Source organism: Corynebacterium sp. p3-SID1056 (assembly GCF_025152525.1).
Lineage (GTDB): Bacteria > Actinomycetota > Actinomycetes > Mycobacteriales > Mycobacteriaceae > Corynebacterium.
On record NZ_JALXXL010000003.1, the window covers coordinates 172,340 to 228,553 of the forward strand.

53 protein-coding genes (1 of these 53 running past the window's edge) are annotated in these 56,214 nt (G+C 66.2%); 17 read left to right on the forward strand and 36 right to left on the reverse strand.

All coding sequences use genetic code 11. The features are described 5' to 3' along the window. The 3 genes in view from M3G14_RS04235 to M3G14_RS04245 are tightly spaced (each overlapping or abutting the next) and all read left to right on the forward strand, a layout consistent with a single transcriptional unit that may run on beyond the window. Positions 1-257, forward strand: partial view of a GntR family transcriptional regulator gene (locus tag M3G14_RS04235; protein ID WP_259924872.1) — the 3' portion only. 97 nt of this gene lie to the left of the window's left edge; the window shows 257 of its 354 coding nt (coding positions 98-354); its start codon lies beyond the left edge, outside the window; the stop codon is at positions 255-257. After that, entirely contained in the window at positions 254-937 is a 684-nt protein-coding gene (locus M3G14_RS04240; RefSeq protein ID WP_259924873.1) for a hypothetical protein, read from the forward strand. The genes M3G14_RS04235 and M3G14_RS04240 overlap by 4 nt, the downstream gene beginning before the upstream one ends. After that, positions 934-1,617: a hypothetical protein gene (locus M3G14_RS04245; RefSeq protein WP_259924874.1), complete on the forward strand. Its 684-nt coding sequence runs from the start codon at positions 934-936 to the stop codon at positions 1,615-1,617. Before M3G14_RS04240 ends, M3G14_RS04245 begins: the two co-directional genes overlap by 4 nt. Before the next feature lie 16 nt (positions 1,618-1,633). Here M3G14_RS04245 and M3G14_RS04250 read toward each other — a convergent pair whose 3' ends face one another. From M3G14_RS04250 to M3G14_RS04265, 4 genes are all read right to left on the reverse strand, one after another. Beyond that, positions 1,634-1,837 (reverse strand): hypothetical protein, encoded by a 204-nt coding sequence (locus M3G14_RS04250; protein WP_259924875.1) that lies wholly within the window; start codon positions 1,835-1,837, stop codon positions 1,634-1,636. Beyond that, positions 1,837-2,883: a biotin synthase BioB gene (gene bioB / locus M3G14_RS04255; protein WP_259924876.1), complete on the reverse strand. Its 1,047-nt coding sequence runs from the start codon at positions 2,881-2,883 to the stop codon at positions 1,837-1,839. Before bioB ends, M3G14_RS04250 begins: the two co-directional genes overlap by 1 nt. A 121-nt stretch (positions 2,884-3,004) precedes the next feature. After that, entirely contained in the window at positions 3,005-3,796 is a 792-nt protein-coding gene (locus M3G14_RS04260; protein ID WP_259924877.1) for a trimeric intracellular cation channel family protein, read from the reverse strand. A gap of 2 nt (positions 3,797-3,798) precedes the next feature. Next, a complete protein-coding gene (locus M3G14_RS04265; protein WP_259924881.1) occupies positions 3,799-4,722 on the reverse strand; it encodes an exodeoxyribonuclease III in 924 nt (307 codons plus the stop codon). 91 nt (positions 4,723-4,813) lie between these two features. Between M3G14_RS04265 and M3G14_RS04270 the strand changes: the two genes are divergently transcribed. Then, a complete protein-coding gene (locus M3G14_RS04270) occupies positions 4,814-6,991 on the forward strand; it encodes an NADP-dependent isocitrate dehydrogenase (RefSeq protein ID WP_259924882.1) in 2,178 nt (725 codons plus the stop codon). A gap of 256 nt (positions 6,992-7,247) precedes the next feature. Here the strand turns inward: M3G14_RS04270 and M3G14_RS04275 are convergent, their stop codons facing one another. Together M3G14_RS04275 and ppc are read right to left on the reverse strand one after the other, a co-directional pair. After that, positions 7,248-8,183, reverse strand: coding sequence for a hypothetical protein (locus M3G14_RS04275; RefSeq protein ID WP_259924883.1), 936 nt, complete (start codon positions 8,181-8,183; stop codon positions 7,248-7,250). An 85-nt stretch (positions 8,184-8,268) separates the two neighbouring features. Next, complete coding sequence (ppc, locus tag M3G14_RS04280) at positions 8,269-10,917, reverse strand: phosphoenolpyruvate carboxylase (protein ID WP_259924885.1); 2,649 nt, start codon at positions 10,915-10,917, stop codon at positions 8,269-8,271. Between the two features lie 186 nt (positions 10,918-11,103). Here ppc and M3G14_RS04285 point away from each other — a divergent pair, with 186 nt between their 5' ends. Both M3G14_RS04285 and M3G14_RS04290 read left to right on the forward strand, forming a co-directional pair. Further along, the gene (locus tag M3G14_RS04285) at positions 11,104-12,426 is read left to right on the forward strand and encodes an O-acetylhomoserine/O-acetylserine sulfhydrylase (protein ID WP_259924886.1); all 1,323 of its coding nucleotides are present in this window, start codon (positions 11,104-11,106) and stop codon (positions 12,424-12,426) included. Next, positions 12,427-13,575, forward strand: a complete 1,149-nt coding sequence (locus tag M3G14_RS04290; RefSeq protein WP_259924887.1) for a homoserine O-acetyltransferase — start codon at positions 12,427-12,429, stop codon at positions 13,573-13,575. Here the strand turns inward: M3G14_RS04290 and M3G14_RS04295 are convergent. The 7 genes from M3G14_RS04295 to M3G14_RS04325 form a co-directional block, all read right to left on the reverse strand. After that, entirely contained in the window at positions 13,572-14,222 is a 651-nt protein-coding gene (locus tag M3G14_RS04295; protein WP_259924888.1) for a metallophosphoesterase, read from the reverse strand. The two genes, M3G14_RS04290 and M3G14_RS04295, sit on opposite strands and share 4 nt — an antisense overlap. Positions 14,223-14,231: 9 nt before the next feature. Then, positions 14,232-15,923, reverse strand: a complete 1,692-nt coding sequence (locus M3G14_RS04300; protein WP_259924889.1) for an iron ABC transporter permease — start codon at positions 15,921-15,923, stop codon at positions 14,232-14,234. Between the two features lie 47 nt (positions 15,924-15,970). Continuing rightward, on the reverse strand, positions 15,971-17,032 hold the full coding sequence (locus M3G14_RS04305; RefSeq protein ID WP_259924890.1) for an ABC transporter substrate-binding protein: 1,062 nt from the start codon (positions 17,030-17,032) through the stop codon (positions 15,971-15,973). A 59-nt stretch (positions 17,033-17,091) separates the two neighbouring features. Continuing rightward, entirely contained in the window at positions 17,092-18,090 is a 999-nt protein-coding gene (locus M3G14_RS04310; protein ID WP_259924891.1) for an ABC transporter ATP-binding protein, read from the reverse strand. Then, positions 18,087-18,929 carry a CYTH domain-containing protein gene (locus M3G14_RS04315; protein ID WP_259924895.1) on the reverse strand — a complete coding sequence of 281 codons (843 nt, stop codon included), beginning with the start codon at positions 18,927-18,929 and terminating at the stop codon, positions 18,087-18,089. Before M3G14_RS04315 ends, M3G14_RS04310 begins: the two co-directional genes overlap by 4 nt. A gap of 69 nt (positions 18,930-18,998) precedes the next feature. Further along, positions 18,999-19,316, reverse strand: coding sequence for a DUF3017 domain-containing protein (locus M3G14_RS04320; protein ID WP_259924896.1), 318 nt, complete (start codon positions 19,314-19,316; stop codon positions 18,999-19,001). A 4-nt stretch (positions 19,317-19,320) separates the two neighbouring features. Next, entirely contained in the window at positions 19,321-20,187 is an 867-nt protein-coding gene (locus tag M3G14_RS04325) for a bifunctional methylenetetrahydrofolate dehydrogenase/methenyltetrahydrofolate cyclohydrolase (protein ID WP_259924898.1), read from the reverse strand. A 23-nt stretch (positions 20,188-20,210) separates the two neighbouring features. On the opposite strand from M3G14_RS04325, the gene M3G14_RS04330 reads away from it, so the two are divergent. After that, positions 20,211-20,681: a tRNA (cytidine(34)-2'-O)-methyltransferase gene (locus tag M3G14_RS04330; RefSeq protein WP_259924901.1), complete on the forward strand. Its 471-nt coding sequence runs from the start codon at positions 20,211-20,213 to the stop codon at positions 20,679-20,681. Between the two features lie 117 nt (positions 20,682-20,798). Here the strand turns inward: M3G14_RS04330 and M3G14_RS04335 are convergent, their stop codons facing one another. Continuing rightward, on the reverse strand, positions 20,799-21,443 hold the full coding sequence (locus M3G14_RS04335; protein WP_259924902.1) for an MOSC domain-containing protein: 645 nt from the start codon (positions 21,441-21,443) through the stop codon (positions 20,799-20,801). Between the two features lie 104 nt (positions 21,444-21,547). Here M3G14_RS04335 and M3G14_RS04340 point away from each other — a divergent pair, with 104 nt between their 5' ends. Next, positions 21,548-22,513: a S1 family peptidase gene (locus M3G14_RS04340; RefSeq protein WP_259924903.1), complete on the forward strand. Its 966-nt coding sequence runs from the start codon at positions 21,548-21,550 to the stop codon at positions 22,511-22,513. Here M3G14_RS04340 and M3G14_RS04345 read toward each other — a convergent pair. From M3G14_RS04345 to M3G14_RS04355, 3 genes are all read right to left on the reverse strand, one after another. Then, positions 22,510-23,874, reverse strand: coding sequence for a PH domain-containing protein (locus M3G14_RS04345; protein WP_259924905.1), 1,365 nt, complete (start codon positions 23,872-23,874; stop codon positions 22,510-22,512). The two genes, M3G14_RS04340 and M3G14_RS04345, sit on opposite strands and share 4 nt — an antisense overlap. Then, positions 23,871-24,320 (reverse strand): PH domain-containing protein, encoded by a 450-nt coding sequence (locus tag M3G14_RS04350; protein WP_396122190.1) that lies wholly within the window; start codon positions 24,318-24,320, stop codon positions 23,871-23,873. The genes M3G14_RS04345 and M3G14_RS04350 overlap by 4 nt, the downstream gene beginning before the upstream one ends. Positions 24,321-24,415: 95 nt before the next feature. After that, positions 24,416-27,553, reverse strand: a complete 3,138-nt coding sequence (locus M3G14_RS04355; RefSeq protein WP_259924909.1) for an error-prone DNA polymerase — start codon at positions 27,551-27,553, stop codon at positions 24,416-24,418. A gap of 163 nt (positions 27,554-27,716) precedes the next feature. On the opposite strand from M3G14_RS04355, the gene M3G14_RS04360 reads away from it, so the two are divergent. The 5 genes from M3G14_RS04360 (at position 27,717) to M3G14_RS04380 (ending at position 32,153) form a co-directional block, all read left to right on the forward strand. Then, positions 27,717-28,610, forward strand: coding sequence for a MetQ/NlpA family ABC transporter substrate-binding protein (locus tag M3G14_RS04360; RefSeq protein WP_259924914.1), 894 nt, complete (start codon positions 27,717-27,719; stop codon positions 28,608-28,610). A 30-nt stretch (positions 28,611-28,640) separates the two neighbouring features. Further along, positions 28,641-29,531, forward strand: coding sequence for a MetQ/NlpA family ABC transporter substrate-binding protein (locus M3G14_RS04365; RefSeq protein ID WP_259924916.1), 891 nt, complete (start codon positions 28,641-28,643; stop codon positions 29,529-29,531). Further along, positions 29,531-30,562: a methionine ABC transporter ATP-binding protein gene (locus M3G14_RS04370; RefSeq protein WP_259924917.1), complete on the forward strand. Its 1,032-nt coding sequence runs from the start codon at positions 29,531-29,533 to the stop codon at positions 30,560-30,562. Before M3G14_RS04365 ends, M3G14_RS04370 begins: the two co-directional genes overlap by 1 nt. Continuing rightward, positions 30,559-31,239 carry a methionine ABC transporter permease gene (locus tag M3G14_RS04375; RefSeq protein ID WP_259924918.1) on the forward strand — a complete coding sequence of 227 codons (681 nt, stop codon included), beginning with the start codon at positions 30,559-30,561 and terminating at the stop codon, positions 31,237-31,239. Before M3G14_RS04370 ends, M3G14_RS04375 begins: the two co-directional genes overlap by 4 nt. A 134-nt stretch (positions 31,240-31,373) precedes the next feature. Next, positions 31,374-32,153 carry an HAD hydrolase family protein gene (locus M3G14_RS04380; RefSeq protein WP_259924919.1) on the forward strand — a complete coding sequence of 260 codons (780 nt, stop codon included), beginning with the start codon at positions 31,374-31,376 and terminating at the stop codon, positions 32,151-32,153. On the opposite strand, the gene M3G14_RS04385 is transcribed toward M3G14_RS04380, so the two are convergent. Genes M3G14_RS04385 through M3G14_RS04395 form a run of 3 tightly spaced genes read right to left on the reverse strand, consistent with a single transcriptional unit; the run spans position 32,119 to position 35,340 of the window. Beyond that, positions 32,119-33,051 carry a sucrase ferredoxin gene (locus M3G14_RS04385; protein WP_259924920.1) on the reverse strand — a complete coding sequence of 311 codons (933 nt, stop codon included), beginning with the start codon at positions 33,049-33,051 and terminating at the stop codon, positions 32,119-32,121. The genes M3G14_RS04380 and M3G14_RS04385 overlap by 35 nt on opposite strands. A 42-nt stretch (positions 33,052-33,093) precedes the next feature. Then, on the reverse strand, positions 33,094-34,623 hold the full coding sequence (locus M3G14_RS04390; RefSeq protein ID WP_259924921.1) for a DNA polymerase Y family protein: 1,530 nt from the start codon (positions 34,621-34,623) through the stop codon (positions 33,094-33,096). Beyond that, positions 34,624-35,340, reverse strand: a complete 717-nt coding sequence (locus tag M3G14_RS04395) for a hypothetical protein (protein WP_259924922.1) — start codon at positions 35,338-35,340, stop codon at positions 34,624-34,626. It lies immediately after the preceding gene. 114 nt (positions 35,341-35,454) lie between these two features. Between M3G14_RS04395 and M3G14_RS04400 the strand changes: the two genes are divergently transcribed. Further along, positions 35,455-35,862, forward strand: coding sequence for a hypothetical protein (locus M3G14_RS04400; RefSeq protein WP_259924923.1), 408 nt, complete (start codon positions 35,455-35,457; stop codon positions 35,860-35,862). Here M3G14_RS04400 and M3G14_RS04405 read toward each other — a convergent pair. Both M3G14_RS04405 and M3G14_RS04410 read right to left on the reverse strand, forming a co-directional pair. Next, positions 35,859-36,527, reverse strand: a complete 669-nt coding sequence (locus tag M3G14_RS04405) for a response regulator transcription factor (RefSeq protein ID WP_259924925.1) — start codon at positions 36,525-36,527, stop codon at positions 35,859-35,861. The two genes, M3G14_RS04400 and M3G14_RS04405, sit on opposite strands and share 4 nt — an antisense overlap. Before the next feature lie 10 nt (positions 36,528-36,537). Then, positions 36,538-37,743 (reverse strand): ATP-binding protein, encoded by a 1,206-nt coding sequence (locus M3G14_RS04410; RefSeq protein WP_259924927.1) that lies wholly within the window; start codon positions 37,741-37,743, stop codon positions 36,538-36,540. A gap of 122 nt (positions 37,744-37,865) precedes the next feature. Here M3G14_RS04410 and M3G14_RS04415 point away from each other — a divergent pair, with 122 nt between their 5' ends. Beyond that, a complete protein-coding gene (locus M3G14_RS04415; RefSeq protein ID WP_259924928.1) occupies positions 37,866-39,005 on the forward strand; it encodes a PspC domain-containing protein in 1,140 nt (379 codons plus the stop codon). A gap of 72 nt (positions 39,006-39,077) precedes the next feature. Here the strand turns inward: M3G14_RS04415 and guaA are convergent, their stop codons facing one another. From guaA to guaB, 5 genes are all read right to left on the reverse strand, one after another. Beyond that, positions 39,078-40,631, reverse strand: coding sequence for a glutamine-hydrolyzing GMP synthase (gene guaA / locus M3G14_RS04420; RefSeq protein WP_396122188.1), 1,554 nt, complete (start codon positions 40,629-40,631; stop codon positions 39,078-39,080). A gap of 43 nt (positions 40,632-40,674) precedes the next feature. Next, positions 40,675-43,770, reverse strand: coding sequence for a Rib/alpha-like domain-containing protein (locus M3G14_RS04425; protein WP_259924929.1), 3,096 nt, complete (start codon positions 43,768-43,770; stop codon positions 40,675-40,677). A 114-nt stretch (positions 43,771-43,884) separates the two neighbouring features. Then, positions 43,885-45,177, reverse strand: coding sequence for a PAS domain-containing protein (locus tag M3G14_RS04430; RefSeq protein ID WP_259924930.1), 1,293 nt, complete (start codon positions 45,175-45,177; stop codon positions 43,885-43,887). Positions 45,178-45,212: 35 nt separating this feature from the next. Continuing rightward, positions 45,213-46,358 carry a GuaB3 family IMP dehydrogenase-related protein gene (locus tag M3G14_RS04435; RefSeq protein WP_259924932.1) on the reverse strand — a complete coding sequence of 382 codons (1,146 nt, stop codon included), beginning with the start codon at positions 46,356-46,358 and terminating at the stop codon, positions 45,213-45,215. A gap of 18 nt (positions 46,359-46,376) precedes the next feature. Next, positions 46,377-47,900, reverse strand: coding sequence for an IMP dehydrogenase (gene guaB / locus M3G14_RS04440; RefSeq protein WP_259924934.1), 1,524 nt, complete (start codon positions 47,898-47,900; stop codon positions 46,377-46,379). A 116-nt stretch (positions 47,901-48,016) separates the two neighbouring features. Between guaB and M3G14_RS04445 the strand changes: the two genes are divergently transcribed. Continuing rightward, entirely contained in the window at positions 48,017-48,397 is a 381-nt protein-coding gene (locus tag M3G14_RS04445; RefSeq protein WP_259924973.1) for a DUF5319 domain-containing protein, read from the forward strand. Positions 48,398-48,462: 65 nt separating this feature from the next. Here the strand turns inward: M3G14_RS04445 and M3G14_RS04450 are convergent, their stop codons facing one another. Further along, on the reverse strand, positions 48,463-49,413 hold the full coding sequence (locus tag M3G14_RS04450) for a hypothetical protein (protein ID WP_259924935.1): 951 nt from the start codon (positions 49,411-49,413) through the stop codon (positions 48,463-48,465). After that, entirely contained in the window at positions 49,397-49,984 is a 588-nt protein-coding gene (locus tag M3G14_RS04455; RefSeq protein WP_259924936.1) for a sigma-70 family RNA polymerase sigma factor, read from the reverse strand. The genes M3G14_RS04450 and M3G14_RS04455 overlap by 17 nt, the downstream gene beginning before the upstream one ends. 355 nt (positions 49,985-50,339) lie before the next feature. Here M3G14_RS04455 and M3G14_RS04460 point away from each other — a divergent pair, with 355 nt between their 5' ends. Then, positions 50,340-50,657 carry a WhiB family transcriptional regulator gene (locus tag M3G14_RS04460; protein ID WP_259924937.1) on the forward strand — a complete coding sequence of 106 codons (318 nt, stop codon included), beginning with the start codon at positions 50,340-50,342 and terminating at the stop codon, positions 50,655-50,657. Positions 50,658-50,718: 61 nt separating this feature from the next. Here the strand turns inward: M3G14_RS04460 and groL are convergent, their stop codons facing one another. The 7 genes from groL to M3G14_RS04495 all read right to left on the reverse strand — a co-directional run bounded on the left by groL (position 50,719) and on the right by M3G14_RS04495 (position 56,212). Continuing rightward, positions 50,719-52,335 (reverse strand): chaperonin GroEL, encoded by a 1,617-nt coding sequence (groL, locus tag M3G14_RS04465; protein ID WP_259924938.1) that lies wholly within the window; start codon positions 52,333-52,335, stop codon positions 50,719-50,721. A gap of 22 nt (positions 52,336-52,357) precedes the next feature. Then, complete coding sequence (gene groES, locus M3G14_RS04470; RefSeq protein ID WP_038588532.1) at positions 52,358-52,657, reverse strand: co-chaperone GroES; 300 nt, start codon at positions 52,655-52,657, stop codon at positions 52,358-52,360. Between the two features lie 182 nt (positions 52,658-52,839). After that, on the reverse strand, positions 52,840-53,322 hold the full coding sequence (locus M3G14_RS04475) for a hypothetical protein (protein WP_259924940.1): 483 nt from the start codon (positions 53,320-53,322) through the stop codon (positions 52,840-52,842). A gap of 114 nt (positions 53,323-53,436) precedes the next feature. Beyond that, positions 53,437-54,489, reverse strand: a complete 1,053-nt coding sequence (gene tsaD / locus M3G14_RS04480) for a tRNA (adenosine(37)-N6)-threonylcarbamoyltransferase complex transferase subunit TsaD (RefSeq protein WP_259924942.1) — start codon at positions 54,487-54,489, stop codon at positions 53,437-53,439. 9 nt (positions 54,490-54,498) lie between these two features. Beyond that, the gene (rimI, locus tag M3G14_RS04485) at positions 54,499-54,981 is read right to left on the reverse strand and encodes a ribosomal protein S18-alanine N-acetyltransferase (protein ID WP_259924946.1); all 483 of its coding nucleotides are present in this window, start codon (positions 54,979-54,981) and stop codon (positions 54,499-54,501) included. 2 nt (positions 54,982-54,983) lie between these two features. Beyond that, positions 54,984-55,706, reverse strand: a complete 723-nt coding sequence (gene tsaB / locus M3G14_RS04490) for a tRNA (adenosine(37)-N6)-threonylcarbamoyltransferase complex dimerization subunit type 1 TsaB (RefSeq protein WP_259924950.1) — start codon at positions 55,704-55,706, stop codon at positions 54,984-54,986. Continuing rightward, positions 55,706-56,212 carry a hypothetical protein gene (locus M3G14_RS04495; RefSeq protein WP_259924952.1) on the reverse strand — a complete coding sequence of 169 codons (507 nt, stop codon included), beginning with the start codon at positions 56,210-56,212 and terminating at the stop codon, positions 55,706-55,708. Before M3G14_RS04495 ends, tsaB begins: the two co-directional genes overlap by 1 nt. Positions 56,213-56,214: the final 2 nt, after the last annotated feature.

The window sequence follows — 56,214 nt, forward strand, 5'->3', positions numbered from 1 at the left end:
ACGAGCTGTCCGCCTATCACTCCGTCAACCCAACAACCTCCGCCAAGGCACTCACCGAACTATTCAACGAGGGCCTACTGGAAAAGCGTCGCGGGCTCGGCATGTTTGTTCTAGAGAGTGCGCGTGACCAGGTATTAGGTACGCGTCGTGAGGCATTTGCCCGCGACTTTGTCCAACCGCTTGTCCATGAGGCCAACCAGCTCGGCATCACCACCGAGGAGCTGGCCGCAATGATTGAAAAGGAGCGCACCCAATGAACCCCGGCTTCTACGCGCTGGTCGGCCCAAACGCCGCCGGCAAAACACACTTCCTACACACGCTCATGGGCCCGCACGCCGCGTTTGTCCCGGCTGGTGCGGACGCGAAGTTTGCGGGCACGACCGTAGACGGCCACCTGCGCGCGGTCGCGGCCATCCACCCACATGTAGAGCTCGACTTCCCCAACACCCGCATCAGGGACCTCTCCGTTGGGCAGCGCCGCCTCCTCACCATCGAGGTAGCCCTAGCCATCGGCAAGGACCTGCTACTCCTCGACGAGCCGTTTGACGGCATCGACACCACCACCCGCAAACAGGTCCGCCAGCGGCTGATTGACTACATCGCGGAGAACCCGCAGCGCAGCGTGGTGATGGCGTCGCATCGCGCCGAGGACTTCGCCGGTTTGGCCACCCATGTCATGCAGACATTCGATCACGAGGTCTCGCGCCCTGTCCCACTCGACGACGCCCGCCTGTGTTTTCCGACGGTCACCGGCCCCACCGCCGAGATCAAAGAACTTATCGCCCGCTTCCCCGTCGCCGAGACGGCGAGCCTCGGGCCAACGACACGCGCCACTTTCGCTGAACCCATCAGTGAGAACGATGTCCACCTGCCCATCGAATACCCGGACGATGCCGAACTCATCGACCTCCTTGCGACAGAAAGGCCCGCACGATGAAACTCTTCCTTAGCCCCTTCAAGCCACTGTCCTACCTGGTGGCGCTGGCCGTATTACTGATCCTGGTCCCTCTGGGCCGTTTCTACAGTGGAGATGGTTCCTTCTGGACCATCTTCGGAGGCTTCGCCCTGACCGCCCTATTTACCCTCGCTGGCACGCAGTGGAGCGCGTTAAACCAGCTCGGCGCGAGCTTTTCCGCGTGGATGAACTCGGCAACAATCACCGCCGTCATTGCTGCGGTGGTACTTGGAGTGTCCACCGCGGCATCCTCGATCTACAACCAGTTCAAGAACCCGTACTACCAGCCCTATGACCTGTTCTTATTCACCAACGGCGCAGACGTACCCTGGACGGACACGAACGGCGATGTCTACATCATGGCGAACGCCGGGCAAGACACCACATCTATGACCCTGACGATACTGCTCCACATCGCGTTCTTCTTCGTGGCTGCCATCGTGGGGGTTGCGCTCGGCTTGGTCTACGCCTCCTACGGCACCGGGCGCGTCCTCATCACCGCATTTTCCACCTTCCTCATGGCGGTGGCGCTGTACTGGGCAATAGAGTCCCCTGTAGGCGATTGGGACACCGCCGCTGCCAGTGGCATATGCGCCGCATGCCTAGTCACACTCGCCGTCAGCGCGGTGGCGTTTCGTAGCACAAAGCGCTTCGTGCCCTAGCAACCACTCGCGCCCCCTAACGCTCCAGCCACTCCGAGCGCAGCAGCCCGTGGCGGGAGCAGCAGGCCTCCCACCCAAAGGGGCTGATCTTCACCACCATGCGGCGCTCGCAGACCGGGCAGATCCGCGGCGCGTCGTAGGGGCGGTTCGGGTTGATGGGCAGTTGGAGCTCGCCGGACAAGATGGCGTCGGCAAGCTCGGTGCTCTCAGGCACGCGCATTAGAGGGCCTTGATGGTGTCGTAGAGCGCGCCGTGGCCGGACTTCATCTTCTGGCCGACCGGCGTAATGCCCAGGTCGAGCACGCGGTCGACGGCCTCGCGGTCCTGCTCGATCGGGCGGCCCAGGGTGGTCAGGTAGTTGCCGCCAATAATGGCGTTTGCGCCGCCGAGCAGGCCGGCCTCGGTGCCGTCGTCGCCAAGCGCGAGCTCAGTGCCGCCGGCAAAGCGCAGCTGGGCGGTCGGCATGGCCAGGCGGAATGCGGCCACCGCGCGCAGCGCCTCGCCCTGCGGCACGAGCGGGCGATCCTCAAACGGGGTGCCCGGGCGCGGGTCGAGGAAATTCATCGGGACCTCGTGCGGCTCGATCTCGGCGAGCTGGGCGGCGAACTCGGCGCGCTGCTCCAGGGACTCGCCCAGGCCAATGATGCCGCCGCAGCAGGTTTCCATGCCCTCTGCCAGCACGTACTCAAGGGTGTTCTTGCGCTCCTCCCAAGTGTGGGTGGTCACAACGTTGGGGAAGAAGGACTTCGCAGTCTCGAAGTTGTGGTTGTAGCGGGACACGCCCATCTGCTTGAGCTGGCGCGCCTGGTCCTGGGTGAGGATGCCCAGGGAGGCGGAGATGGAGATGTCCACTTCCTCCTGGATGGCGGTGACGGCCTCGGCGACCTGGTCAAGCAGCTGCTGGGTCGGGCCCTTGACGGCGGCGACGATGCAGAACTCGGCCGCGCCCATCTTCTCGGACTGCTTGGCGGCCTCGACGAGCTCGTTGATATCCAGCGTCACGGCGCGGACCGGGGACTCGAAGAGACCGGACTGGGAGCAGAAGTGGCAGTCCTCGGGGCAGCCGCCGGTCTTCAGCGAGATGATGCCCTCGAGCGAGACGTCCACGCCACAGTGCTTGATGCGGGTCTCGTGCGCGATCTCAAGCAGTTCCTTGAGGTCCTCGTCCGGCACTTGCAGGACCTGGAGGATCTCCTCCTGGTTCAGGCCTTCACCCTTTTCCAGGGCCTTTTCGCGGGCGATATCAAGAATTGGTGCATGTGACATGGGTAATACTCCGTTCTCAATGTAATTGCTGACAAAAGGCTACCCCATACATTGAACACCGTTCAGTCATCCTCCGAAAAAGCCCCCGCTTCCCCAAATCTGGGGGCGGGGACGCTCCGTTTTAGTTTTCCGGTCGGCGGCGCTCACTGCGCGGTGGAAGCCGCATCTTCCGCAGGCCCCGGTACGCCGTCCTCGCACCCGGGATCCGGCGAGCTCGCTGGTACAAGAACGTGGTGAGCGCGTCGCGCGGATCGTACGCGGCCGCCGCCTCCTCGTCGTACTCGTAGACGGGCAGGCTCCAGCCCCGTTTCAGCGACAGCAGGCGCACCCCCAGCACCGCCGTCAGGGTGACCAGGATGACCACCCACTCGTGCGCGCCCAGCCAGGTCAGCGCCCACCACACCACGACACCGATGACGGCGGCGGAGGCGTACATCTCTTTGTGAAAGACGAGTGGGACGCGGTCGGAAAGCACGTCGCGAAGCACGCCGCCGAACACACCGGTGGTCACCGCCGCCACGCACGCGATGATGAAGCCGTGGCCGTGACTGACCGCCGTCTGGATGCCCAGCACGGCGAAGGTTGCCAGCCCGATCGCGTCGGCGACCAGGAAGCTGCGCCGCAGCCGCACCATCAGCCAACTCACCCGCACCGTAACGGCCGCGGCAACGATCACGGTGAGCAGGTAGAGCGGCTGCTCGACCCAGGTCACCGGGTAGGTGCCCAGGACGACGTCGCGGACCGTGCCGCCGCCGAGCGCGGTGAGCGCGCCCAAGGTGATCACGCCGAAGAGGTCCATGCGCATCCGCCCGGCCGCGACTGCCGCGGTCATCGCCTCGGCGATGATGCCGATGAGGTAGAGGATGACCAGCAGGTGTTCGGTGCTGAAGCCGGCGAAGAAGTCAGCGATCATGCTCAGCCCTCCGCGTATTCAACCAGCAGCGGCGAGTGGTCCGACCAGCGTAACTCCACCGCCTCCGCCTTCTCCACCCAGCTGCGCTGCGCCCGCGCGAGCATGTCGGCGGTGGCCGCCTGGTAGTCGATGCGCCACCCCGCATCGTTATTAAAGGCCTGGCCGCGGTAGGTCCACCACGTATACGGCGCACCCTCCGGCGACAAGCGACGGGCCACGTCGAACCACACCGGCTCGGCCGCGGCCGTACGCGCGGCGGGCACCTTGCCGGTCGCGCCGTACTCGACCGCGCCCGCCCAGCCGGCGGCGGCCTTGTCCTCTATATCCTGCGCCGCTTCGTCCGGGAACGCACCGAACACCGAGTCCATGAACGCGCGCTCCGAGGGCAAGAAGCCGGACTTCTTCCGGTTCGTCTTCCAATTCTTCAGATCCTCGCGGCGGTGGCAGATGTTCCAGTCGCCGCCGATGACCATCTGCTTGTGCTCCGCGGCCCACTCGCGCAGAAGCGGCTCGAAGCGGTCCAAGAACTCGTACTTCTCGTCCTGCTTCGCGGTCTCGGCCGCGCCCGACGGCAGGTACAGCGAGGCGACGCGCTCCCCGCCCGGCAGGGTGGCGGCGATGAGCCGGCCGGCGGTTTCGAAGCCGGGGAGGCCGATCTGGGCGTCGATAAGCGGTTGCTTCGACAAAATGCCGACCCCGGCACGGCCCTTGGCCTCGGCGGGCGCGACGATGAGCTCCCATCCCTCATCGAGGGCCGGGGCGAGTGCCGCGCGCGCCTGCTCCTCGGTCGCGCGGACCTCCTGCATCAGCACCACGTCGGCGGGCGTGTGCCGCAGCCACTCCAGCATCCCGAGATTTTCCTCGTTGCGGACCTTGGTGGCGGCCCGAATCCCGTTGACATTCACAGAAGCGATAGTGAGACTCATGCCCCCGAGACTACCTATTACAGGACAAGCGGTACGCAAAAGCTGTACGCTGAAGAGTTGAATACTGCCAACCAGAATTATGAGGAGCACAATGGCTAAAATCATCTGGACCCGCACCGACGAGGCGCCGCTGCTGGCGACCTATTCTTTCAAGCCGATCGTGGAGGCCTTCGCTTCCCAGGCCGGGATCGACGTGGACACCGCCGACATCTCGCTCGCCGGCCGCATTATCTCCCAGTTCCCGGAGCGCCTCACTGATGAGCAGAAGCTTGACGACGCCCTGGCGCAACTCGGCCAGCTCGCCAAGCAGCCCGAGGCCAACATCATTAAGCTGCCGAACATCTCCGCTTCCCTGGTGCAGCTGAAGAAGGCCATCGCCGAGCTGCAGGCCGCCGGCTTCGACCTGCCGGAGTACGAGGAGGCGCAGGAGAAATACGACGCCGTCAAGGGCTCCGCCGTCAACCCGGTGCTGCGCGAGGGCAACTCGGACCGCCGCGCGCCGGAGGCCGTGAAGAACTACACCAAGAAGCACCCGCACTCCATGGGTGAGTGGTCGAAGGACTCCAAGACCAACGTCGCCACGATGGACGCCGGCGACTTCCGCCACAACGAGAAGTCCGTCATTATCCCGGCCGAGGACACCCTCACCATCAAGATGACCGACGGCACCGTGCTCAAGGAGGGCCTGAAGGTCCAGGCCGGCGAGGTCATCGACGGCACCTTCATGTCCGCGAAGGCCCTCGACGCCTTCCTGGAGGAGGCCGTCAAGCGCGCCAAGGAAGAGGGCGTGCTCTTCTCCGCGCACCTGAAGGCCACCATGATGAAGGTCTCCGACCCGATCATCTTCGGCCACGTCGTGCGTGCCTACTTCAAGCCCGTCTTTGACAAGTACGGTTCCGAGCTGCTCGAGGCCGGCCTGAACGGCGAGAACGGCCTCGGCGCCATCCTCGACGGCCTCTCCGAGCTGGAGAACGGCGAGGAGATCCGCAAGGCGTTCGAGCAGCAGCTTGCCGACGGCCCGGCGCTCGCCATGGTCAACTCCCACAAGGGCATCACGAACCTGCACGTGCCGTCGGATGTGATCATCGACGCCTCCATGCCGGCCATGATCCGTACCTCCGGCCACATGTGGAACGCCGACGACCAGGAGCAGGACACCCTGGCCGTCATCCCGGACTCCTCCTACGCTGGCGTCTACCAGGCGGTCATCGACGACTGCCGCGCCAACGGTGCCTTCGACCCGACCACCATGGGTACCGTCCCGAACGTCGGCCTCATGGCGCAGAAGGCTGAGGAGTACGGCTCCCACGACAAGACCTTCAAGATCCCGGCCGACGGCACCGTCCAGGTCGTCAACTCCGCAGGCGACGTGCTGATCGAGCACGACGTCGAGGCCGGCGACATCTGGCGCGCCACCCAGACCAAGGACGCCCCGATCCAGGACTGGGTCAAGCTGGCCGTCAACCGCGCCCGCCTCTCCGGCATGAAGGCCATCTTCTGGCTCGACGAGGAGCGCGCGCACGACCGCAACCTGATCGACCTGGTGAACAAGTACCTGCAGGATCACGACACCGAGGACCTGGACATTTCCATCCAGTCCCCGATCGAGGCAACCAAGACCTCCGTCGAGCGCATCCGCCGCGGCGAGGACACCATCTCGGTGACCGGCAACGTGCTGCGCGACTACAACACGGACCTCTTCCCGATCCTCGAGCTGGGCACCTCCGCGAAGATGCTCTCCGTCGTCCCGCTGATGGCTGGCGGCGGCCTGTTCGAGACCGGTGCCGGCGGCTCCGCGCCGAAGCACGTCCAGCAGGTCCAGGAGGAAAACCACCTGCGCTGGGACTCGCTTGGCGAGTACCTCGCACTGGCCGAGTCCTTCCGCCACGAGAAGAACACGAACGGCAACGAGCGCGCCGGCGTCCTGGCCGCCGCGCTGGACAAGGCCACCGAGCAGCTTCTCGACGAAGGCAAGTCGCCGTCGCGCAAGGTGAACGAGATCGACGACCGCGGCTCCCACTTCTGGCTGTCCCTGTTCTGGGCCGAGGCACTCGCCGCCCAGACCGACGACGCCGAGCTGGCCTCCGCGTTCGCGCCGGTCGCCAAGGACCTGCGCGCAAACGCCGAGCAGATCGACTCCGAACTGCTCGCTGCCCAGGGCTCCCCGGCTGACCTCGGCGGCTACTACTGGCCGGACGAGGAGAAGACCACCGCGGTCATGCGCCCGTCCGAAACCTTCAACACGATCATCGACGCGCTGAAGAAGTAAGCGCTCGGTCGATCCGGCTTTCCGGCCCCGGTTGCTGCGTTTTTTCGCAGCGGCCGGGGCTTTGGCTTGTGGCGCTGCGGTGGTGTTCAGGATGGTAACCACCAAGTGGTAACCCAAAGATGGTAATCAGCCGAGTAACTGGGCCGTGGGCGACCGTCTCTACTCGGCTGATTACCATCCCCTGGTTACCATCCTCTGGTTACCATCCTCGGCGGCACGCTGGGGGCCGGTCGGGTGGGCGTCGAGAAGCGACTGCTCACTCGAGCGCAGCTCGGCGGCCAGCGATGGTGTCGCGGACCTCGCGGACAAACCCGTCCGGATGCCGGCGCAGAAAGGAGGGCGAGTAGCGGAGGAAAACATAACCCCGGTTGGCAATCCGTTTCTGACGCTCGAACTCCTCCTGCCGCGCGCGTTCGGCGTCTGGCCCCTGGTACTTCACGTCGCCGTCGATCTCGATAAGCAGCCATCCGTCGACGCACAGATCCGCGTAGCGCCCAGCCACTTCGAACTGGGTATACAACGGTCCGATACCGGCGCTGATCAGCAGTGCGCGCGCGAAGGACTCGTAGGGCGAGTCCGAATCGTCGACACAGTGCCGGATGCACTCCCGGACCGCCGCAATGCCCTTCAACCTACCCAGCTGCCGTGCCTCTTGCTCGAGGAGGGCACGCGTGAAACCCCTTCGCCGAAGGTAGTCCGCGGCGACGAGCCCCTCGATAAAACCGTGGTGGCGGGCGATGTCGGCGAAGGTCCGGAAGCCCGTGGTGACGCGGTGGCCGTCGCGCAGTGAGGTTTCGTCTTCGCGCAATATCATGCGTCGGAACACAATCCCCTCCCTGTGTCGGCGGGACGGCGAGCTCCCTCTGGATAACAAGCACAGTTCGACGGGTTCTTCCGTCATGCTGATCACCCACATGCCGTGCATGCGGGCAGCGGATCGGCCGACCAGCACCGCTTCCCTACTCATCCGTGCCGCGGCTTCGACGCGCAGCCATTGCCGCTCGTAGTACTTCAGCTCGCTCCAGCGCGCTTCTGCAAAGATAATGCTGGTGTCGAGGACCCGGTACGTCCCTCGGAGTCGGCCAAATTCCTTGTGCGACAGCGCCCGCGTATCCACAATCCCCCGCCGCAGCTCCCCCTTCCGTTCCTCCCACTGTTGCAGCTGTGCCAGGTTTTCTCTGTCAATCCCCATACCAAGTTTGACGGCGAAAACCCGGCCTCGGTTCCCTCGCGCCCCCGAAAACCTACCGAAAACCTACCGAAAACCTACCGAAAACCTACCCCGCGTTGCGCAGCGCAGTGGCTAGCCCGTTCATGGTGACCTGGATCGTCTTGGAGACGAGGAAGGTTTCGTCGCCGGCGCGGTAGCGGCGCAGCAGCTCGAGCTGCACGGCGTTGAGCGGCAGCAGGTAAGGGTAGCGGCGCTTGAGGGAGCGGGCCTGGCGTTGGTTCTCGGCGACGAGGTCAGCGTGTCCGGTGATGCGGAAGTAGACCTGCTTGGTGCGCTCGAACTCTTCGGCGATGAGCGCGTAGATGCGCTCAGCCACCTCGCGGTCTTCCACCAGGTCGGCGTAGAGGCGGGCCAGCGACAGCTCGGCCTTGGCCATGACCTGGGCCATATTCGACAGCACGGAGCGGAAGAAGGGCCAGTCGCGGTAGAGTTCGCGCAGCTCGTCCCAGTGTGCTTCGCTTTCGCCCGCCCAGCGCTCGACCGCGGTGCCGACACCGAACCAACCTGGGATGTTGGTGCGCGACTGCGCCCAAGACAGGACCCAGGGGATCGCGCGAAGATCGGAGATCCCCGTGGTCTGTTTGCGCGAGGCGGGGCGGGAGCCGAGGTTGAGCTCGCCAATTTCGTGGAGCGGGGTGGATTGGGTGAAGTAGTCGATAAACCCGGGGTCGCCGATGAGTTCGTTGTACTTTTCGCCGGAGTAGGCGGCAAGCGTGCGCATGATGTCGTAGGCGCGAGTCGGGTCGGCGATCGGCTCGGTGTCCAGGAGGGAGGCCTCGAGTGCGCCGGCGACGAAGGCTTCGAGGTGGCGGCGTGCGGTCTCTGGCGAGCCGTACTTGGCGGAGATGATCTCGCCCTGCTCGGTGATGCGGATGGAGCCGTCGACGGCGCCCTTGGGTTGGGCGAGGATGGCGTCGTAGGTGGGGCCACCGCCGCGGCCGACTGCCCCGCCGCGGCCGTGCGCGAGCCGAAGGCGAATGCCGTGGCGGTTGCAGAGCTCGACGAGGGCGAGTTCGGCGTCGTAAAGCGCCCAGTTGGCCTGCAGGTAGCCGCCGTCCTTGTTGGAGTCGGAGTAGCCGAGCATGACCTCCTGGACGTCGCCGCAGGCGCGCAGGTGCTCGCGGTAGAACGGCAGCGACCAGAGGTCCTCGAGGATGCGGGCGCCGTGCGCGAGGTCTTCGATGGTCTCGAAGAGCGGGACGACGTTGACGCTGCCCAGGCCGACTTCTTTGAGCAGGACCATGGGCTCCAGGATGTCGGAGACTGCCCCGGTCATGGCGATGATGCACTGCGCGATCGTGCCCTGGCCCAGGTCGTGGACGGCGCGGGCGGCAGCGGTGAGGATGCCCATTTCCTTGCGCGTGGCGTCGCTAAGCTGGGCCTCGGCGCGCAGCAGCGGGCGCGGGGTGCGCAGCTCATCGACGAGCACCTCCACGCGGTCCTCCTCGGAAAGCGCGGCGTAGTCCTCGCACACGCCGGCGACCGAGAGCACCTCGGCCACGACCTTCTCGAAGGACTCGGAGTTCTGCCGCAGGTCGAGCGTGTAGAGGTGGAAGCCGAAGGTGGTCACCGCCGAACGTAGGCGGTTCAGCCGGTCGTCGGCGATGATGGCGCCGCCGTGGGCGCGCAGCGAGGCGTCGATGACGTCTAGGTCGGCAAGCAGCTCGCCGGGATCCGCGTAGGGCGAGTCCGCGCTTGCCGAACCGGCGAGTTGATCGCGGGTGGCTGCGACGCGGTGGCGGATGCCGTAGATGGCGCGGCGGTAGGGCTCATCGACGCGGGACTCGGCGGTGTTGTTGGCGGCGTCGGCAAGCTGGGAAAGCTCTGCTGAGCAGGTGGAATAGCGGTCTGAGAGGGACAGCTCGCGCTCGAGCTCGCCCAGCTCGTCAATGTAGTGGGAAAGCACGGTGTCTGCGGCCTGGCGGGTGGCGTAGGTGAGCGTTTCGGCATTCACGTAGGGGTTGCCGTCGTGGTCGCCGCCGATCCAGGAGCCGGGGCGCATCACGGGGGTGAGCGCGAGGTCGCGGTCGAAGGTGTCGCGCAGCTCGTAGCGGATCGCGCGGTTGAGCGCCGGGACCTGCTCGAGCAGGGAGAGCTTGTAGTAACGCAGGCCGACGTCGATTTCGTCCTCCAGGCGCGGGCGCGCGATGCGGATGAGTGCGGTCTGCCACAGCAGTGTCATGCGCAGCTCCATTTCGCGCTCGATGGCGGCCGGGTCGGCGCCGGCGTGCAACTCGCTGAGCAGGCGCTTGATGTGGGTCTGGGTATCGAAGACGGTGCGGCGGCGGGTCTCTGTCGGGTGCGCGGTGAGCACCGGGGCAACCTGTGCCCCGGCGATAAGTTCGGCGACTTTATCCGCGTCCACGCCACTGTCTTTCAGGTGCGCGAAGCTGGTGCGCAGCGAGACCTGGGCGGGCACTTTCTCGTCGTCCAAGTCCTCAACCAGGTTGGTCAGCAGCGCGAAGTGGCTAAACGCGCGCGCAACCAGGTTCATCTTGGTGATGTCCATGTCGCGGAAGACGGCGAGCAGGTCTTCCGGGGTGGCGTCTCCGTGGGCGATGTCGAAGGCGGTGCGGCGGGTGGACTCGACCAGGTCGAAGATCTCTTTACCTTCCTGCTCGGCGAGCACGCGGCCGAGCACCCGGCCCAAGAGTCGGATGTCTTCGCGGACGTGATCGGCGGGCTGGGCGGACACGGAGGTCTCCTTCTGCAGGGGATATGACGTGTTAGCCAACGTAGCGCAGATCACACTGCCTGTCTCTGGAACTGAGGTCACACCATCGCGAGCTGCGGTATTCGCGAGATTTTTATTCAGCCCTTCATCTCGCAAAACAGACCGCTTGGTTCGTTTTGCCCCGACCGCACATTACGGTCGGGAGCCATGAGCAACTACGACAACTCCAACGCCAACGAGTGGGCCTTCGCCACCCGCTCCATCCACGCAGGCCAGCCCGTCGATTCCGATACCGGCGCGCGCAACCAGCCGATCTACATGACCACGAGCTACGTCTTCGACGACGCGCAGCACGCGGAGAACCGCTTCAACCTTTCGGACGCAGGCCCGATTTACACCCGCCTGACCAACCCCACCCAGCAGGCTCTGGAGGATCGCCTCGCATCCCTGGAGGGCGGCGTCGCCGCCGTCGCCTTCGCCTCCGGCATGGCCGCGGAGACCGCAGCGATCCTCAACCTCGCCTCGGCCGGCGACCACATTGTCACCTCCCCGCGCCTCTACGGCGGCACGGAAACGCTCTTCGAGGTCACGCTGCCGCGCCTGGGCATCAACGTCACCTTCGTAGATGACCCGGACGACCCGGCCAGCTGGCAGGAAGCCGTGCAACCCAACACCAAGGCCTTCTACGCGGAGACCTTCGGCAACCCGATCGCCGACGTGCTGGATATCCCGGCAGTCGCCGAGGTCGCGCACGCCAACCAGGTGCCGCTGATCGTGGACAACACGATGGCCACCGCCGCCCTAGTGCGCCCGCTCGAGCACGGCGCCGACGTCGTCGTGGTTTCCACGACCAAGTTCTATACCGGCAACGGCGCGGCCATCGGCGGCGCGATCATCGACGGCGGCAACTTCGACTGGACCGTCCAGCGCGACGGCGAGGACGTCTTCCCCTACTTCACCACCCCGGACCCGGCCTACCACGGCCTGAAGTACGCCGATCTGGGCGCGCCAGCCTTCGCGCTCAAGGCCCGCGCCGGCCTGCTGCGCGACACGGGTGCCGCCATGTCGCCGTTTAACGCGTGGGTCGCGCTCCAGGGCCTGGACACCCTCCAGCTGCGTGTGAACAAGCACAACGAGAACGCCGCGGCCGTCGCCGAGTTCCTCGCCGGCCACGAGAAGGTGGCCAAGGTCAACTACGCCGGCCTGCCGGATTCCCCGTACAAGGCGGTCAAGGACAAGCTCGGCATCGAGCACACCGGCTCCGTGCTCTCCTTCGAGGTCGCGGGCGATCCGAACGATCGCACCAACGCCTGGGCGTTCATCGACGCGCTGAAGCTCCACTCCAACCTGGCCAACATCGGCGACGTCCGCTCCCTGGTCGTCCACCCGGCGTCCACCACCCACTCGCAGTCCACCCCGGAGGGCCTCAAGCGCGCCGGCATCAGCCAGGCCACGGTCCGCCTGTCAGTGGGTATTGAGGAAATCACCGACATCATCGACGACCTCAAGCGCGGTTTCGCGGCGATCTAGATGCGCACTCTCGCCCCAGAAGGCCAGCTCGCGGTCGTCGATATCGGCACCGTACGTACCGAGGCCGGCACCCAGATCGACGAGGTGCAGATTGCTTATCGACGCTGGGGCGAACCGGCCGGCGACCCCCACGGCAGCAACAACATCCTCCTCGTTGAGCACGCGTTGACCGGAGACTCGGACGCCGCCGACTGGTGGTCCGAGGCCATCGGCCCCGGCAAGGCCCTCGACACGGATGAGTGGTGCGTGATCTGCACCAACGCGCTGGGTTCCTGCTACGGGTCGACCGGACCGGCCTCCTCACACCCGGACGCCGACGGCACGGTCTGGGGCTCGCGCTTCCCGGCCGTGTCCATCCGCGACATGGTGCAGGCCGAGCACCGCTTCCTCGAGGCCCTGGGCATCTCCCGTGTCCACGCGGTCCTCGGCGGCTCCATGGGTGGTGCCCGCGCGCTCGAGTGGACGCTGCTCTACCCGGAGCTGGTGGACTACGCCCTGGTCATCGCCGTTTCTGCGCGGGCGAGCGCCTGGCAGATCGGGGTGCAGACCGCGCAGATCACCTCGATCACGCACGATCCCGCCTGGCAGGGCGGAAACTACCACGGCACCGGCCGCTCCCCCGACGCGGGCCTGGCCGCCGCGCGCCGCCTGGCGCACCTGACCTACCGCGGTGAGATGGAGATCGACGAACGCTTCGGCACGGCCGCGCAATCCGGCGAGAACCCGCTCGGCCCCTACCGCGCCGACGGCGAGCGCTTCGCCGTCCAGTCCTACCTGGAGCACCAGGGGCGCAAGCTCACCGAGCGTTTCGACGCCGCCTCCTACGTCACGCTCACCGAAGCGCTCAACCGCCACGACGTAGGCCGCGGGCGCGGCGGACTGAACAAGGCGCTGGCGTCCTCGACGGTGCCGACCATGATCGTCGGCGTGGACACAGACATCCTCTACCCCTACCACCAGCAGGAACACCTCTCGCGCAACCTGGGCAACCTGTTGGCGATGTCGAAACTGTCCTCCCCCGTCGGCCACGACGCCTTCCTCGTGGAGGCGCGCCAGATGGACCGCGTGCTGCGCAACTTCATCGCGCTCACGCACGATACTCCCTCCGCGCACGACGTCGCGGTCACCCGCGGGGACTACGACATTTAGGAGACGACCACGGTGGCGTCGTCAAGCGCGGCGCACATACTCGCGCGGCCCATCCCCACCCAGCCGATGGGCACCGCCGCATCCAGCTGCAGGCGCTCGTGGACATGCCCGAGCGCCCACGCGTCGTAGCCGCAAGCCTCGAGCTCGGCGACGGTGCAGGGCAGGCAGGCGTTGTTGGAGTATTCTCCGGTGACGGAGGTGTGCAGCAGGCCGAGGTTGGGCGCGGCGTCGATAGGCTGCGGGAGCGAAGGAACCAGCCGGCGCGGATCGCGGTCGACCTCGACGGCGGCTGTGTGTAGCGCCCATGCGCCCGCGCGGATCGTTTGCGGCTCGGTGCCCGCAACCGTGACGCCGCGCGGGATCACGCCGGTGAGGTCGTGGTGCACGTCGTGGTTGCCGGCGATAAAGACGGTCGTGTCGAACAACTCGCAGGCGCGGGCGAAAAAGCGCGTGACCTCGCCGAAGGTGGCGTTGGTGAAATGTTTGCGGTCGATGACGTCGCCAAGCATCACCATGTGCCCCGCCCCGGCCCGCGCACCGCGCTGCAGCGCATCGAGTGCCCAGGAAATGCCTGGGCCGGTTTTCTTCGCACCCGACTGCGGGCGGCCGAGGTGGATGTCTGCGAGGACGAGAATCGGTGCAGCCATGGGCACAGATTAGCGCGCGTGGCGGGACTGCCACCAGCGCACGCACACGAGCACCAGGGTGGAAGTGCCCACGCCGATGAGCGTCATCGCCATCGCTTCGGCGCGGTGGCCTTGGTCGTACTGGTTCATAATCCACGGAGCGAGCAGGTTGATGTTGCTGGGGCGGATGAGCGAGGACATGACCAGCTCGCGGATGCCGACGAAGAACGCGAGCAACCAACCGGCAAAGAGGCCGGGAGCGAGCAGCGGCACGGTGACGCGGGCAAACGTCTGCCACGGTGTTGCACCGCAGATCGCGGCCGCCTCGAGCATAGTCGGCGACATGGATGCCGCGGAGGTCTTGACGTTCTGCACCGCCATCGGGGTAAACAGAACCGTAAACGCCATGACGAGGATGAGCTGCGTGCCGTACGGCGTCCACGGCAGGCTCGGCGAGTTCCAAAGCAGAATGAAGCCGATAGCCAGCACGATGCCCGGCAGCGTGTCGGGGGCGACGGCGAGGAAGTCAGTGATCCTGGCCAGCGCGCCGCTTTTCCGCATGGTCATGAGGGTGACAGCCAGGCCAAGGAGCACGGCTGTGGTTGCGCCGATTGCGCCCAGCACGATGGAACGGATGAGCGCCTCTTGCGCCGAGGGCATGGCCAAAACAATCCCAAAGTAGTCGAACGTGAGGTTGTCGAGTGTCGGTGCCTTGGACCGCAGGATCGTCATCGCCGCCAGCACGATCGAGATATACGGAATAAACACGGACAGCGCAAACACGACGAAGCTGTAGATCCACGCCAGCGCCATCGCGCTTCTCGACGCCCGCAGCCGCACCGGCCGCGCCGCCCGCCCACCGCCGGCAAGGTCGTTCCGGCTGGCCCACTGCTGGATCGCCCACGCGGTCACCCCCAGGGCAAACAGCACACTGGAGGTGGCGGCGGCGTTGGAAAAACTGAGCGGATCGATGGTGACGTCCTCGTAAATAGAGGACACGAGCACTTTGTAGCCAATCGCGTTGCCCAAGGTCACCGGCGTACCAAACTCACCCGCGGCTTTGATGAAGACGATGAGGGCACCAAGCGAGTACGGCCCGAGCACCATCGGGGCGATGATGCGCGAGCACTGCTGCCAGCGCGACGCGCCCGCCACCTGCGCCATCTCCAGCTGCGACGCGGGGATGGCCGCGAAACAGTTTCGCAAGATCAAGTACAGGAAGGGGAAGAGCTCGGCGGCCATGATGAACCCCATGCCCCACACGGAGTAGATCGCATCGTGGGCAAAACCGCCGAGTGTCTCCCCGAGCAGCATCTCGGCCACACCACGCACGCGGGTGAAGTCCATCCACGCCATCGCGGCGGCGAACGGCGGGGTCATGAACGGCACCATGATGAGCACCTCGACCCACTCTGCTTTGCGCATGGGCGTCCATGCTCGGAAGAGGGCGAGCGGGGCCGCGAAGAGGGTGGCGAAGAAGACGACGATGAGCGAGAGCACCACCGTGTTGCCAAGGACCTCGAGCATGCCGGGCTCAACCAGCGTGTGCAGCGCCGAAGGTTCCTCGCGATAGCCGGTCACCGCGGTAACCAGCACCGATGCCAGCGGTGCAGCAACGAGGACGAGCAGAATCAGCAGCACCGGGTAGATACCGGGGCTATTGCGCCTGCGACGCGTGGTGCTGCGTGGCTGGTTCGGGGCCAGCGCGGTGGTCGTCGTCAAGTGTCTCTCTCTTCTCGCACGGGCAGCGCATCACGCGCCGCGGGGTTTTACAGGTAACGCTGCGCGAACTGCTCGCGGACGTTCTTGGACTCGGAGGAAATAGCCTCCCAGTCGTCAGAAATCTGCGCGATGTCAGCGAGCTTGGGGCTCGCCTTCGGAGCAACTTCCGGGTTGGCCGGGATCATGTACTTGGATGCGGAGATCTCCTGCGCCTCCTCGGAGAACATGAAGTCCACGAATGCCTGCGCGGCCTCCTTGTTGTCGGAGGTCTTCATGATCATGACCGGGCGCGGGGAGACGGTGGTACCGGACAGCGGCAGGTTGATCTCGAGGGATTCACCCTTGTCCTTCTTGGAGTAGCCGGAGTAATCCACGCCGCCCAAAACGACGCCCTTGGAGCCGGAGGTGACCTTGTCCAGGGCCGGGCCGTTCGCGCCCTCGACGATCATGCCGTTGTCGAAGAGCTTGTCAAACAGTTCCCAGGTCTTGTCTTCTCCCCACTCGGCAACCATGGCGGCGAGCAGGTCAGCCGCAGTACCCGACTCGCGCGGGTCCGGCATGATGACCATGTCCTTGTACTTCGGGTCGGCCAGGTCCTCCCAGTCAGTCGGGACCTCGTCAATGACGTCAGTGTTCGCAATGAGCGTCAGGGCGGAGCCGTCGCGGCCGTGGAAGGTATCGTCCGGCGCGTTCCAATCCGGATTGGAATTCTCGATGTTGGCAGGCTTATAGGACTCCAGCGCACCAGCTTCCGCCTGCTTGGCGGCTGCTTTCCAGGACGCGAGGTAGACCACGTCTGCCTGCGGGTTAGCTTCCTCCGCCTTGAGCTTGGCGGTGATCTTGCCGGTGGTATCGGCAAACACGTTGACCTTGACGTCGGTGCGCTCCTCAAACGCTTCGACCAGCGCATCGGTCAGGCCCTGCGGGTTCGCGGAGTAGTAATCCAGCTCGCCGGAAAGCCCCTCCGGTGCCTCCCACTTGTCGGCGGAGCTTTCGCTCTGCGCGGCACCGGTGGACTCTGCGGACTCGTCGGTGGACTCGACGGAACCGCAGGCGGTCATGGTCAGCGCAGCGGCAACGCCTGCGATAACGGCAGCAAATTTCTTCATCTTCTTCTCCTTGAGAGTTTTAGTCTTCGCAGGCAGCAGCGCCTGAGAGGAAAGGTGTGTTACGGGGTGGTCACGGTCAGCAGGACAGTGTCTCCGCGCCCGATCGGTGCACGGGTGTACGCCAGCCACGGGTCGGGAGCGCCCTCGACGAGGCAGCGGATTTCGTACCGCCCGCCGGTGTATTGCCGCTCGACGACCTCGCCCACAATGGAGTTCTCCGGAGGCGATTCCGGGCGCTTTCCATCTTCCAGCACCGTGACCTGGACGTTTTCTGGCCTGTTGTCGGGCAGCGACGCGTGGGTGTTCGTCACGCCCACAAACCCGGCCACGAAGGCATCGGCGGGGTGCTCGTAGAGCTCCACCGGCGCGGCGAACTGACGCACCTCGCCCTCATGCATCACGGCAACGCGGTCCGACATCGCCAGCGCCTCGGACTGGTCGTGCGTGACGTAGATGACGGTGAGGTTCAGGTCGTAGGCCAGGCGGGTCAGCTCGCTGCGGATCTGTGTGCGCAGGGCTGCGTCGAGGGCGGACAGAGGCTCGTCCATGAGCAGCAAATCTGGTTGCGAGACCAGCGCCCGCGCAATGGCGACGCGCTGCTGCTGGCCACCAGACAGCTCGTTCGGGCGCTGCTCAGCCTTCGAGGAAATGTTGACCATATCCATGGCCTCCGCCACGCGCCGCTGGCGTTCCTTCGCATCAACCTTGGTGGTGCCGGTGGTCAGTGGGAACTCCACGTTCTTTGCCACCGTCATGTGCGGCCACAGCGCAAGGTCCTGGAACACCATCGACAGGTTGCGCTGGTTTACCGGAGTATTCGTCTTCCGCCCAAACACCTCGCGGCCGGCAAACGTGATCGTGCCACCGTCCGGCGTCTCCAGTCCGGCGATGCAGCGCAGCAGCGTCGACTTACCGCAGCCAGAGGGGCCGAGGATCGAGACAAACTCACCCTTCGCAATGCTTATCGACGTCGCGTGCAACCCCGTTCCGTCCGGGAACTCCCGCTTGACGTTATCCAACTCGACCTGCGCGGTCGCAGTTTCCTTAGCGGCTGTCACTCTTGCCACCCACTTGCAAGCACTGTGCCTGTCTTAAACGCGTCTTCGTACTCAAGCAGCCCGACTTTTTCAAGCTCCGCGATCAGCGTCTCGCGCTTGCGGATCGCGTCCTTTCGAGAAGAGTCCTCTTCTGAGATCTCTACCCACACCTGATCACCGAACTTGGCCACCTCGAGGTCAGTCTTGATGCCTCCCACTTCAACCCGCCATGTCTGCTGGTTGACGGTACGAGACATCTTCAGATCAACGTCTGCAAGCGTGGTGCCCGTTGCCTTCTTCAGCTTCCCGGGCTCCAGGTCAGCCACAATCGCTACCGCGTCGTCTACCGAAGGAATTTCGCACTGCGAAGTCACGCATGCGGCGCTTTTCTTGTTGCTGAAGTCCAACGTCGACGTTGCAAAGCTTGCGTTGACCTGGGCGTCGTAGTTCGTATCTGATGAGTCGAAGTTCAGCTTTCGCGCGCGCTCTAAGCCGTCCTCCACGGTGCTCTTGGACAGGGAGTTATCCCCCAGGGGAAGGCGGTACTTATACGTAATGTCGTAATTTTCCGCACCGTCTTTATGCCGCAGACGCGCCGTCCATCCATGGTTAGCCAGCATCCCTTCGGCAGTGTCGAAATAGACTGCTTGCTCCGATCCGGACTCGCTCAACACGTCAAAGTATGAACGGAACCGCGGAGACGGTGCACCTTGAGCATCGACTGCCGCATCGCTTAATCGCAGCTTGACCTGGTAGTCCGGAGTAGCTACCGCCGCAGCGCCCGCGTCCGGCACAGCGCAAAGCACCGACGCGATACATACGGCTAGCGCGGGGATTGCCCGTTTCTTCTTAAAAACCACCGGCACAACGTTAGGCAGCGAATGTAACTTTCACGCAAATTAGATGTGAAGCTTATGCAAACTCTCTGCCTACGACCCCAGCGAGTCCACCGTCCACGCGAGCGCGACCATCCCTACCCCACACAGGGCGCAAAACGCGGCGTCGGCCTTGCGCGAGCGAACCGCGAGTAGGCCGAGGATCCGAGAGTCGCACAGGTAGCGCAGCGCCGCCAGCCACAGCATCGACGCCCCCAGCGTGAAAGTGGCGCGGCGCCAGTGCTCCGTGGCTGCGAACAGCCCGGAGGCGACAAACCCCACGACAAACAACGCCACCAGCACCCACTGCACCATTTCGGGCAGGGGCGAGGGCGGGTTACCGCGGTCGTGGGGATTGTCGAGCGAGAGCACGAACTTAGGCCTCGGTCAGCCCGGCGGCACGCTCTGCGCTTTCCACAATGTTGCGCACCAGGAACGTGCGCGTCATCGGGCCGACGCCGCCCGGGTTCGGGGAAACCCAGCCGGCCTTCTCCCACACATCCGGGTGCAGGTCGCCGACGGTTTTGCCGTCGACGCGGGACACGCCGACGTCGAGAAGCGCGGCGCCCTCCTTGATCATGTCGGCAGTAATCATGTGGGGCTTGCCCGCTGCCGCGATGATGACATCGGCCCGGCGCGTCTCCGCGGCGAGGTCCTTGGTGCCAGTGTGGCAGAGCACGGCGGTGGCGTTGACGTTGCGGGAGGTGAGCATAAGCGAGATCGGGCGACCGACGGTCACGCCGCGGCCGATGACACAGACGATCGCGCCGTTCAGGTCGACGCCGAAGCGCTCGAGCAGTTTGATGGAGCCGTTCGGGGTGCACGGCAGCGGCGCCGGCTCGTTGAGGACGAGCTTGCCCAGGTTAACGGGGTGGAGGCCGTCGGCGTCCTTGTCCGGGTCGATCAGTTCCAGGATGCGGTTCTCGTCCAAGTGCTTCGGCAGCGGCAGCTGGACGATGTAGCCGGTGACGGCGTCGTTCTCGTTCAGCTCTTCGATGACCTGCTCGAGCTGCTCCTGCGTGGTGTCACCGGGCAGCTCCTTCATAATGGAGGCAATGCCGAGCTCCTCGCAGTCACGGTGCTTCATGCGCACGTAGTTCTGGCTCGCCGGGTCGTCACCCACCAGCACGGTGGCCAGGCCTGGGGTGATGCCGTGCTCATCCTTGAGACGAGCAACCCGAGTCTTCAGGTCCGCGAAAATCTCCTCGCGGTAGAGTTTTCCGTCCAATTTGATCGCAGTCACGCACCCCATCCTAGACTGTCGGTGTGTGCGCACTTCACGTCATCTTTGATAATCCCGTCATCCCAGGCAACACCGGTAACGCCATCCGGCTCTGCGCGAACACTGGCGCGGTGCTTCACTTGGTCGAGCCGCTCGGCTTCAACTTCGATGACAAACACCTCAAGCGCGCGGGCCTGGACTACCACGACCTTGCCGATGTGCAGATCCACCCGGATATAGAGGCCTGCTTCGACGCCCTCGGCGACGCGCGCATCTTCGCCTTCACCACCAAGGCCACCTCCTACTACCAGGACGTGGCCTACCAGGACGGCGACGCGCTGCTCTTCGGCACCGAGCCGACGGGGCTGCCGGAGGCGCACAGCCACCACCCGAAGGTCACTGACCAGGTGCGCATCCCGATGCTGCCCAGCCGCCGCTCGATGAACTTGTCGAACTCCGCGGCCGTCGCCGTGTTCGAGGCCTGGCGGCAGATGGGGTTCGCTGGAGGCGTGTGAGCGGAAAGCCGTGAAAAATTTTACATAGCGGCTTTCCTATTCTTTTTACGTTTCCGCTGGTAGGGGGCTCAGGGGCACATTCCGATGGCGGGATTCCTCACGGGAACGCCCGCAGCCTCACCCGAACCGGGCATCCAGGCGCTCCTGGTACAGCGGCGGCATGATGCGTAGCTCCCACAAGCGCCGGGCGAGGTCCGCATCCCCCATCTTCGCGCGGAACGCCTCTCCCATGGTGAATCCATGCGAAGGCTCGTCGAGCGCTTCGATCGCATCCCCCGGCCTGATTACGCCTTCCTTGTTGACCCGGAAGTAGCAGCCGCAATCCCCGCTGCGAGTGAAAGCTTTGATCCACTGGGGCTCGCCCATCCACGCCGCGAACGTGCGACACGGCGAGCGCGGCACGCTGACTTCGAGTTCCACCTCGCCGATGCGGAAGCGCTGATTGATCAGCACCGCGGACCAATCGACGCCCTGAGTGGTGAGGTTTTCGCCGAACATTCCATTGTCCAGCGGGTAGCCCAGTTGGTTTCCCCACCAGTCCAGGCGCTCGCGGCTAAAGGCATACACCGCCTTCTGGGCGCCGCCGTGGTGGGCCGTATCGCCGATTGTGTCGCCAACCACGCCGCTGCCGTCGCCATAGTTGGGCCCAGGGGCGATGACGTCGAGGCGTTCGGCGGGCTGCTTGTTGATGCCGCTTTGCCGACGCGCCCCGCCGGGGTCCGGCTGCGGTCGGGCAATATTCACGCTCAGTACCTGGTTCATGCTGGACCAGGCTACCTGCGCTCAGTAAAATCCCATCGGTTTTCCTAGCAACTGTTAGACTTTGGGCCTGTTCCCGACCCGACACCCTGAAGCGAGCTCCCGATATGCCTTCTTCTGCACCCCGTTTCCGCCTGCTCGCCGCACTCGCCGCCTCGGCATTGCTTGTCGCCTGCGGGGATTCCTCTGATGCAGATTTGGAGGCCTCCCGCGCCTCAGACGACGCGGCCGTTTCGGAAATCGCGGAGATGCTGCAGGACTCGTACACACCACAGGTCAGCACCACTGCCGCCCAGCAGCCGCGCTACCAGACGGAGCCGGACTACCAGGACCAGCAGAGTTATCCCAGCCAGGCTGCAGAGCCGCCGATCCAGCGCGAAGTCATCGACCCGCGCAACGACTCCACCGGGCAAAGCGGCCGCGACGATAACCGGGGCGTGTACTACCACAACTCCGTCGATTGGGAATGGCTGAAGCAGCCCGGCGGGGTCGTGCCGGGCGGAAGGATCTATAACGAGACAACGGACAGCACATGCTCGACGGGTTTTCTGGCTTCCCACGGTGATCGCGTCTTCATCATCACCGCAGGCCACTGCGGCGACCGCGGCGACCAGTTCTACGTGCAAGATGCACAGGGTAACTGGGCGTACGCTGGCGAGATGGTGGAGTCTTACCTAGAACAGGGCACCGACGGCAGCGTCATCGGCGCGGATATCGGGCTGATCGAGCTTACCGGCGACGCCCAGTACTCCTCCACGCTTCCGGTCGACCTGCCGCTGCGCGGCTGGATCACCCCGCAGGAAGCGCAGGCCCGCGACATGATGATCTGCCGCCTGGGCGCTACCACCGGGTACTCCTGCGGCGAGTTCGACAGCATCGGTAACAACGGACTGTTCTACTTCCGCAGCATCACGGACCGCGGCGATTCCGGCGGCGCAATCTTCGCCGTCGACAACTCAGGCGTGTGGGCCGTGGGCGTCAACTCCAACGTCTCCGATTCCAACAAGACCCTCGTGGGTGCGATGGAGATCGGCAGCGCCATCGAATACTGGGGCCTCACCATCCACGGCTAGGCGTCAGGAACGTCCGCTGCTTCCAGGGCGGGCAGGGTGCGGGTGCGCAAGGCGTCGACAAGCGAGCGGGCCTGCGCGTCCTCAACATCTCGCGCGGTCATCCGCACCGCGCCAGGCACGAGGTCGAAGCGGACGTGCGCCAGGCCGAGCCTGCGCTGCAGCGGGCCTTGCTTGTAGGTGAGCTCCTGGATGTGCGGGATGTTGACCACCTGGAAGCGGCGGGTCAGCCGCCCGAACGTCACGCGCGCGATGCCGCGGGCGGTGTCGACGGTGACGTGTTGCTGCCGCCAATCCACCGGCGAGACCCAGCGTGCCTTGCGCGGGCTGCTCGCCGCAAAGGTTGCCTCGTCTGCCGCAGACGCGGTGAGTTCGCGGGCGGTGAGCGGGCCGATCGCATCGATGACCTGCGCGGCCTGCGCGTAGGTCCCCACCGGCAAAAGCTTAGAGGTGCCGGAGGCCTTGTTCATCTCGGAGCCATAGCCGGCCACCGTCACCGTCACCTGCCACCAGCCGAACGCGCGCCACAGCATCGGGCGTTTGAGCTGGACTGCGTGGATGCGGTCAATAGGCACCGCTTGCCGACGCCGATTGGCCAACCCGTACGTCAAGTTGATCACCTCGCCGTCGAGGGATGAGTTAAAACGCCACGACTGGTCGATCGTGCGCCAGATCTGCGGCACGAAGCTCACCAGAACCGGCAGTACCGCGGCAATGGTCAAGCCAGACCACACCGGGATGGTCGCCCACGCCACCGTAAACAGAGTTGAAAACTGCAGCGCCGCTGCGGCCAGGGACCGCTTGATCGGGATCGGCGCGACGAGCGCGGGGGCTGCGGTGGGGACGTCGAAGGCGGCATCCTCAAGCAGGTCCTGGCCCTGCATCCGTGCGAGGATCTCCTTGCGCAGCGCTTCGGCTTCGGCGCGCGTAAGGTAGGCGATCTCGATATTGGCCTGCGCGCCGCCGGCCGCCTCGATGCGCACCCCGGCGAGCCCGAACAGGCGCGGGGCAAAGGGTTCGACAAGGTCCACGGCTTGGACGCGATCGTAGCGCGCCGTACGGATCTGCGTGGTGAGCACGCCGCGGCGCATCTCGATTTCCTCGTCGTCGACGCGAAAACCCGTGCGCGCCCACCACAACTGCGAGACCCCGAAGATCACGAGCAAGGCCAGCACTACGGCGCCGAGCGCCCACGCGGCCGCGGTGAGCCCGTACTCCCCTTCTGACAGCCAGTTGTAGATGGGCATGGTGAAGTTGAACGCGGCGATGGCGGCAAGGGCGAGCAACGTCGCCCACACGCGCAACAGCGGGCTGAGGCGGTGGACGCGGCGGTACTCGTGCTGGTTCTGTACAGGCTCAGTCACAGGCCGCTCATCCGTTCGCGCGCCTTGACGGCCAGGCGGTCGCGCAGCGCGTCCGCGTCGGCTGCGGGCAGGCCGGGCAGGCTCGCATCCGAGGTTGTCGACGCCGTGTTGACCTCCAGCTTCTTCAGTCCCAGGGCGCGGGAGATGGGGCCGGAGGTGACGTCGACAAACTGCACGCGCCCGTAAGGCACGACCGTCATGGTGTGCCACATCTTGCCCTTGCTCAACACCAGGTCTTCCTCTGTTTCCAGCCACCCCATGTTGCGCACCTGGAAGGGGATGAGGAAGTGCTGCCAGACGAAGTAGACCGCGCACACTCCGAGCGGGATGGCCCAGCCCCAGCCCCACTTCCACCAAGCGAAGCCCAAAAAGCCCAGCACAATCAGCGCCCAGATCGTGTTGGAAACCAGCTTCGGCACCATCAACTTCGGGGAGACGCGGTGCATCTGCTCCACGGATGTCGGCAGCTGCGGGACCGTGGGTTTAGGCGGAAACGGGGTGGTTGACATGGTGGTCAACCTACCAAAGACTCAGTGGATGCCTAACGGAAGTCACGCGAGCCGCGCGAGAACCACTCGGCCAGCTCGAGCGGCTCGAACTTGTCGGCCACCACGCTGACCGCGCCGGTGGCGTTTTGCACGATGCCACGCACGATCAGCGCCCGCGCCGTGCGCGCGAGTACCCGCTGCCGGCTCCACAAACCGGGCGAGACCATCACGTTGAGCAGGCCCGTCTCATCTTCCATGCCTAAAAAGGTCAGACCCTGGGCCGTGTGCGGGCGCTGCCGGTGCGTGACCACCCCGGCGATGCGCACGCGCGTGCCGTCCTCCACGCGTTTTAAGTCCACCGCGCGCACGATGCCCGCAGCCTGCAGCTGTTCGCGCAGCGCCTCCATCGGCTGCATCTGCGGGGTCACCCCAGTTGCGGCAACGTCGGCGGCGAGCAGCTCGAAGGCGTTCATCCCCGGCAGCGCGGGCGCGCTGATCGCGGACAGGCCGGGCAGCATCCCGTCGCGCTCGGTGGCGGCCACGCCCGCCTGCCACAACGCCTGCCTGCGGTCCACGTCGAAGCAGTCCAGCGCCCCGGCGCGCGCCAAGGCCTCCACCTGCTCCACCTTGAGTCCCGCCCGGCGTGACAGGTCCGGGATCCCGCTAAAGGGTTGGGCTGCCTCGATGCGCTCGGCGGCCGCCTCGCCTAAGCCGCGCACGAGGTTGAGCCCCACCCGTATCGTCTCGTTATCCAGACACCGCGCCTGACACCCTGACTCGTTCACGCTCGCCGGCAGCACGCGCACCCCGTGACGCCGCGCGTCCTGGATCAGCGACTGCGGCGAGTAAAACCCCATCGGCTGCGCGCGCAACAGACCCACGCAAAACTGCGCCGGGTAGTAACACTTGAACCACGCGGAAAAGTACACCAGCGAGGCAAAGGATTGCGAGTGCGACTCCGGAAACCCATAGGCGGCAAAGGCGACGATCTTGGCCCACAGCTTCTCCGCCACCTCCTCGCCGATCTGGTTGGTCTCCCAGCAGCCGCGGAAGAAGCGGGCTTTGAGCGCCGCCATCTTCGCCGGCGAGCGCTTCGAGCCCATGGCGCGCCGCAGCGCGTCCGCCTCCCGGCCCGAAAAGCCCGCGGCATCCACAGCGACCTGCATGAGCTGCTCCTGGAACAGCGGAATGCCGAGCGTTTTTCCGAGAGATTTCTCCAGCACCGGGTGGTCAAACTGCACCGGTTCGACCCCATCGCGGCGCCGCAGGTAGGGGTGGACGGACCCGCCTTGGATCGGCCCAGGCCGGATCAGCGCGACCTCGACGACCAGGTCGAAGAACACGCGCGGTTTCAGCCGTGGCAGGGTGCCGAGCTGGGCGCGCGATTCCACCTGGAAGACGCCGACGGCATCGGCGCGGCAGAGCATGTCGTACACGCGGGCGTCGTCAAGCGAAAGCTCCCACAGGCTGACCTCGCGGCCGGTGGTGTCGCGCACCAGGTCGATCATATGGTGCAGCGCCTCGAGCATGCCCAGGCCCAGCATGTCGAACTTGACCAGCCCGGCCGACGCGCAATCGTCCTTGTCCCACTGCACCACCGAGCGGCCTGCCATGCGCGCCCACTCCACGGGCACCACGTCGGCGATGGGGCGGTCGCAGATCACCATGCCTCCCGAATGGATGCCCAGGTGGCGGGGCTGGCCCTCAAACTGCGCCGCAAGCTTCTCGACGCCACGCGGCACCTCCTCGACCCCCTTCGCCCAGCCATCCGCCGCCCCCTGGGCGTACCCCAGCGCGCGCGCCGCGTCGCGCACCGCGCCCTTGCGGCGGTACGTGATCACGTTGGCCACCTGCGCGGCGTTGTCGCGCCCGTACTTGGCAAAGACGTACTGGATGACCTCCTCGCGCCGGCCGGACTCGATGTCGATGTCGATGTCGGGCGGGCCCTCCCGATCCGGGGAAAGGAAGCGCTCGAAGAGCAGGCCGGCCGAGATCGGTTCCGCGTTCGTAATCCCCAGTGCGAAGCAGACCGCCGAGTTGGCCGCTGAGCCCCTGCCCTGGCAGAGGATGTTTTCGCGGCGGCAGAACTCGACGAAGTCGTGGACGATGAGGAAGTAGCCGGGGAAGTTCAGCTCCTCGATCACGTCCAGCTCGTAGCGGATCTGCGTGAGCGCCCTGTTTCGTACCTCATCGGGCCAGGCGGCGTAGCGCAGCTTCGCGCTGGCCAGGGTGAGTGCGCGCAGGTGCTCCATCTCGCTGCGCCCATCCGGGGTGGCAAAGCGCGGCAGTTCCGGGGCGACCAGGTTGAGGGTGAACGCGCACGCTCGAGCAAGCTCGAGCGTGTAGGCCAATTTCGACTCGCAGCCCGGGAGCATGCGGAGGAGCTGCTCGCCGGAACGCAGCCAGTTCGCGCCCATCGGGTGCAGGTGCCCGTTCGCCTGGGCCAGGGAGTCGCGCCTGGCCAGCGCGCGCTTGGCCTGGGCGAGTCGCGCCTGCGCGGCGGTGGCTGCGCCCGGAGCGGCGGTAACGATGGCGGGCAGGTGCTCGTACTGGTCTAACAGCTCGTGGCGCTCTGCGTCTTGTGGGGTCATGGAGACCTCGTACTCGCGCACGACGTTCCCGGGGCCGAAGGCGTCGACAAGGCGGCCGACCGCTCCCTTTTCCTCCGCCCACTGCCAGCCGGCCAGCGCGACACACGTGCCGCCGAGTGCTTCCCCGATCAGCTCCAGCGGTGGGTAGGCCACCTTGTCCTTTTCCCGCGTCGCCATGTGCGCATCCGCCATGAGATGCGACAGGCGCTTGTACCCTCCGGGCCCGCGCGCGATGACGGGCAGGACGCGCTCGCCTAACGTGAGTTCTGCACCGAACACGGTGGCGATGTCGGCTGCTGCCGCAGCCTCGGCGAACTTCACCGCACCGTAGAAGCCGTCCCGATCCAGCAGTGCGAGCGCTTCCACGCCAAGTTCGGCGGCACGGGCAACCATCTCCTCTGGCTCGCCCGCGCCAGAGAGGAAGTTGTAAGCGCTTACGGCGTGCAGCTCAGCGAAGGGAACGCGTGGAGCACTCGGCGTACGCTGCGGTGTGCGGGCAGGCGCGGTATGCTGCACCGGCACAGGTGCAGCCGTCTCCTTGCCGGAAAGGATCCGCTCCAGCTTGGACCACGAAAGTGGCGCGCCTCCATTGAATCGCATGTTCGAAATACTAGTCTTGATCGAATGTACGTGCTATCCGTGCAGGTCGCCGACGACAGACAGCTTGGTAGGTAATTGGCCGGAAAAATAGACTAAGCGGTATATCGGGTGCTAGGTTTTTACCCGTCATAGATTCCCTACAACGTTCTTCCAAGGAGACACCATGCGTATCTCGCGCACCATCGCCACGATCGCGGCCTCCGCTCTCGCCGCCACCAGCCTCGTCGCCTGCTCCAACGAGTCGGACGACGCCACCAACGCCGAAGCAGGCGGCGACGAAAACGTCACCGTCAAGATCGGCACCACAGACGCCGACCAGAAGGCATGGTCCGTCTTCTCCGACCTGGCCGCAGAAGAGGGCATCGACCTGGACATCGTCCAGTTCTCCGACTACGCGCCGGTCAACGAGGCGCTCGCGCAGGGCGAGCTGGACCTGAACAAGTTCCAGCACATCCTCTACCTGGCGTCCTACAACGCGGACTCCGGCAACGATCTGCAGGTTGTCGGCTCCTCCGAGATCTACCCGCTGGCCCTGTTCTGGAAGGACCACGACTCCCTCGACGGCATCGATGGCGAAGAGATCGCCATCCCGAACGACGACACCAACCAGGGCCGCGCCATCAACGTGCTCGTCCAGGCCGGCCTGCTCACGCTGAAGGACGGCGCTGACGAGCTCGCCCCCGCCCCGGTTGACGTTGACGAGGCCGCCTCCAAGGTCTCCGTCGTGCCGGTAGACGCCTCCCAGACCCCGTCGGCGTACGGCGAGGGCCGCCCGGCGATCATCAACAACTCCTGGCTGGACCGCGCCGGCATCGAGCCGGGCGAGGCCATCTTCCAGGACGACCCGGGCTCCGAGCAGGGCGAGCCCTACATCAACGTCTTCGCCGCCCGCGCGGAGGACAAGGACAACCCGACCTACGCCAAGCTGGTCGAGCTGTGGCACGACCCGGCTGTGGCCGAGGCCGTCCAGGAGGACTCCCGCGGCACCGCCGTCGAGGTCACCCGACCGGCCGAGGAGCTCAACGACATTCTGCAGCGCCTGCAGGAACAGAAGTAACCCACCCCAACACGAAGGATGTACTCCCCCATGCGCTTCAACCGCATTCTCGCCGCGGCAGCGGCCTCCGTGATCGCCACGACCAGCCTCGTGGCCTGCTCCTCTGACTCCTCCTCGGAGGCAGGCGGCGCCGATGGCGATACCGTCACCGTAAAGATCGGCACCACGGATGCCGACATGCTGGCCTGGACCGCTTTCGAGGACGAGGCGGAGAAGCTCGGCATCGACCTCGACATCGTCCGCTTCTCCGAGTACCCGCAGGTCAACCCGGCGCACGTCCAGGGCCAGATGGAGGTCTCAAAGTTCCAGACCATCAACTACCAGGCCCAGTACAACGCCGACTCCGGCGAGGACCTGCGCATCATCGGCTCCGGCGAGATCAACGTGTTGGGCCTGTACTGGAAGGACCACGACTCCCTCGACGGCATCGAAGGCCAGGAAGTGGCCATCCCGAACGACCCCTCCAACCAGGGCCGCGCGATCAACGTGCTCGTCCAGGCCGGCCTGCTTGAGCTGAAGGAGGGCACGCCGAAGCTCACGCCGACCCCGGTCGACATCGACGAGGCCGCGTCCAAGGTCAAGGTCGTCGCAGTCGACGCCTCCCAGACGCCGAACGCCTACAACGAGGGCCGCCCGGCCGTGATCAACAACAACTGGCTGCAGCGCGGCGGCATCGACCCGGCATCCTCTGTGGCCGCCGACGACCCGAACTCGGAGCTCGCGGAGCCCTACATCAACGTCTTCACCGTCAAGGCCGAGGACGTGGACAACGAGACCTACGCCAAGCTCGTCGAGGCATGGCAGTCCGACGCGGTGACCGAGGCCCTCAACGAGGACTCCAACGGCACCGCCGTCCAGGTCAAGCGTTCTCCGGAGGAACTGAACACGATCCTCGATGAGCTCGTGGAGGAGTACAAGTAATGCCAGCTACCGGCACCCGGATCGAGTTCCGGGACGTATCCAAGGTTTTCACATCCGGCAACCGCGAAGTCACCGCCGTCGACGGCGTCACGCTCACCGTTGAGCCGGGCGAGATCCTCGGCGTCATCGGCTACTCGGGTGCCGGCAAATCCACGCTGGTCCGCCTGATCAACGGCCTCGATGCCCCCACGGGCGGGCAGTTGCTTCTCGACGGCACCGACGTCGTCGGCAAGTCCGAACGCCAACTGCGCAGCATCCGCCGCAACGTCGGCATGATCTTCCAGCAGTTCAACCTCTTCAATTCGCGTACCGCCGCTGGCAATATTGAGTACCCATTGAAGCTCGCGGGCGTCGATAAGCAAGAGCGCACACGTCGCGTTGAGGAACTGCTCGACTTCGTGGGCCTGTCCGAGCGCGGCAAGAACTACCCCGAGCAGCTCTCGGGCGGGCAGAAGCAGCGCGTCGGCATCGCCCGCGCCCTGGCCACCAACCCCTCGCTACTGCTTGCCGACGAGGCGACATCCGCGCTCGACCCCGAGACCACCCAAGAGGTGCTCGAGGTCCTGCGGCGAGTCAACGAAGAGCTCGGCATCACCATCGTGGTCATCACCCACGAGATGGACGTCATCCGCTCCATCGCCGACAAGGTCGCCGTCATGGAGGCCGGCAAAGTGGTCGAATACGGCAGCGTCTACCAGGTCTTCTCCGACCCGCAGACCGCCGTGGCGCAGCGCTTCGTCTCCACCAGCCTGCGCAACACCCCCAACGAAGTCGAGGCGCAAGAGCTTCTCGACGCCGCACCCGGCCGCCTGTTCACCGTCGACCTCTCCGAGGACTCCGGCTTCTTCGGCGCCGCCTCCAGGGCCCGCGAGGCCGGCGTGCGCATCCAGCCGGTCCACGCCGGCATCGCCACCCTGCAGTCGCACTCTTTCGGCAAGATGACCGTTCGACTCAACGGCGACGACGCCGCCATCAACGAGTTCCTCCACACCCTGCAGTCCACCACCGACATTGAGGAGATCACCCGATGAACGAAATGATCCTCGCCGAGCCCAACTGGGACCGCCTCGGCCCCACCTTTGTCGAATCCATCGGCGACACGCTGTGGATGGTGGGCATCACCATGGTCGTCGGCGGTATCTTCGGCCTGCTGCTCGGCATCTTCCTCTACACCACCCGCCCCGGCGGCATCCTGCAGAACTCCCCGGTGTACTGGATCATCAACATCGCCGTGAACTTCTTTAGGCCGATCCCGTTCATCATCATGATCGCCATGCTCTACCCCATCACCCTGTCGGTGGTTGGCACGACGATCGGCCGCGGCGCCGCCACGTTCGTCATGTGCTTCTCCGCCACGTTTACCGTGGCCCGCATCGTGGAGCAGAACCTGGTAGCAATCGACCCGGGCGTGATCGAGGCGGCCCGCTCCATGGGCGCGGGCCCGTGGAAGATCATCACCTCGGTCATCCTGCCGGAGGCGCTCGGCCCGCTGATCCTGGGCTACACCTTCATCTTCATCGCCGTGATCGACATGTCCGCGATGGCCGGCTACATCGGCGGCGGCGGTCTTGGTGACTTCGCCATCGTCTACGGCTACCGCCAGTTCGAGCCGCAAGTGACCTGGGCGGCCGTGATCGTCATCGTGCTCATCGTCCAGCTCGCGCAGCTGCTGGGCAACGTGCTGTCGAAGAAAGTCATGCGCCGGTAGGTTTTGGTGCCCTTGGCGCTATTTGTCGAAACCCGCACGACGAAGATCCCCAAAAATCCTGGGGTTCTCGTCATGCGGGTTTCGTCATTTACCGTTTCTCAGCCGCGCATCACCCACCCCGTAGACTGACCCATATGAAGATCGCGGCGTTTGACTTCGACGGCACCCTCCACCACCCCGGCGATCCCAACGGCGGCTTCAACCCCGCCGACCTCGCCGCCATCCAGACCTGGCGCGAAGCCGGCCACCTCGCGATCTCCGCAACCGGCCGTTCCCGCTCCGCCCTGGCGTACGGCATGCGCGGCAGCTCGCTTGTCTTCGACTACCAGGTCCTTTCCAACGGCGCCTCCGCTACTACCGGCGATAACCGCGAGCTCATCTTCGGCTACACCATCGACACCGACGTGCTCCATAAAGCGCTCGACACCTTCGGCGAGCGCGACGGCCTGGCCGTCTACGGCACGACGATCGGCCCGATCGACGGCGTCTTCGCCGACAACACCGGCGGCATCAGCCACTTCACCGAGCACTTCACCCCCATGACCCGCGCCGACATCCCGGAGCACGAGTTCGCGGTCGTGCCAATCTGGGTGCCCGACAACGAGCCGTTGCGCCGCGAGGTCGTCGCCTGGGCCGAGTCGCTCGAAGGAAACTACACGGTGGCGCAGAACCAGGAGTACGTAGACATCATGGCACCGGGCCGCACGAAGGGCGCGGGCGTTGTCGAGCTCATCGAGCGCCTCGGCTTTGCGCGCGCGGACGTGGAGCTCTACACCTTCGGCGACTCGTGGAACGACATGTCCATGCACGCCATCGCCGACCACTCCTACAGCTTCACCCACTCGCCCGCCGACGTCCGCGCGGCCACCGACCACGTGATTAGGTGCGTGGCGGACGCGCTGTCACCGCGGTAGGCACCCAACTCTCGTCGTCCTTGGCCGGCTTGCCGCACGAGGGCACGACCCCGGTCACCTTCTTGCGCGCCAGCTCCACAGTGTATGAGGCCCCCTGCTTATCGACGCGCACATATCCCCCATCATCCGTCACCGCCACATCCGTGACTTCTAGCTCGCCGTAGCGCACATGCTCGCCCGCTCGCGAAAGTTCGGCGGCGACCGCCACCTCGGCGGCCTGGGCGGGCGCGCTGAGCGTGCCGCGTCCGCGGTTGCCGGGGACGAAGTACTCGCCGCGCAGCGCCGCGTCCAGCATGGCGTCGGTTGCCTCGAACGTCATCCGGCCGAAGCTGTAGGCCCAGGGCAGCAGCAGCATCGTCGGGGCGAAGCGGTGGCCCTTGATATGCGAGGTCTCCCACACCACGTCGTTGCCGTGGCCGAAGGGGTACTTCTCTACCAGCTTGTTGACCATGCTGCGACCCTTGACCGCGCAGCAGCGGTCGCGCTTGGCGTGCGTGCACACGAGCAGTAGCGGTTTGGTGCGGCTGACGGCACCTGCGTTCTTGCCGGGGCCGGACAGGTCGAGTGCCAACAGCGCTTCGGGGGTATCGACGTGCATGACCTCGGTCGCGCCTTCCTCGGCGAAGACGAGGTAGACGTGGTGGTCCTCGATCTGGCGGCCCTCGCGCGTTGGGTGGCGGATGAGCAGCAGGGAGGCGTCGTACTCGGCGAGGTGCGCTTTGAGTTTCTCGGTGAACTCCTCCCCGAGCGTCCCGCCGTCGAGTACGTCGTGGGTCCAGGCGTGCGGCCACTCGAAAAGCACGTAGGTCGAACCCGGCTTCGCGGTGCCGGGCAGCGACTCGACCTGGACGTCGGAACAGAACGCGTCAGGTGCGCTGGTCAACGTTTCCTCACTCATGCCCACCACCATACCGCCTTTAGGGTGCCCTAATACACGGCCTCAATACACAGCCTCAACGCGCCAGCTGCGCCGGGTCCACACCAACAGCCACGCCTCTACCCCACGGCCCGATTCCCCCACGACCTGGAGGCGCGCCACGCGCTGGCCGGACGCGCCCCACCAGCCCTCGTCCACGGGCCAGGGGCCGGCCCAACCCGTGACCAGATACTTGTGCGCGCCCCAGGCCAGCGCGTAGGGATCGGCGGAGAGGAGGGCTTCGGCGGTGACGGTGATGGGGTTCGCGTGGGCGTCGATAAGCATGATGCGCGAGGCCGGGTGGTCGATGCCGCCGCCGAGGCGGGCGGGCAGCGGTGCGGGGATTGCGCCCGGCCAGGGTTGGGCGGCGGTGGCTTCCGGCTGCTCGCCGAAGGGGGAAAACGCGATGCGTTCGGCCACGCCGCGGCCGCCGACGGCGCGCGGCTGCACCACCGCCTCGATGCCCAGCTGGGACTGCACACGCTCGATGACGCGGCGCGCCCCGTCGCCCGCACTGCCACGGAAGAGCTCGCGCTCCGCGGGGCTGGCCAGCTCGAGCGGCTCCAAGATGAGCGAGGTGATCGCGCCGGCGCCGCCGCGGGTGAGCCAGCCGTCGAGTTGCCAGCGCACGCGGTCTGCGGTCGCGGACTCGGAAAGCGCTTCGCGGGTACGCCAGACGCGTTCGACGCGCTCGCCGGTGGACAGCTCCGCGATCACTTTGAGGCGCAGGCAGCTGACGCCGCGTTCGGCGAGCCGCTCGTGCAGCGTGGCGGCGAGCGCGCGGGCGGCGAAGGCGGCGGCGTCGACGCGCTCGATCGCCTCTTCCGGGGTGAGCCCGACGGCGAGATCTGCGGCCGGGAGTTCAGGCGCGACGCGGCGGTCCGGGGCGGCGCTCGCGATGCGGTGGATGCGCATCCCACTGGTGCCGAAGCGGGTGGTCACCGCCTGCGGCGGCAGCTGCGCGAGCTGGCCCAGCGTGTGAATCCCCAGCTGGCCGAGCGCGTTGACGGTCTGCACGTTTGCCCCGAGTGCCACCTCTGCAACCAGGACGCTCAGCGGTTGCCCGGCTAAGAACTGCGCGGACGCCCCCGGTGCGACGAGCTGGGAGCTGCGGGTGGCGATCACGGCGGTGGCCAGCTCGTCGGCGGCGCCCACGAAGGCCTCGATGCCGCTGCGCTGGGCGGCGTCGAGAAGCATTTCCAGCGCCGTGTCCTCGTCCCCGTGGAAGCGGGCGGCGGCCTGCAGGTCCACCGCGACCAGGCCGGGGCGTAGGGCTTCGACGGAGGCGGCGACGTCGTCGAGGCTGCTGGCGAGCGCGGCGAACATGCGCCCGTCGCGGTCTGGGTTGTCCTCCACCACCGTCAGCTCGGGCGCGAGCGCTAAAGCGTTGCGCACCCGCATCCCGCGGCGCACGCCTGCCCGGCGCGCAGCCTGGGAACAGACCTTGATCCGGTGCTGGGCGGCAATTGCCACCGGCTCGCGCAACGCATCGTCTGCGTCCAGGGTGGCGGCTTGCACGGGCCAGTCGGGAAACCACAGCGCCGCCACCCGCATTTAGGGCACCGCCTTCAGGTGGCGCTCGGCCACGGCCTCGCGCGCCGGGGCCGTACCGAGCGTGAGCGTCGCCGTCGCACCCGGCCAGCCTTTCGCGGTGGCGCGCACGCGTACGTCGATCCCCCGGATGCGGCCTGTGCCCCGGCCGATGCCGTGGAACTGCGCGATCTGCCCGCTGACCCGCAGCGCTGGCGAGGGCACGGTCACGTTGACCGCCACGAGTGCCGCATTGCCCTTGCGCAGCCGCGCGAGCAGCGGCCGGGCGCGCACGGGGCTTAAGCGCAGCGCTGTCCGGGTGCGCAGCACCACCAGGTCGAGCCCCTCAGCGAGCACGCCTGCGACGGCGAGGTCCTCGATGCCGGGCTCCGGCACCGCGATCACCCGCTCGAGCGCGCCTGCCGACATGCCCGCGTACGAAAGTTCGGGCCACCCGATCACGCCTATCGTGCCGCCCGCCCCGGCGACGCGGTCGAGTAGCTCGACCACCAGCGCGGGCGTCTCGCTCACCTGTGTGACGCCGCGGCGCGGCAAGCCCCCGCCCGGCAGCACTTGCGCCAGCCCACCACCCACGGAAAGCACACCTTCGCCCGCCACGACCTTCGGCGCAGCCTCGCCGCCCAGCTCCGCCATACGGGCGCGCAGCTGGGCGATCTGGGCATGCCGATCCCCGCCGAGCCCATCAGGCTCGGCGAGCTGTCGAATAGGTGTTCCGTTCACACCGAACAGTATGCACCCCGCCCCAAACACGGGCAACCAACGAGGTCGCAAGGATTTTCGAACGCCAAGGCCATCGCTTATCGACGCCACGCCCACCTGCTACAGTAACTGCCCATGATGCCCGCCGACATCCGCTCACGCGTGACCCCCATCCCCACCCCGCTTGCCGTCCGTGCCGCGGGCGCTGCCGGGGTGGCCGGCTCGGTCGCCGTCATGGCCTCGACCGCGCCGATCGCGGTCCGGGCAGGGCTCGCGCTCGTGTGCATCGCGGTCGCGCTCGGGGTCACGTTTGCGCACCCCTACCGGCGCGAGATGCGTGAGTACGCGGCGCGGAAGGGGGTGTCCACGGTGGCGTCGATAAGCATGCTTGTGCCGCTAATCCTGTGGTGGCTGTTGCTCATGCTCGCGCCGCTTGCGCAGTGGCCCGCGTGGGGCGCGCTCCTTACGTTTGTGGGGCTGTTCGCGCTCGCGTGGCTGCTGTTTCCGCACGTCGACGGGTCGCGGCGGCTCGCCTACGCTTAATCCAGATCTCGGTCCGCGGCCCAGCGGGTGAGCTGGTGGCGGTTGGAGGTCTGCGTCTTGCGAAGGATATTCGACGCGTGCGTCTCCACTGTCTTCACCGAGATGAACAGCTGCTTGCCGATCTCCTTGTAGGTGTAGCCGCGGGCGAGCAGGCGCAGCACCTCGAGCTCGCGGCGGGTCAGCGCGTCGACGGCCGGGTCTTCCACCTTGACCGGCTCGCCCGCCGGGTCCTCGACCACCCCACCGGAGGCGAAGGCGTCGAGGACGAAGCCGGCCAGGCGCGGCGAGAAGTACGCATCCCCGCCGTGGACGCGGGCGACGGCCTCGGCGAGCTCCGCGCCGTCGATGTTCTTGGTCACGTAGCCGCGCGCGCCGGCGCGGATCAGGGCGATGACGTCCTCGGCGGCGTCGGACACGCTCAGGCACAGAAACTTCGCGCCCGCGTCTTCCTGCTGCATCTTCTGCACAGCGCGCAGGACCGCCAGCCCGCCGCCGTCGGGCATGTGCACGTCGAGCAGCACGACGTCCGGCGCGGTTTCACGGATACCCTCGATCGCCTCGGCGACGGTGCCGGCCTCGCCGACAATCTCGACCTTTTCCGCCAGCTCGGCGCGCACGCCGGCGCGGAAGACGGAGTGGTCATCAACTAGAAAGACGCGAACCATACCCTTAAGGCTAACTGCGTGACAGGGTCAGCTCTACTTCTGTGCCCTGACCCGGCGCGGAGGTGATCCGGGCAGCGCCGCCGGCGCGCTCCATGCGGCCGATGATGGAATCGCGCACGCCGTGGCGGTCCTCGGGGATCGCGTCCTGGTCGAAGCCCGCGCCGCGGTCGCGCACGAACACGCTGAGCTCGCCGCCGAGGTGCTCGGCGTAAACGTCGATGGTCTCGGTGCCGCTGTGCTTGGCGGCGTTGACCATTGCCTCGCGCGCGGCCAACACCAGCGGCTCGTTGTCCTCCGTCAGCGCCGGATCCTCGCCCACCGTGACAGGCCTGATCACCACGCCGAAGGCGTCCTCGACCTCCCCGGCCGACAGGTTGAGTGCCTGGAAGAGGGTGGACGGTTGGGATGCGGCGTGCTCGGAGGCGTCGAAAAGCCAGGCGCGAAGCTCGCGCTCCTGGCCACGCGCAAGGCGGGCGACCTCCTCGGGCTGATCCGCCTGCTTCTGAATCAGGGCGAGGGTCTGCAGCACCGAATCGTGCAGGCGGGCGGCGATCTCCGCGCGCTGATCCGCCATGGCCTTCGCCTCGCGCTCCGCGAGCAGCGATGAGGTCAGGCGCATCAGCAGCGGGATGACCAGCACGGCCACGCCGCACACCGTGACCAGGACCGAGACCACCACGCCGGTGATCCCGGCGCGCTCGCCCAGCACCGCTATTGCGAGCACCCCGCCCATGACCAGCAACGCGCCCACCGACAGGGTAAGCACGTTGGCAGTCGAGTTCATTTCCCGGTCGTAGGCCTGCAGCGCGAGCACCGCACCAACGATGAACAGGCCCACGAAGAACACGACCGAGGTCCCCACGCCACTCGATGCCTTCAACGAGACGAGCGCGCCCGCGATCGCCACCACCACCAGCACCAGGTTCACCACGCGTGCCCAGCCCTTCACCTTCGGCGGCTCAGGCACAAACGCAGGCTCGTCATCCGTGGGCTTCGGCTCCAGCGGGGTGGTCATCCACAGCGCAGCGTAGGCCAGCGCGCCGACGCCGCCCGCAAACGAGGCCAGGATGAAAAAGAGGCGCACCCAGCGCTCCTCTACCCCGAAATAGCGCGCCAGCCCGGAGGCGATGCCGGCGACCATAAGGTTTCGGCGACTCCGGGTAAAGCGCGGGTACAGCGCCGGTGGCTGGGCTGCATACGGGGCGGGTTTCGACATACCCCTCATTGTTCCACCCGCGCCCGCAAAGCAAATCGGGGACAACCCTGAGTTTCGCGCGCGGACAAATTTCAGGGCATTTCCCGATGGTCGCGCTCCTGCGTACCGGCGATAATGGAGGCATGGACACGACGAACACCTTCTCCAAGATGTGGGCAACCCGCCCGCCCCGCATCCCGAAAGACCAGGGCGGCAAAGCGGTCATCGCCGGCGTGGCAGAGGGCTTCGGCGCACGCTTCAACGTCGACCCCGTTATCATCCGCATCGCCTTCGTCGCGCTCACGCTCTGCTTCGGCGGCGGCCTCTTCCTGTATTTCTTGTGCTGGATCAACATGCCCCGCTTCGGCGTCCCGTTCAGCCCTTGGTCCGCCCTGGCGACCGGCGAAGGCAATGTCGCTCGCGAGTCGGAAACGGGCAAGGATGAGCGCAGCCTTGCAATCTGGCTCATCCTCGGCATGATCGTCTTCTTCCCCTCGCTGTCGTATGCCAGCGACGGCACCACCGTCTACAGCGCAGTACTCACCTTCGCGCTCTTCGGCCTGGGCTGGTACTTCCTCTACCAGCGCTGCCCCGAGCCGCCCGCAGGTCTGCTCGTGCCCCAGCAGGGGCGCCCGCTTGACGACGCCCACCCGTCCCCCGCCCCCGACGCCGGCACCAACACCGGCACTCCATCCGAGAGCCCCTACGCCCAGTCAGCCACCGCGAACCTGAGCACACCGCCAGACTTCCCGCACCCGGCTGCCCCGCCGGAGTGGGACCCGCTGGGCGCGGCCCCGGGCCTGTGGCATCTGCCGGACCCAAACATCGGCACCGAGGATTCCACCAAGAAGTCCCGGCGCGGTCCCTGGATCGCCGTCGCTGTGGTGCTCGGCGTGCTCGTACTCGGCGCAGTCTCTGCTTTCTTCGGCCTGTTCGCCTTCAGCTCCACCGAGAGCAACGATGACAGCGGGGCGTTCGACGGGTCGGACGTCACCGTGACGCGCGAAACCGACCTGGCTGATGTCACCGAAGACATGGGCGACGTCAAGGTGGATTACCGCGACCTCGGACCGCTCGACCAGGAGCGCAACGTCGCGGTGAGCAGCGACATCGGCAACGTGGAGGTGGTCCTGCCCAAAAACGTCCCGGTGAAGGTCTACTGCTCGGCCGACCTTGGCTCGACCGACTGCCCAACCGACACGGTCAACGCCGAAGCCCCGGGCAAGACGCTGAGCATCGACGCCACGACAAACATCGGTAACGTCACCGTCCGCGAGCCTTAAGGTCCCCGCAACGCGAAGCGCCGCCTCCCTGCAAGTTCTGCAAGGCAGGCGGCGCTTTCGCCGAGGCGGGAGTTACTCCCACTCGATGGTCCCCGGCGGCTTGGACGTCACGTCCAGCACGACGCGGTTCACATCAGCAACCTCGTTGGTGATGCGGGTGGAGATCACCTCGAGCGTCTCGTACGGCAGGCGCACCCAGTCCGCGGTCATCGCGTCTTCCGAGGCGACGGGGCGCAGCACGATCGGGTGGCCGTAGGTGCGGCCATCGCCCTGGACGCCGACCGAGCGGACGTCGGCAAGCAGCACGACCGGGCACTGCCAGATCTGCTCGTCGAGTCCGGCCTTGGTCAGCTCCTCGCGCGCGATGGCGTCGGCGGCGCGCAGGGTCTCCAGTCGCTCCTGGGTGACCTCGCCGATGATGCGGATGCCCAGGCCCGGGCCCGGGAAGGGCTGGCGGTTGACGATCGCCTCGGGCAGGCCGAGCTCGCGGCCGACGGCGCGCACCTCGTCCTTGAACAGGAGACGCAGCGGCTCGACCAGCTCGAACTCCACGTCGTCCGGCAGGCCGCCGACGTTGTGGTGGCTCTTGATGTTGGCGGTGCCGGTGCCGCCGCCGGACTCCACCACGTCCGGGTAGAGGGTGCCCTGGACCAGGTAGTCGACGCTTTGCCCCTCGAGAACGCCTGCGACCGCACGCTCGAAGGAGCGGATGAACTCCGCACCGATCGCCTTACGCTTCGCCTCCGGCTCGGTCACGCCGGCGAGCTTGCTCAGGAAGGCCTCGCGCTCGTCTACGGTGACCAGCTTCGCGCCGGTGGCGGCGACGAAGTCGTTCTCCACCTGCTCGCGCTCGCCCTGGCGCAGCAGGCCGTGGTCCACGAACACGCACGTCAGGCGGTCGCCGATTGCGCGCTGCACCAGCGCCGCGGCAACGGCGGAGTCCACACCACCGGACAGGCCGCAAATCGCGCGGCCGTCGCCCACCTGCTCGCGCACCTGCTCAATGAGCTGCTCGGCGATGTTGGACGCGGTCCAGTTCTGCTCCAGGCCAGCGACCTCGGTGAGGAAGCGGGTCAGCACCTCCTGGCCGTGCGGGGAGTGCATGACCTCGGGGTGATACTGCACGCCGGCCAGCTTCTTGTCCACGCACTCGAAGGCTGCGACGGGCGCGCCCGGGGTGGACGCGGTCACGGTGAAGCCTTCGGGTGCCTCGGTGACGGAGTCGCCGTGCGACATCCACACCGGGTGAGACTGCGGGGTGCCGACGTGCAGCACGCCGCCCGAGACGTCCATGGTGGTGCGGCCGTACTCGCGAGCGCCGGTCTCGGCGACCTTGCCACCGAGCGCCTGCGTCATGATCTGGAAGCCGTAGCAGATGCCGAAGATCGGCAGGCCCAGCTCGAAGATCTCCGGATCCAGCTGCGGGGCACCCTCGGCGTAGACCGACGACGGGCCGCCGGAGAGCACCAGCGCGGCCGGGTTCTTCTCGCGCACTTCTGCGGCAGAGATGGTGGACGGGACGACCTCGGAGTACACGCGCGCCTCGCGCACACGGCGGGCGATAAGCTGCGCGTACTGGGCGCCGAAGTCGACGACTAATACGGGACGTGTTTGCGGTGTAGTCACGGGACAGATTCTAGCCCACTGTCCCCTCGCGCGACGACGCAGCCTACTCCGCGGTCGTCGACCCTATCTGCCCCTGCGCCTGGCCCGCCGCAAGCACAATGCTCAGCGCAACAATACTGGTCGCCACCACAGTGCCCGCGGCGGCAGCCCCGCCCAAGTTGAACCCCGAACCAGCCAGCGCATCGTCCAGCGGGCGCACCACCTCGGGCGGCAGCGCGCGCAGCTGCGCGTCCAGCTGATCCAGCGCAGGCGTCAGCCCCGGCACCGCGGTTTGCTGCGCCAGGGCAATCGGCATCAGCAGCAACAGCGGGCTCGCCGCCGCAGCAAGCGCCATGCTTATCGACGCCCCACTCGAGCCCTTCCCGGACCCCACCCCACTCAAGGACGGCTGGTCAGGGGCGTCCGACGCAGTCGGCGCAGTCGGCACAGTCGGTGCAGTCGGTGCCGCGGGGGTCGCCGACGTCGCGGTCGTTGACGTCGTTGACGTCGTGGCGGGGGTCGTCTCCCGAGGCGCAGCGGTCGAGGTGGACTCCCGCGGCGTCTGGCGTGGTGCCGTCGTTGGAGCCGTCGTCGGTGCCAGGGTCGTGCTGCGAGTCGTCTCCGCCGGCTGCGCCGGGGCGCTCGTCGGCTCGGTCGTCGGCGCTGCGCTCGGCACAGGCGCCGTCGACGTCGACTGCACCGCCTCACCCTGCGTTGCCTCCGCGTGGAACGCCACGTCCCTGCGGCTGCCATCCGGGAACGACAGCGAGACCTTCACGGCTGTGCGCTCGCTGAGCGCGGCGGAAGCTGGTGGGGTCAGGGTGACGGTGCCGGCGGCGTCGACAAGCGTGATGCCCCACTCGCTGGGACCAGTCACTGAGACGACCGTGCCCGCAGGCAGCGGATCGCCCACGTTCGACGAGCGCAGCTGTGTACCGCGCGGTCCGGTGACGTCCTCCCACTTCAACGTGAGGCTGTCGGCGAGCGAGCTGACACGCACCGTCACCGTCTGCGTGTCGGTGCTGCCGTCGCGATAGGTCGCGGTGATGCGCAAGCGCGCCGTCTCCCCTGCTTTCGCGTCGTGCGCCGGGGTCACGCGGACGGTGTCGCCGTCGGCGTGAGTGGTCCACGACGGGGCGTCGAGAAGCGATGCCTCGACCACCGCATCGGCGGGCAGCGTGCCGCCGGAGTTTTCCACCGCGATCTGCTCGCCGCGCGGGGCGGAGGATGCGGCCCATGACGGGGCGAAAAGCTCGCTGACCGTGCGCACCGTCACCGGGATCTCGACGACGCGGACGTCGCCGCGGCCGTCCTCGACGCGCACCGGTACCGTCGTCTCTCCGGCCGGCAGCGAGGTGCCCGGGTGTAGCACGACTTCCCCGTCGGGGGCAACCTGTGCCCACTCGGGCGTGGTCGCGGCCCGCGCGAACTTCACGTTGCGCACGCCTGGTGCCGGCACCGTCACGGACTCGCCGCGGGTCACCGTTTGGCGCGGATAGGACACGGCGTCGACGGCATCGCCCTCGGGCGCAACCACGGTGAGGGTGAACTGGTCAGTGTCGAAGCTCGCAGGCAGCGCTTCGGTGGAATCGGGATAGCGCGTGGTCACTGTGAAGGTCGCGGTCGTGCCCACCGGGACAGTCTCCGGGGCGGTGACCTCGATGGTGCCGTCCGCGCCTACCGTGGCCGCAAAACCCTCAGCGTCGGTATCCACCGTCACCTGCGCCCCGTCCAGGAGCGTGCCTACCTGCGGCACGTGCAGCTGGGTCGTGCCGCGCGTGAAGGTCGCATCACTCCACTGCGGCTGCGCGGTAGAAGCCAGCGGCGCAACGTGCACCGGCACGACAAACTCTGGTGATACAGTGCCATCCTGGAACTTCACTTGCATGGGCACCTCGTGGTCCCCGACGTGCTCCGGTGCGCTCGGGCGCGCCACGATCTGCCCCCTGCCGGCGTCAACGCTGACCCAGTCGGTGTAGCTCGCACCGTCGCCGTCCAGCACCACAAACTCCGCGCCCTCGGGCTGCTCCGGCAACCCCTCGATCCCTTCCGAATCGAACGTGGGCAGCGGGGTCGCCGCCTCGCGCCCTGTGACCGTCGATATGCCGTTGACCGGGCGGACGACGTAGTTGTCGTTGTCCGGCAGTGCATTAAAGAAGACATACAGCGGCACCACGTCCCACACGTCGGCCGTCGACCACGTGAACTGCTGTCCGTCGCGCGGCGACCACCGGAAGCGAATCGGCACGTGGCCCCCAACGAAACCCTGCGCGCCAAGCTCGGCCAACTTCTTCTGCGCGTGGATTCGCAGCTCCTGGAACTCGCCTGCCTCATCGGTGATGACCTCGGTAGTCACGTATTTCGGGTCAAGCAACGGGTTTTCGTCATTTGGCTGCGGCTCCACGGTCAGATCTGCGTCCCACACCCCGCTTGGCCAATAGCCAAGTGTTTCCCGCTCCGTGCACTGCACGTCTTCCGCCCCTGGTTTCTCCCCGCACGTGACTTGTGGGTCCTTCCAGGAAATATCCTCGCGCGTCAACGTGAGCGTCTGCCCCGGAGTCAGGTGCAGCGGTCGGCGGGGAAAGCGCGGCTCCTCCAGCGTCGCCGGATTGTTGTACGCGTGGTAGTTCTCCCAGCTATCAAACAGCGCGACGGAAATGTACTGCGTCCACGGCCTCCCGTCCGGGAAGAGCACGTCCACCTTCAGCGTGTAGAGCTGCTCCTTCACGTCAGTCTTGTTGTACCGCAGCTTCAGAAAGTTCGTGATGTCTTCAGTAATGCTCACCTGGCCCGTGTCCGGGTGCACCTCCAGCCACTCCGGGCCTGCCACCTTCCTGTACTTCACGCCCGCAGGCGGGGCCACCAGCTGGTACTCGGGGGAAAACTTCGCGTACACCGGGGCGCGAAACGCCGCCCCTCTACTCGCGTCGGGGCGCACAACGTAGAGCCAGTTGCCAAACTCGGGACGATAAGACGCGAAGAGCGGGTACTTCCGCTCCCCCGTTTCCTGCGCGGCAGCCTCCGTCGGCGAGCCGCCGATCAAGATCTCGTTGCCGCTGCTTTGCTCCTGGGCTGCGCTTGCCGACGGCACCACACCGGCGGCGCACAACACGCACGTCGTCAACACAGCAAGCGCAGAACGCGCGACCCGGGAGTGCATCCTTCTTCTCCTACTCTTCAGGCGTCGACCATCTATAAAATTTAGTAGGAGTTGGCCTCAAACACCATTGAAGGCTGCGGTGTCACCACCACAGCCTTCCGCTCGCTTCGCCGCCTAAAACACTGCTTTGCGCAGGCGCTCAAGCGCCTCGTGCACGCCTTCCACCGAGGGGTCCTCGTCGAGATCCCGCGAGGACAGCTGCAGCTGTTCAATGGACGCGTCTGCGGCCTGGATCGCGTGCTCGACCTGAGTGACCAGCGGGTCAATGTTCTCGCCGAAGGGCTGCTTTGCCGTGGACTGCGACCAGCGGCGAATCATCTCCAGTGGCATCTTGGTCAGCTCCGAGATGGAGTTGACCTTCAGCTCGACGCGGTTGGCAAGCGAGGAGTGCAAGAAGACTGCGTTGTCCATGTCGCGCAGCGCGAACTCCATCGCCTCGTAGAGCATGCGCATCGACTCGATGCGGTCCTCCTCCGCAGAGAAGGTCGCCGTCTGTGCTGCCTGGAGACGCGCCAGGGCAATCGCGGTACGCGCCTTCGCCGCACGGCCCTGCAGCTCCTCGGCCACCTCTGCCAGCGACTGCGCGTTCTCGTCGATAATGCCGCGCATCGTCGCCCAGACCTGCAGCGGGGCGAGCAGCAGCGTGCGCGACGCGCCCTCGGCGACGACCTTTTCCATCTCGCCCTTGACCTGGTTGGTCACCGAGTTCTCCTGCATCAGCGTCTCGCAGGCGACCAAAAGCTCCTCAGCGGACTGCTTAATCGAGGTCTGGATGCCCATGAAGATCTCCAGCTCCTTGTACAGGGCGGCAGTCGCCTCGTACACCTCGCCTTCGCCTTCCGGCAGGACGAAGCCGGCCTCCTCGCGGGCCGCAACCTCGGCGGGGAGAACTTCCGACATGAATGCGTCGTAGTCCGGGACGAGCTCACAGATTCGAGCCCAGCCCAATTGCGCGCGGCGACGGCGGCCTACACCGTCGCGCTTGGCCTGGTGCTCGACGATGTTGGCTTCCTGGTACACCTCCGCAGCGACCTGGAAGTAATCCGTCATTGGACGGGTGCGCACCGACAGGTAGTGCCCGTCCGACAGCGGTGTGACCGTGGCTAGCACGTCATAGGCGGAGCCACTCTTGGCCAGGTTGCGCACATACCCGACGAAGGGCTTGCCGGCCTCGATCCAGTCCCACATGGCCTTGAACACGCCGCCCGGCATCTCTACTTGGCGGATGAGATTGTGCGGCTTGCCGATCATCTCTTCCCACGGATATTGGGCATAATGCATGAACACTTCGTTCACGTCGGTCATAATGCCCTTGGCATCGGTGACCGAGAAGAAGATGTCATCTACCGCAACCAGGTGCTGTGGACCGTCGGTCACATCCCGGTCAATAATCACGTCGTAGGCCATGATTACATAATCTAGCAGGAACTAACAGGATCTTTTTATTTTCGGACCGTCAAGCTCACCTTTTGGAAAGATTTCGGGTCCTCGTAACCGCACTTGGCCATGATGCGACGCAGACCACCCACCAGGTTCATCGTCCCGTGCGGGTCGTGCGAAGGTCCGTGCAGCACGGTCTGCAGCGGTTCGCGCTGCTCCGCGAGCACCACCTGGCGCATCTCGCCACGCGGGAAACGCGGGTGCGCGATCGCGGACTCCCAGTACATGCCCTCGCCCGAAGCCTCGACGGCGCGGGCCAGCGGCTCGCCGAGCATCACCGCGTCCGCGCCCACACCGAGCGCGACGGCGATCTGGCCTGAGGATTGCACGGGCGCGTTCGCAATGACGTGTACGTAACGCCCGCCCGTCTCGTCCAGATAGTCGCGTCGCGCCGCGGCGACGTCGGCGATCGCGGTGGCCAGTGGCACGTCCAGCGACATGCTCTGGTTCGACTGCCCCGAGCCCACGATCACGCCGGCGGCGCCAGAACGCATGAGGTGCATCGCGGTGCTGTAGTCGAACACGCCACCGGCGATTACTGGCACGTCCAGCGTGCCAATGAACTCCTTGAGGTTCAGCGGCTCGCCGCCTTGCTGCACGTGCTCTGCGGAGATGATCGTGCCCTGGATGAACAGGAGCTCAGCCCCGGCCTTGACCAGCTGCGGTGCTAGCTCGCGCGCGTTCTGCGGGCTTACGCGCACCGCCACGGTCGCGCCCGAGTCGCGCACGCGCGCCATGTGCTCGGCGAACAGGTCCATATCCAGTGGTGCCTGGTGCAGCTCCTGCAGGATTGCGGTGGCGTCGGACTGCGACTTCAGCAGCGACTCCAAGTCGTCCCACTCAATACTTGCTGCGCCAATGACTCGCTTGACCGCATCCGAGAAAGAGGCGTGGCGCCCCAACAGCCCCTCGGCATTGAGCACGCCGAGGCCGCCCTGCTTGCCCATTTCAATGACAAACTCGGGGCTTGCCAGCGCGTCCGTGGGGTGCGAGACCAGCGGCACGTCGAAGCTGTAGGCGTCAATGTGCCAGGTGGTGTCCACCACCTTGGAAGAACGCGTGCGGCGCGCGGGCACGAGCGAGAGATCGTGCAGATCGTAGGCCGCGCGGGCCTCGCGCCCTTTACCTATTTCGACATATTCGTGCATGGTTGTTACAGCTCACTCCTAGTGGCGGTAGTTCGGTGCCTCGACGGTCTGGGTGATGTCGTGCGGGTGGGATTCGCGCAGGCCAGCGGCGGTGATCTGCACAAACTGCTTGGTCTGCAGCTCTTCGATGGAGGCGGAGCCGGTGTAGCCCATCGCCGCGCGCAGACCGCCGACGATCTGGTGGGTGATCGAGTCCAGGTCACCGCGGAAGGGCACGCGCCCCTCGATGCCCTCCGGCACCAGCTTGTCCTCGCTGGTCACGTCTGCTTGGAAGTAGCGGTCCTTTGAGAAGGAGCGCTTCTCGCCCGTGAGGCCGCGGCCCTGCATCGCGCCCATGGAGCCCATGCCGCGGTAGCGCTTGTACTGCTTGCCGCCAACCACGACGATCTCACCCGGCGCCTCGGTGGTGCCGGCGAGCATGGAGCCGAGCATGACGGTGGACGCACCGGCGGCCAGCGCCTTGGCGACGTCGCCAGAGAACTGCATGCCGCCGTCGGCGATAATGGGCACCCCGGCCTTGTGCGCGGGCACGGAGGCCTCGAGGATCGAGGTGATCTGCGGTGCGCCCACACCGGCGACCACGCGGGTAGTGCAGATCGAGCCCGGGCCGATGCCGACCTTGATCGCGTCCGCACCCGCGTCGATCATGGCCTGGGCCGCGGAGCGGGTAGCCAGGTTGCCGCCGATGACGTCGAGGCGGTCGCCGAAGTCCTTCTTCACGCGCGCGACCATCTCCAGCACGCGGTTGTTGTGGGCGTGCGCGGAGTCAACCACGAGCGCGTCCACGCCCGCCTCGGCCAGCAGGCCGGCGCGGTCGTAGGAATCCTCGCCGGTGCCGATACCCGCGGCAACGAGCAGGCGGCCGTTCTCGTCCTTCGAGGCGTTGGGGTACTGCTCCGTCTTCACGAAGTCCTTCACGGTGATCAGGCCGACCAGTTTGCCGTCCTTGGCGACGATCGGCAGCTTCTCCACCTTGTTTGCAGACAACAGCTCGAGCGCTTCCTCCTTGGTCACGCCCTCCTCGGCGACGACCAGCGGCATCGCCGTCATAATCTCGGCGACCTTGCGCTCGTAGTCGCGCTCGAAGCGCATATCCCGGTTGGTAATGATGCCGACGAGGCGGCCAGCATCGTCCACGACCGGCAGGCCGGAGATACGGAAACGGGCGCACAGCGCGTCGACGTCGTTGACAGTCATGTCAGGCGTCGCCGTCACCGGGTTGGTCACCATGCCGGACTCGGAGCGCTTGACCACGTCCACATTTTCCGCCTGGTCCTGGGCGCTCAAGTTGCGGTGCAGCACGCCGATGCCGCCCTGCCGCGCCATCGCGATTGCCATGCGTGATTCGGTGACGGTGTCCATCGCGGCGGAGGCGATTGGCATGCCGAGCGTGATGTTGCGGCTGAACTTGGAAGTCGTGGAGACCTCAGCCGGCACAATGTGGGACTCAGCGGGAAGCAGCAGCACATCGTCGAAAGTCAGGCCGCGCAGGGCAATCTTATTCGGATCGTCCCCACCTGTCAGAATGCGTTCGTTTGCCATAATTGCTGCGTCTCCTCTCCCGCGCGGGTCACACCTTTTGCTTTCCGCCATGATATATCCTCACCCCGGCTTGCACCTAGGCGGGGGAATTGGCAGGGACTGAAAAAGCACATAGTGTGGGTGGCGTGAACTTTGATGACATGATGCCCCAGGATCCGTTCGCGGACGATCCGAATGATCCGGCGTCGTTTATTGAGGATGACGCATTGCCGGAGCCGCTCTCCCTGCAGGAGCGCCATGATGTCATGCGCGACTTGCAGTACGTGCGCGATTGCAAGGAGCTTCTGCGCCCGCGCGGTATCCGCGGTATCTACTTCATGTGCGAGGACTGCGACCAGTGGCACTACTACGACTGGGACATCATGGAGCAAAACATGCTGGCCACCCTGCGCAATCAGCTGCCGGCCGTGCATGAGCCGAGCGCGGAGATCGCCTACGACGCCTACGTGTCCTGGGATTATGCCTTAGGCTTCCTCGACGGCCTCGAGGCACACTAAGCACCCGCTTATCGACGCCGCACTCCCCCAGCCCCGCGCTTTTGCGCGGGGCTTTGCGTTTGTCTTTAGTAGTTCTGCGCTTCGCCCAGGGTGCCGCCGCCAGGAGCCGTGTTGCTCGTGGCCTCAGAGGTCACCGGTTCTTGGGTGACCTGACCTGCATCGCTGGTCTCCCCTTCGTGTTGCGGCGCGGACGTCGAAGCCGTGGGGCTCTCGAGCGGGTTGGGGCGCACCGGCGTCTCCCTGGTTCCGCTCGACTGCGGCTGCGATGTGGGCTGCTCCTGGCTCGGCTGGGGCTGCGGGCTCTGCTCTTCGGGCTGGTTTGGCTGCACCGTTTCGGTGATGACCTTTGGCTCGGCCGGCGGCGGAGTCGGGGTGACAGTCACGGTGCTCACCTTCGTGCGCACGATCGGAGCAGGTGCCTCACCTGCGCGGCCCTCGCGGCCCTGGTTCGCCCTCGGCTCCATCGAGGCGAGCAGCTTGCGCGCCTGCTCGAACAGTGCGTTGGCTGCGTCTCGGTCGCCGGAGTCGTTCGCTGCTTCCAGCTCATCGAGCGTGGAGGCCAGCTCGACAGCCGCGGTGCGGTCGCCGAAGACCGCAGTGGCCGGCCCCCACAGCGCGGAGCCGGGGGTGGCGTTGTAGAGCGCGGCACCGCTGCCGGTCACGACTGCAGTTGCCGCAGCAGCGCCGACGAGTCCGGCGACCCAGGGGCTCGGCTGGCGGCGCTCGTCCTTCGCTCCGGCGCGACGACGGCCGAAGCGCTTCCGGCGCAGCGGCACCACGGTGGCATCCTCTGCACTCTCTGCCGTGGCGTCAATCTGCGGGGGTTCGGGCATCGGCCGATCGATGTCTTCTTTCAGCTCGAGCAGCAGCGCTGCGAGCGGGTCGCTCCCGTCGGAGGGATCAACGCCATCCGCGATCGCATCGAGAAACGCGTCCTCGTTTGCCACGGCGGCAAACTCTTCCGTCGCGTTTTCCGTCTTGCCTTGCTCATCGTATCCGTCACTGCGCCGAGTCATCGTGCATCTCCCCTTCCTCCAAATGTTTGCGCAGTGTCGCAAGCGCTCGGAACTGGGCGACGCGCACCGCTCCCGCGGTACTGCCCACAATTTGCGCCGTTTCTTCTGCGGAAAGCCCCATGAAAACTCTGAGAATGATGATGTCACGGGCCTTGTCATTGAGTACATCGAGCATCGCGCGCACTCTGTTACTTCCGTCTGCTACCAGGGCAAACTCTTCTGGAGTCTCGCTGTGCGACTCGGTCTCAGGTACCTCTTCGGTGGGCGTAAGTTTGTCCCGCGACAGCGTCCGGTGCGCATCCGCGACCTTGTTAAACGCAATCCCGTACACAAACGCCATGAATGGCTTGCCTTGATCCCGGTAGCGGTCAATTGACGTGGCCACAGCAAGACACACATCTTGGGCCACATCCTCGGCGGTTGGCATGCGCCCTCCGCCAATCCGGGCGCGGGTGTAGCGCAGCACCTGCGGGTGGATCAGCCGGATGACCTGCTGCAGCGCCCGCTGGTCGCCGTCGACGGCGAGGGGGACGAGTCTGGCTAGCTCGTCGTTGACTTCCGGCGTCGCCATCCGTGACCCTTCCTCCCTCGTATGCCTTTCGCGCACCTCACATATGCGATGGGGCCGCGTTAACCATAGGGAGTCTAACCCCAGACCGGCGCTTCAGTGGCATTGCGCCCGCCAAGAAACGGGTGTTTTCCGCAACAACTCCAAGGTTCCCTTAAAGTTCATCGCGGGTTTACCTTGATCATTTCGCCAGCTCAAGCGGGGTTTACTCGGAGGTACAGCAGCGTATACAAGTAGCGGCCACCAACAGGACACCTATCGTTTACCCACGGGGAGAACACTTCGATTTCGTCCACCGGCGCTGCTCGCCGGGGCAGCAAGCACATGTCAATAGTTTCTACAAGGAGTCTCTACCACCATGTCCCTGCCGCAGTATCTTCCCGGTCCGAACGCCGACTTCTGGGATTGGCAGCTGCTGAGCGCGTGCCGTGGCGAAGCATCCGAGGTCTTTTACCACCCAGACGGGGAGCGCGGCCGTGCCCGCACACAGCGCGAGAACCGCGCGAAGGCCATCTGCTACACCTGCCCCGTGCTCGAGCAGTGCCGTGAGCACGCCCTCCGCGTGGCAGAGCCCTACGGGATTTGGGGCGGCATGAGCGAGTCCGAGCGCCAGGCTATCCTGCGCGGCGGGCACGGCGGGGCTGTCAAGGTCCCCGCCGCCGCGTCTGCGAAGTAAAAACACAAACGCTGCCGGAACCCGCTTCGGGTTCCGGCAGCGTTGCGCGTGCGCGGAAGAATTAGTGCATGTGGCCTGCGTGGCCTGCGTCTTCTTCCTCTTCGGCCGGCTTGGTCACCACGGAAGCCTCCGTGGTGAGCACCATCCGTGCCACCGACGCCGCGTTGACCACGGCGGAGTGAGTGACCTTCACGGGGTCGATGATGCCCTGTTCGACGAGGTTGCCGTACTCCAGGGTTGCGGCGTTGAAGCCCTCATCGTTGCTCAGCTCGCCAACGCGGGACACGACGACGGAGCCATCCAACCCCGCGTTGTCGGCGATCCAGTAGGCGGGCTTGCGCAGCGCGCGGGCGACGGCCAGCACGCCGGTCTGCTGCTCGCCTGCGAACTCCTCGGCGTATGCCTCGAGTTCCTTGGCAATCTGTACGAGCGCAGAGCCGCCACCGGCGATGACGCCCTCCTGGACCGCGGCGCGTGCCGCGTTAATGGCGTCCTCGACGCGCAGCTTGCGCTCGTTGACCTCCGTCTCGGTTGCCGCACCGACGCGGATGACGGCCACACCGCCGGACAGCTTCGCCAGGCGCTCTTCCGCCTTCTCGCGGTCCCAGGTGGAATCGGTCGTCTCGATCTCGCGACGAATCTGGTTGCGGCGCTCCTCGATCGCCTCGGCGGTCCCCGCCCCGTCGACAAGCACGGTGTCGTCCTTCGTCACGGTGACGCGGCGCGCGCGGCCGAGGTGCTCCAGGGTGGCGTCCTTGAGGTTGACGCCCACCTCCGGGTCGATCACGGTGGCCTCGGTGACCACGGCGAGATCGTCCATGAAGGCCTTGCGGCGCTCACCGAAGTACGGTGCCTTCACGGCGACGACCTTGAGCGACTTGCGCATCGTGTTGACCACGAGCGTCTGCAGCGGCTCACCCTCGACGTCTTCCGCGATGATCAGCAGCGGAACCGAGGACTCGGCGATCTTTTCCAGCAGCGGCAGGAAGTCCGGCAGGGAGGAAATCTTGTTGCGCACCAGCAGGACGCGCGCGTCATCCAGCACGGCCTGGCCAGCGTCCGGGTCCGTCATGAAGTAGGGCGACAAAAAGCCCTTGTCAAAGGAAATGCCCTCGGTCAGGTCCACATACGACTCGATGGACTGGGACTCCTCGACGGTCAGCACACCATCCTTGCCCACCTTGTCCATCGCGCCGGCAACCATCTCGCCGACCTCCGGGTCGCGGGAGGAAACGGTGGCCACATTCGCGATCTCCGCGGAAGCGGACACCGGGGTGGCGCGCTCGCGCAGCTCCTCAACGACCTTCTCCGCAGCTGCGGAAATGCCCTTGTTCAGCTCGATCGGGTTCGCGCCCGCAGCGACGTTGCGCAGCCCCTCCGCCACGAGTGCCTGCGCCAGCAGGGTCGCGGTGGTGGTGCCGTCACCAGCAATGTCGTTGGTTTTCACCGCGACGGACTTGACCAGCTGCGCACCGAGGTTTTCAAAGGGATCTTCCAGATCGATGTCGCGGGCGATGGTCACGCCGTCGTTGGTCACGGTCGGCCCGCCCCAGGACTTGGAGAGGACCACGTTGCGGCCGCGCGGGCCGAGGGTGACCTTCACTGCGTCAGCGAGGATGTCCACGCCGCGCTGGATGCCCTCGCGGGCCTCCTGGTCAAATGCAATAAGTTTTGCCATTGGTGGCTTCAGCCCCCTTCGCTTACTTTTCGACGACAGCGAGCAGGTCGCGAGCCGACAGCAGGAGGTACTCCTCGCCGTTGTACTTCAGCTCGGTGCCGCCGTACTTGGAGAACACGACGGTGTCGCCCTCCTTCACGTCCGGGGCGACGCGGTTACCGTTGTCGTCCAGGCGCCCCGGGCCAACAGCGATGACGACGGCTTCCTGCGGCTTCTCTGCAGCGGAGTCCGGGATAACCAGGCCAGAGGCGGTGGTGGTCTCAGCCTCAGCGATCTGCACGAGGACCTTGTCTTCCAGCGGCTTGATATTGACGTTTGCCATAATCGACTACCTTGGTGACCTTTCGTAGATGTTGCGTTGCAATCTTTACAGGATTTGCAGTTATAACGATTGTCTCGATGCGCAGCCGTCGTCGCGGGTGAACAACTGTGCTCTACACAACCTGGTTAGCACTCTACCCACGTGAGTGCTAAGCCACAACATCACTCCCCCTCCATCGCACACTACTGCGTGTGCGTGGTGTTGCGCACAGCGTTGCGCCAGAGCTCGTACTCCTCCGGGTTGTCCTCACGGTAGTTCTCCACGGCGCGGATTGCCTGATCCACTGCCGCGATGGTGCGCTCCTCCACGCTCTTGCCCTCGCGGTTGGTAAAGATGACCGGCCCGCAGATCGCCCGCGTCGGATCGGTGAGAAACGCCGGGTTATTGGTGTCTGCGGTGTTGCGCGCCAGCGAGGCCACCGGGTTCGGTTCCGCACCCTGCGCGCGGGCATCCGGGTTGAACAGGGCATGGAAGCGGTTGCCCTCCTGCTCGAAGGCGACATCGACAAAGTCGTCGTGGACACCGCCGAGGAAGTCACGCGCCGTGTCCGCATCAAAGACGATGCGGCGGTAGCTTAAGTCCGGGTTGACCAAAAAGCCGAAGCGCTCGCGGTCCGCCTGCTCGGGGTGGGTGGTGTGCTCCGGGGTGTGGGAAAGGTCGCTCATGGCCGCTCGGTCCTCCGTGGTGTGTCAAAAACGGGCCTTCTTGCTAGTCAAGATAGCCGCTTGTGCGCATCCCCGCAGTGCATGCCGCTTCCCAGCACGTCACCGCCCCTGCTGCTAGGCCCCGACGAGCGGCGTTTCCACCTCGAGCGAGGTATCCGTCGCCACCGAAAGCGGCGAGGGTTGCGCTCCCTCGTGGATAAGCTGGCCGGCCACCGCAGCGATCATCACGCCGTTATCCGTGCACAGGCCAAAGCGCGGTACCCGCAGCTCGATGCCGCGGGCTTCGCAACGCTCGGCCGCGAGCTCCCGCAGCCGGGAATTCGCCGCCACCCCGCCGCCGAGCAGCAGTGTGGAGGCGCCGGTGTCCTCGCAGGCCATCACCGCCTTGGCAGTGAGCACGTCGCACACCGCCTCCTGGAAGGACGCGCATACATCCTCCATGCTCACCACGCGAGACTCCCGCTCGGCGGCCTCCACGTAGCGGGCCACCGCGGTCTTGAGCCCCGAGAAGGAGAAGTCATAGCGGTGCTCGCCGCGCAGGTCCTGTGCCTTGAACAGCCCGCGCGGGAACGCAATCGCGGCCGGGTCGCCAGCGTGCGCCAGCTTGTCCACCACCGGCCCGCCGGGATAGCCGAGGCCGAGCAGGCGGGCGACTTTGTCGTAGGCCTCCCCCGCGGCGTCGTCAAGCGTGGAGCCCAACTCGCGCATCGGGCGGCCCACCGCCTCGACTTCGAGCAACTGCGTGTGCCCGCCGGAGACCAACAGGGCCACCGAGTGCGGCAGCGCGGTCTCGCCTTCCAGGTTCGCCACCGCGACGTGGCCGCCGAGGTGGTTGACGCCGTAGAAAGGCACGCCCCACGCTGCCGCGTAGGCCTTCGCCGCCGAGGCGCCGACCAAAAGCGCACCCGCCAGGCCGGGGCCCACGGTGGCCGCCACCGCATCCGGCTTGTCCACGCCGGCTTCTGTCAGCGCGGCCTCCATCACCTGGGGCATGGCCTCCAGGTGTGCGCGCGAGGCGATCTCCGGCACCACTCCCCCGAAGCGGGCGTGCTGCTCCATGGAAGAGGCGACCGCGTCCGCGAGCACCTCCATCTTCCCGCCCTCGCCGAGGCGAATAATGCCTACGCCTGTTTCATCGCACGAAGACTCAATCCCGAGCACGATCATGGGAGCCGTTTACCTTTCTGTCTCGTTACTCGCGCTTTTGCGCGGGCGCATCATCGCGTACGCATCCGCGCCAGAGGCCTGGTAGTAATTCTTGCGCACACCGGTCGTGACAAAGCCGTAGTCCTCGTACATGCGCAGCGCCGGCACGTTGTCGGTGCGCACCTCGAGAAACATTGGCCCGTCGAGTAGGTCCGCGGTGTGCACAAGCTGGTCCATCAGCGCCCTGCCCACGCCCCGGCGCTGATAGGCGGGATCGACGCCGATGGTGTGGATCTCAAATTCCGGATCCTCTTTCGGCCCCAGCATGGCCACGCCGGCGTAGCCGACGAGCGTGTCAGTCTCGTCTGCAAAGGCACCGACGTAAAAGGTGTAGCGCTGGGCCAGCTCCGCGCGCACCATCGATTCGGTCCACGGCTGGTCGCCGGCAAACAGGAGCGCTTCCAGCTCCGCGATGCGCGGGGCGGCCGCCGGTCCGAGCTCGCGAAATTCCACGGCTAGCTCAGCTTCTTCAGGTCAATGTCCGGCAGCGCCGGCGACTTTGGCTTCTGCTTCGGCGGGACCGCGTCCGGTCGGCGCAGGTAGTGCGGCACGAGCGGGGCCGGTGGTGCCGAAAAGTCTGCGGCGGCAACCAGGCCAGCCGTGTGCGGCGGAAGGTAGGTCACCTCGTCCGCGTCGACGCTCAGCTGCGCGGCGAGCTGCTCCGGGACAGAGCAGACAGCCACGGGCGGGCAGTCGAGCTCCGCGGGCTTCACAACCTCGGGGCCTGCCACGCGCTGGCCGTGTTCGTAGCGGGCCCAGTACACCTCGCGGCGGCGGGCGTCGGTAACGATCAGCGCAGATGGTGCGTCAACGCCACGGGCCACCGCGTCGTGGGTGACCACGCCGTACACCGGGATCCCCAGCGCCTGGCCCAGCGCCGAGGCGGTGGCCATGCCGACGCGCAGACCGGTAAATGGGCCCGGGCCGCAGCCGACCACGATCGCCTCCAGGTCTGAAAAGGCAAGGCCCGCGCCCGCGAGCAGTTCCTGAATGGTTGGAACGAGCAGCTCGTTGTGGGCGCGGGTGGAAACGACCTTTTCGGCGATGACGTCGACAGCATTTGGTTCGTCGACGCCACCGGAACCGGTGGCGGAAACGCCACCGGAAACGGTGGCGGAGACGGCGGCCACACCCGCGACAAGCTCGGTGGTGGCCGTGTCGAGGGCGAGCACGCGCATTACTGCGTCAGCCCCATGACCCACTGGCCGTTCTGCTTCGCCACCATCAGCGGGCTCTGCAGCGGGTACGCCGCCATTGCAGGCTGCTGGCAGATGTCCACGTTGCGCAGATCCACCTTGTCAAAGTCGGCCTTGGCGTTCTCGTCGGCAGGCAGGAGCACCATGTAGCCGGTGTTCTCGTCCAGCTCGAGCTCGTCAGCGGTGGCGTGGAAGGCCTCCAGCTTGCTGTCGCGCAGCTCCTGCGGCTCGGCCGGGCACAGGGTGGTAAACCCGACGTACTTCTCCGGGTCGTACACCCGCGACGCGTCGATCATCTGCGCAGCCAAGGCGTCGCCCTGCGGGTTGAGCTGGGAGACGGAGCGCGTCAGGGAGTTCGTCGGCGTGATGTTGGCGGCCTGCGCGTTCTTGTTGGACAGAGGAATGAAGATCATGGCGACGAGCAGCACAACCCACAGAGCGCAGGCCAGCGCTACCCATCCACGACTGGTGTTGGAGAGCTTTAGCATGG

Excerpts from the sequence above, each read along its gene's own strand:
- M3G14_RS04240 (WP_259924873.1), top strand. The coding sequence starts at position 254 with ATGAACCCCGGCTTCTACGCGCTGGTCGGCCCAAACGCCGCCGGCAAA.
- M3G14_RS04245 (WP_259924874.1), top strand. The coding sequence starts at position 934 with ATGAAACTCTTCCTTAGCCCCTTCAAGCCACTGTCCTACCTGGTGGCG.
- M3G14_RS04250 (WP_259924875.1), bottom strand. The coding sequence starts at position 1,837 with ATGCGCGTGCCTGAGAGCACCGAGCTTGCCGACGCCATCTTGTCCGGC.
- bioB (WP_259924876.1), bottom strand. The coding sequence starts at position 2,883 with ATGTCACATGCACCAATTCTTGATATCGCCCGCGAAAAGGCCCTGGAA.
- M3G14_RS04260 (WP_259924877.1), bottom strand. The coding sequence starts at position 3,796 with ATGATCGCTGACTTCTTCGCCGGCTTCAGCACCGAACACCTGCTGGTC.
- M3G14_RS04265 (WP_259924881.1), bottom strand. The coding sequence starts at position 4,722 with ATGAGTCTCACTATCGCTTCTGTGAATGTCAACGGGATTCGGGCCGCC.
- M3G14_RS04270 (WP_259924882.1), top strand. The coding sequence starts at position 4,814 with ATGGCTAAAATCATCTGGACCCGCACCGACGAGGCGCCGCTGCTGGCG.
- M3G14_RS04275 (WP_259924883.1), bottom strand. The coding sequence starts at position 8,183 with ATGGGGATTGACAGAGAAAACCTGGCACAGCTGCAACAGTGGGAGGAA.
- M3G14_RS04285 (WP_259924886.1), top strand. The coding sequence starts at position 11,104 with ATGAGCAACTACGACAACTCCAACGCCAACGAGTGGGCCTTCGCCACC.
- M3G14_RS04290 (WP_259924887.1), top strand. The coding sequence starts at position 12,427 with ATGCGCACTCTCGCCCCAGAAGGCCAGCTCGCGGTCGTCGATATCGGC.
- M3G14_RS04295 (WP_259924888.1), bottom strand. The coding sequence starts at position 14,222 with ATGGCTGCACCGATTCTCGTCCTCGCAGACATCCACCTCGGCCGCCCG.
- M3G14_RS04305 (WP_259924890.1), bottom strand. The coding sequence starts at position 17,032 with ATGAAGAAATTTGCTGCCGTTATCGCAGGCGTTGCCGCTGCGCTGACC.
- M3G14_RS04335 (WP_259924902.1), bottom strand. The coding sequence starts at position 21,443 with ATGAACCAGGTACTGAGCGTGAATATTGCCCGACCGCAGCCGGACCCC.
- M3G14_RS04340 (WP_259924903.1), top strand. The coding sequence starts at position 21,548 with ATGCCTTCTTCTGCACCCCGTTTCCGCCTGCTCGCCGCACTCGCCGCC.
- M3G14_RS04350 (WP_396122190.1), bottom strand. The coding sequence starts at position 24,320 with ATGCACCGCGTCTCCCCGAAGTTGATGGTGCCGAAGCTGGTTTCCAAC.
- M3G14_RS04355 (WP_259924909.1), bottom strand. The coding sequence starts at position 27,553 with ATGCGATTCAATGGAGGCGCGCCACTTTCGTGGTCCAAGCTGGAGCGG.
- M3G14_RS04360 (WP_259924914.1), top strand. The coding sequence starts at position 27,717 with ATGCGTATCTCGCGCACCATCGCCACGATCGCGGCCTCCGCTCTCGCC.
- M3G14_RS04365 (WP_259924916.1), top strand. The coding sequence starts at position 28,641 with ATGCGCTTCAACCGCATTCTCGCCGCGGCAGCGGCCTCCGTGATCGCC.
- M3G14_RS04370 (WP_259924917.1), top strand. The coding sequence starts at position 29,531 with ATGCCAGCTACCGGCACCCGGATCGAGTTCCGGGACGTATCCAAGGTT.
- M3G14_RS04375 (WP_259924918.1), top strand. The coding sequence starts at position 30,559 with ATGAACGAAATGATCCTCGCCGAGCCCAACTGGGACCGCCTCGGCCCC.
- M3G14_RS04380 (WP_259924919.1), top strand. The coding sequence starts at position 31,374 with ATGAAGATCGCGGCGTTTGACTTCGACGGCACCCTCCACCACCCCGGC.
- M3G14_RS04385 (WP_259924920.1), bottom strand. The coding sequence starts at position 33,051 with ATGAGTGAGGAAACGTTGACCAGCGCACCTGACGCGTTCTGTTCCGAC.
- M3G14_RS04390 (WP_259924921.1), bottom strand. The coding sequence starts at position 34,623 with ATGCGGGTGGCGGCGCTGTGGTTTCCCGACTGGCCCGTGCAAGCCGCC.
- M3G14_RS04400 (WP_259924923.1), top strand. The coding sequence starts at position 35,455 with ATGATGCCCGCCGACATCCGCTCACGCGTGACCCCCATCCCCACCCCG.
- M3G14_RS04405 (WP_259924925.1), bottom strand. The coding sequence starts at position 36,527 with ATGGTTCGCGTCTTTCTAGTTGATGACCACTCCGTCTTCCGCGCCGGC.
- M3G14_RS04410 (WP_259924927.1), bottom strand. The coding sequence starts at position 37,743 with ATGTCGAAACCCGCCCCGTATGCAGCCCAGCCACCGGCGCTGTACCCG.
- M3G14_RS04415 (WP_259924928.1), top strand. The coding sequence starts at position 37,866 with ATGGACACGACGAACACCTTCTCCAAGATGTGGGCAACCCGCCCGCCC.
- M3G14_RS04425 (WP_259924929.1), bottom strand. The coding sequence starts at position 43,770 with ATGCACTCCCGGGTCGCGCGTTCTGCGCTTGCTGTGTTGACGACGTGC.
- M3G14_RS04430 (WP_259924930.1), bottom strand. The coding sequence starts at position 45,177 with ATGGCCTACGACGTGATTATTGACCGGGATGTGACCGACGGTCCACAG.
- M3G14_RS04435 (WP_259924932.1), bottom strand. The coding sequence starts at position 46,358 with ATGCACGAATATGTCGAAATAGGTAAAGGGCGCGAGGCCCGCGCGGCC.
- guaB (WP_259924934.1), bottom strand. The coding sequence starts at position 47,900 with ATGGCAAACGAACGCATTCTGACAGGTGGGGACGATCCGAATAAGATT.
- M3G14_RS04450 (WP_259924935.1), bottom strand. The coding sequence starts at position 49,413 with ATGACTCGGCGCAGTGACGGATACGATGAGCAAGGCAAGACGGAAAAC.
- M3G14_RS04455 (WP_259924936.1), bottom strand. The coding sequence starts at position 49,984 with ATGGCGACGCCGGAAGTCAACGACGAGCTAGCCAGACTCGTCCCCCTC.
- M3G14_RS04460 (WP_259924937.1), top strand. The coding sequence starts at position 50,340 with ATGTCCCTGCCGCAGTATCTTCCCGGTCCGAACGCCGACTTCTGGGAT.
- groL (WP_259924938.1), bottom strand. The coding sequence starts at position 52,335 with ATGGCAAAACTTATTGCATTTGACCAGGAGGCCCGCGAGGGCATCCAG.
- groES (WP_038588532.1), bottom strand. The coding sequence starts at position 52,657 with ATGGCAAACGTCAATATCAAGCCGCTGGAAGACAAGGTCCTCGTGCAG.
- M3G14_RS04475 (WP_259924940.1), bottom strand. The coding sequence starts at position 53,322 with ATGAGCGACCTTTCCCACACCCCGGAGCACACCACCCACCCCGAGCAG.
- tsaD (WP_259924942.1), bottom strand. The coding sequence starts at position 54,489 with ATGATCGTGCTCGGGATTGAGTCTTCGTGCGATGAAACAGGCGTAGGC.
- tsaB (WP_259924950.1), bottom strand. The coding sequence starts at position 55,706 with ATGCGCGTGCTCGCCCTCGACACGGCCACCACCGAGCTTGTCGCGGGT.
- M3G14_RS04495 (WP_259924952.1), bottom strand. The coding sequence starts at position 56,212 with ATGCTAAAGCTCTCCAACACCAGTCGTGGATGGGTAGCGCTGGCCTGC.